Here is a 57,671-nt window from a genome sequence, read left to right on the forward strand (position 1 = left end):
GCTGGTCATTCCGCTGTTTTCTATCAATGCGTCTATGTCCGGGACCATTGCCATGAAGGGATTCAGCGCCGGTGTCGTTGGCGGGTTCGGTACAATGGGCGGTGCAGTTGTCGGCGGACTGCTTATCGGTATCATTGAAAACCTGTATGTATTGATCGGACCGTCCACATACAAGGACGTGGTATCGTTTGTTATATTAATTTGTTTTCTGATCATCAATCCGGGTGGAATTGCCGGTCTTGTCAGTAAAAAGAAAAAGCGGAATGTCATAGCGATTGTCAAAGATTACTGTCTGGGAAAGGAGAAAAATAATGAGAAAAACAAGTAAGAAAAGTATGTTACTGTATATTTTATTAATTGTTGCTTTATTATTTATCCCGGTAGTAATCAAGAATCGTTATATGATTACGCTGGTTGACGAAATCCTTGTTTTTATCATTGCAATTCTGGGTCTGAATTATATTACGGGTCTCACCGGCGAAAGCAATATGGGAATGGCAGGAATATTTTCTCTGGGTGCCTATACTTCTGCGATCCTTACGCTGAGAACCGGGGTTTCACCGTTTGTGGGCATTCTTGCAGCTATACCAATGGGAATTTTTATCGGAAATCTTCTCGGACGTCCGAGTCTTCGCGTGAAAGGTATTTATCTGGCATTGTCAACAATGATGTTTGGGGAAATTGTGCGGCTGCTTGCAAACAATATGGTCGGGCTGACAAATGGCTCTACCGGGCTGCGGAATATTCCACATTTTTCAGTTTTCGGATATACGCTTACAAATGAGGGACAAGTTTTTTATCTGTATTTTGCAATATGTTTATTTGCCATATTTCTGTCAAACATTATATTCAGCGGCAGATGGGGAAGAGCATTTAAAGCAATACGGGATAATGAAGATGGCGTGCCTTCCTGCGGAATTGATATTGCAAAGACTAAAATAACTGCATTTACGCTATGCGCTGTATTTGGCTCGGTGGCAGGAGCGATGTTTGCACATCTGATGGGATACATCAGCCCGGATATGTTTGACTTTGATTTCATGGTTAAATTTTTTATGATGCTGATGCTTGGCGGAATTGGAACAGTTTCAGGCTCGGTTTTTGGAGCGGTGATCGTTGTGATCGTTCCGGAAGCGCTGCGCTTTCTGGGCGATTATTACTGGCTTGTTTTTAGTACCGGTATGCTTCTTTTTATTATTTTCGTACCGAATGGAATTGTCTCCCTTAAAGACAGGGTCATTGGGAAAATAGTAAAAAGGAATAATTCTTGTGGAGGACAATGACATGGGTGTGATTTTGCAGACAGAACATCTGGAAAAAAGATTCGGCGGTCTTGTTGCGGTTAATAATCTTGATCTGATCGTAAAAGATAATTGTATTAATGCATTGATCGGACCAAATGGATCGGGAAAGACGACGACCTTGAATCTTATAAGCGGGGCATTACAGCCAACCTCCGGAAGAATTGTTTTGAAGGGTCAGGATATTACTCCCTTAAAGGAATTTCAGGTGGCACGTACCGGAATACGCAGAACCTTTCAGAATCTGAAGTTGTTTTGGAGATCTACTGTACTGGAAAACGTAATGATGGGCGGTGAAGGAGACGACCAGGGAATTATGCGGTATCTGGCGAATCCATTTGCAGCAAGACGAGAAGAGGCTCTTCTGGCTGAAAAGGCTTATAGCAAGCTGGAGTATATCGGATTAGCTCATCTTGCAGATAAATCGGTAAGAGATCTGCCGTATGGACAGCAGAAGTTGATAGAGATAGCCAGAGCTTTAATGGGTGAGCCGAAATTGCTTTTGCTGGATGAACCGGCTACCGGATTAAACCCGAACGAGCGTCAGGAACTGGTTAAGCTGCTTTTGAAAATACAGAGTGACGGCGTCATAATATTGATTATCGAACATAACATGGATGTTATTATGCATACATGCGACTGGATTACTGTAATTAATTTTGGATCCAAAATAGCGGAAGGCTCACCGGACGAAATTCAAAATAATCCTCACGTAATAGAGGCGTATCTTGGTGCAAACTATAAAAAGATAAATCTGGAGGATAAGTAATGCTTAGCGTAAATAAGATAAATACATTTTATGGACCGATTCAGGCTTTATACGATGTTTACATTGAAATTGGAGAAGAGGAAATAGTATCCATTATTGGAGCAAACGGAGCCGGGAAATCCTCTCTTATGAAATCTATCATAGGTTTATGCCATCCGCAGAGCGGAGAAGTGATTTTTAACGGAGTACACCTGGAGAAGCTGCCTTCCCATAAAATTGTGCATGAAGGAGTGGTATATGTACCGGAAGGCAGAAAAATTCTTGCTAAAATGACTGTGCAGGATAATCTCGAAATGGGAGCTTATTCCAGAAAAATAAGCCGGAAGCAATTGCTGGATGATATGGAAGAGGTTTTTGATATCTTTCCGAGATTAAGGGAAAGAAGAAAGCAGCCGGGCGGAACATTGTCTGGCGGAGAGCAGCAGATGCTTGCGATAGGACGGGGACTGATGGCAGATCCGAAGCTTCTGATGCTGGATGAACCTTCTATGGGGCTGGCACCGATTATTGTAGATGAGATGTTTGCTATTATTAAGAAGATAAGTGATGAAAAGCATCTGCCGATATTATTAGTAGAACAAAATGCATTTGTAGCACTGGAAATCTCCAGAAAATGTTATGTTCTGGAAAACGGTCATATTGTTTTAAGTGGAACCAGTAAAGAGTTACAGGCCAGTGATGAGATAAAAAAGAGCTATCTGGGAGGATGATGATTTATGAAATGTATTCACCGGCTCCTGAAAGGCCGTGAACAGGAATTAATTCAGCAGAAAATACAACGTGCAATGGCAAAAGAAGGTGCTGACTATTTGCTTCTCGTACGCTGTGATAATATATTTTATGCCACGGGATTTCGCAGTAATTTTGCATACCAGTATGGTAATATGGTCGGGGATACGATTGCGGTTGTGCCGCGGCAGGGCAGGATTACTCTGATTGTCAATAATCTGGAAGAGGATAATGCACAGACAACGACAGAAGGAATTGCGGTAAAGGCATATTTGTCCGGCGCGTTCATTGATGATGGCAGTGTACTGTCCAGAAGCGATAAAACAACTGACATATATGCCGCGCTGAAGCTGGCAATGGGCATGATTTTCCGTTCGGAGAAGCATCCTGTCATAGCAACGGAAATGATGTTTCTTTCGCATGGATTATGGACAGAGCTGCAGCAGTATGATGCAGAGCTGATAAATGCGGAAAGCATTATAATGAGTGCCAGAAGAATAAAAACCTCATGGGAAATAGAAACACTGGCATCTGCGGTACGTCTGACCGAAAAGGCATGGAATCTGGTTGCGGCGGATTTAAAAGAGGGAATGAATGCCATTGAAATTAACCGCCGTTTTAAAAAGTATACCTGGGAAAATGATCCGGACTGCGCAGTTTCAGATGATCAGTTTATTCCGGCTGTCGGAAAATTTATAGGACTTGGAACGATACCGAGAGATTATAAATTACAAAATGGCGATGTAATTAAGTTTGACGCCGGCTTCCGGTATTGCGGTTACACCTCTGACATAGCAAGGACTCTGGGAATAGGAAGAGTGTCTGATAAAGCAGAAAGAATTTACGACATATTGTACCGGGCTAATCGGACAGGCGCTTCCATGCTAAAGCCGGGTGTGAAATTCTCGGAGGTTTATCAGGCGGTGAGAAACCAGGTGGAACAGTCGGAGCTTATTCCTTACTATCCGCGCGGAAATGTAGGACATGCGATAGGTGTTTCCACGCAGATATGTGAAACACCCATGTTTACGAAGAACAATGACGAGATACTGGAGCCTGGCATGGTGCTGACGCTGGAAACACCTTATTCGGGGTGGAAAGACGCTCCGGTAAACGCAGGATATAATATAGAAGACTGCTATGTTATTACGGAGACTGGCTGTATTCAGTTTACAACGGCGCCGTCAACGATATATTGGGGAAAATAGGTTTACAAGCACAAGTAATAATAATGATAAGCAAATCATACAGGAGAAGATCATGAAATATACGGTGGAAGATATTAAAAGTATTCTTTACAGCGGGGTAATCTGCGATGTTTTAGATCATATGGGATACCGCAATCAGGCGATTTCTGGGGATATTATGCCTTTAACGGATGATTCGGTTATATTTGGGCCGGCATTTACCAGTATTGGCACACAGGTGTATTCGATGCCGGAGGAACCGCTGACGGCACAGTGTAAAGTGGTAGATCAGTTGGGGGAAGACGAGATATATGTACTGGTAAACAGGGGAGAATATACGTGCGCTGTATTTGGGGAGTTGTTTGCAAATGGTGTTCTTGGAAGAAAAGGAGCGGGCGTGCTGCTTGATGGTTTTGCCAGAGATATAAAACAGCTAAAGAAAATGAATTTTCCGTTATTTTACAAGGGAAGGGATCCAAGAACCTCAAAAGGCAGATGTGAGATTAATGAGTGTCAGATACCGGTATTGTTTGACGGGGTAAGCATAAATCCCGGCGATTATATTTTTGGTGACATTGACGGTGTAGTAATTATCCCCAAAGATATTGTGGAAGAGGTTTTAGAACAGGCGCTGGCAACGGTAAAAAAAGAGGATGAAGTGCGCGCCGGTCTGCAGGCAGGGGAAAGTCTGGCACAGGTATATGCTGCTGTTGGCGCAATATAGGAGTTATTTTGGAGGGAACTCATGCAGATTATTCTGGATTGTGGAACGACCAATACAAAAATTTATTTTATTGAGGACAAAAAAAGCATAGCCGAACGATATCTTCACATGGGCATTAAGGACGTCGCCAGGTCAAATGATAAAACAAAGCTTAAAATGGACATATGGGGAAGCATCCGGCAGATCTTATCGGAAATTGACCGCACGGAAGATAATATAGAGCGGATTATTGCGTACGGGATGCTTACATCAGAAATGGGTTTTGAGGAGCTGCCGCATGCTCCTGTTCCGGCAGACTGCAGGGAGCTTGCGCGGAATGCATTGACGGTGTACGATGATCTGGCTGGCACGAAAATACCGGTTACCTATATCCGGGGACTGAAAAACGATATTTCTGTTTTTGATAACGCAAAAGACCGGCTTTTTTATTTTGATTTTATGCGCGGAGAGGAGACACAGGCAATTGGTGTTTTAAATCAAAATTATTTTGAACCGCCCTTTAATATCATCATTTTAAGTTCGCATTCGAAACTGATTAAAATCAATGAGCGGGCACAGATAGCTGCAAGCTATACGACGATGAGCGGGCAATATTATCAGATGATAAAAGAAAATTCTTCTATTGGGAAATCATTAATTGCCGATGAAAAACCGATGCAGCATACGGAGGATGATCTGATTTGCCTCGCGGAAGCTTCCTGGACGGCAGGCGGCTATACAAGAAGTACGATGCTTGTGCGCTTCATGGACGTGCTGGGCGGATATTCCGCAAGGGACAGAGATATTTTTATCCAGGCACTGCTGATCTGGGAGGACATGAATATGATAGACCTGTCACGCCGGGTGAATCCTGCAGAAAGCGATAAGTTCGTTATTATTGGACAGCAGGAGCGTGTGCGGTTATTCGAAAAAATTCTAAAGAAGCATGTAAAAGAAGAAATTGAAACAGTGCTGGTTACGGAACAGGAGGATATAAAGAATATCAATATCTCAGGAGCCCTTTCCATTTATGAGGAGACAGAAAGACTTCGATGAATTGCAAGAAAAAATTTATTTTGTACATAAAAATTGCCGGGCAGTGAATTTCTGATGCCAGGCAATTTTTATGTTGTTATTCGTGGTCCGCGCTTCCAGCGTAGAGGGAAAGCGTGACAGAATTCAGAGAAAGCTGTAGAGACAGTATCCGGCGTAGATCAGCAGCAGCGCCAGCCCCTGCAGACGGTAGCCGCGCTTCTTGATAAAGAACGGCACGGTAAGTACCAGCATGACTGCCATGGATACGGGCACGTCGATGAAGGTTGTCTGACGCTCAACCGGGAAGCTGGAGATCGCAGACGGAATACCGATCACGAGCAGCAGGTTTAAAAGGTTTGCGCCGAGCACATTTCCAAGCCCCAGGCTGGCATAGCCCTTGAGCAGGGAGGTGATGGTGGTGACAAGCTCCGGCAGCGAGGTGCCGAGTGCGATGAAGGTGACGGCGATCACACGCTCCGGTACGCCAAGCCCTTCTGCAATGATGGTGCCGTTGTCGACCAGCAGTCTTGCGCCGATAAACAGTGCAAGGGCGAAAAAGACCAGCATGAGCAGAGCGGTCGGAAGAGAGGTTTCTTCCGTCTCCGGCTCCTGCGCTTCGGCGGAACCGGCTCCGGCAAGCTTTATGTAGCCGAGGGTGTAGATGACGAAGCCGGCCAGCAGAACAAGCCCGGTCAGACGGGAGATCGTGCCGGTGAAATACTGAACGGCAAATAAAAATATGCTGAACAGGAAAAACAGCCCGACGTTCCAGTTGAAGGATTTTTTGTCCACGCCCTTCGACGGACGGCAGAGCTGGCTGATGCCCGCGATCAGCGCGGTGTTGCAGATGATGGAGCCATAGGCGTTTCCGGCGCAGATTGCGGCGGAGCCGTTAAATGCGGCGGTGGTGGACACGAGTACCTCCGGCAGTGTGGTGCCGATGCTGACAATGGTAGCTCCGACCATAATCTCGGACATGCCGAGCTTTTTTGCAACAATGACGGCATTATCCACAAATTTGTCACCGCCGATGCAGATAATGACAAGTCCAAGAATAAACAGTATAACGGGAATAAGCATAGTGGATTCCTCTTTTCTTTTTTTGATAAAATTGCCTGCGGCTCTGAAATGGACAGACCGCAGGAATATCTTGTTCATTATAATAAGAAACGTATATTTTTGCAAGGGCTTCCGGAGAAAAATGTTTGTAAAGGTTTGTAAAAAATAGACAAAAACAAAAGGTAAATTTCTACTGGTATACTAGTAGACAGTTGTGGACAGACAGGGAAGAGATATGTTACACTTATATTATCCAAAAGCAGTAAATATAAATGGAGAAGGAGAACAATGCTATGAAAATGACATTTCGCTGGTACGGTGAGGGACGTGACAACATCACGCTGAAACAGATCAGACAGATTCCGGGTATGTCCGGTCTCATGGGAGTTCTGGATGAGAAGGCTGCCGGAGAGGTCTGGGAAGAGGACGAGATCAAGGCTTATATCGATCATGTACACGAAGCAGGTCTTGAGTGTGAGGTTATCGAGAGCGTAAACGTACACGAAGATATCAAGATGGGACTTCCGACAAGAGACAAGTATATTGAAAACTACTGCACGACCATTCGCAATCTTGCAAAATACGGCGTAAAGGTAATCGTTTATAATTTCATGCCGGTATTCGACTGGCTGCGCACAGACCTTGCGCGTGAGATTCCGGAGGATGGTTCCAACAGCCTTTACTTCGATGAAAAAGAGCTTGGTGATATGACACCGGTTGACATCGTTCGCAAGACGATCGAGGACTGCAACGGATTCTCGCTTCCGGGCTGGGAGCCGGAGCGTCTGGCAGAGCTGGAAACTACGCTGAAGCGTTACGAGTCCATCACGCCGGATGATTTGAGAGCAAATTACAAGTATTTCCTGGACGGCATTATTCCGACCTGCGAGGAGTGCGGCGTAGTAATGGCATGTCATCCGGACGATCCGGGCTGGCCGATCTTCGGACTTCCGAGAATCGCTCACAGCCAGGAGGACTACGACAAGATCGTTGCCCTGCATGATTCACCGTGCAACACGCTCTGCCTGTGCACCGGTTCTCTGGGTTCCAACCCGGACAACGACATTCCGGCGATCATCCGTCACTTCGGCGAGATGAACCGCATCGGCTGTCTGCACGTGCGCAACGTAAAATACCTTGGCTACCACAAATTCCGCGAGGCTGCACATCTGTCCAGCGACGGCGATCTTGACCTTTACGAGATCATGAAGGCGGTATACGACACCTGCCCGGATACCTACATCCGTCCGGACCACGGCAGAATGATCTGGGATGAGGTTGGACGTCCGGGATATGGTCTGTATGACCGTGCGCTCGGTGCAACCTACATCAACGGTCTGTGGGAAGCGATCTGCAAGGAAAACAAGAACAAATAAATGCGTTTGCTGGAACGATATCCAAGGGAGAACGGAAGGGAATACGCGCTTCGCGTGATCAAAAATAATATCATCCGGCTGGAGCTTGCGCCGGGAAGCCGCGTCAGCGAGAAAAATCTTGCCGATGAGATGGGGCTTTCCCGGACGCCGGTGCGGGAGGCGCTGATCGAGCTTGCCAGGGGAGGAATTGTGGAAATCTATCCGCAGAGAGGCAGTATGGTGGCGCTGATCGACTACTCGCTGGTGGAGGAAGCGCGTTTCATGCGAAGCGTCATGGAAAACGCTGTGGTGCGTCTTGTCTGTGAGATGGCGAAGCCGGAGGATATCTTAAAGCTTGGAGAAAATCTGAAATTGCAGGAGTTTTATCTGGACAGCACGGACGCCGGGCGTCTGATGGAGTTGGATGACGACTTTCATAAGCTCCTGTTTGATATCGCGCAGAAAAGCCAGAGCTATCTGCTGATGCAGAACCTGACGCTGCATTTCGACCGCGTGCGCAACATGGCTCTCTCGGCGGTGAAGGAGCTGAAGATCGTGCAGGATCACCAGGCCATCGTGGAGGCGATCCGGCAGCATGACGCTGAAAGAGCCGGCGAGCTGATGGAAATTCATCTGTCGCGGTATAAGATTGACGAGGAAGCGATCCGCCGGAAATACGATGCAAAGTATTTTAAATGAGATATGTTAAGTGGGACTGCTTCGGCAGTTCCATTTATTATAGTTATGAAAAAGGAGAAAGAAAAATGATCGTACATAATGAAGAAGTACAGGCAGTGAATTGTGAGCCGGGAGTCACCAGAAAGATTCTGAGCTACTCCGAAGAGCTGATGATGACAGAGGTCTCTTTTGAAAAGGGAGCGCGCGGAAATGAGCATAAACACCCGCACCGACAGATCACTTATGTTGCAAAGGGCGAATTTGAATTCAACATGGACGGGGAAGTTCATGTAGTCAGACAGGGCGACAGTATTCTGATCCCCGGCGATATGCTGCACGGGGTTCACGCACTGGAGGAAGGAATTCTGGTGGACATTTTCACACCGATGCGGAAGGATTTCCTGTAGAAAAGGATGATTATTCACGGGAACAGAAAGGATAGGGGACGGATTTGGAGCGCGAAGGTCTATTCAAAATCGGAGATGTGGCGCGAATGTTTCATTTAAGCGTCGGGACGCTGCGCCATTATGAAAAAATCGGTATGCTGACACCGGAGTACGTGGATCAGGAGACAGGCTACCGATACTACAGTACACGTCAGTTTGAGTGCCTCAATACGATCCGTTACCTGCGCGTCCTAGATATGCCGTTGGAGCAGATCGCCGACTTTCTTGGAAACCGCGATGTGGAGCGCATCCAGGAGCTGCTTCAGCAGCAAAAAGAGACGGTGATCCAGAAGCAGCGCAAGCTGCAGATTATCGAGCGGAAGATTGATAATCGCCTGCAGCAGCTTGCGGATGCGCTTTCCTCGGAGTTGGATGTCATTCGTATGACAGAGATTCCGCCGCGGCGCATCGCATGGATACGCAATCAGCTTTCCCCAAAGACCTATCTCGATCTGGAGACTTCGATCCGCGAGCTGGAGCAGGATCAGAAGGATGCGGTGGTTTTTCTGGGGAAAGTTGGCGTAGGCATCGGCAGAGAGCGGCTTTTGGAGAAAGCATATGAACGCTATGATATGGTCTTTTTGCTGCTGGATGCGGAGGATGTCTACAGCGGTGCGACGGAGGAGCTGCCTGCGGAAAAATGTGTGACGGTGCGTTTTTGCGGGAGCCACAAAGACGCTCCCGCATATTATCAAAAGCTTGACGAGTACATGGAAGAAAACGGGCTGTGCGTTGACGGCTTTTCCAAGGAGATCACAATGATCGACGATGGATTTACCGGCGACGCAGATAAGTTTGTGACAGAAATACAGATTCCGGTGCGGCCGGGGGAATCGAAGAGGTGACAGGCGCATGAAATCCCTGCGCTTAATGATTTTGTGCGATATCCCTCAGAAATTCTTTGATAAAGGGCAGTGCCGCGCCCATGGAAACGGCGTCGCTGCGGCATTCTCCGAGAATGATGTAGGAGGTATCGTCGGAGAAGGTGGAGCGCTCCGCCACATACTGTTTTACAGCGAGGATATCCTCCTCTGTGAAGAAGGACGCAATATTTCCGCCAAGGATGACTGTATTTTCCATTACCATATGAAGATTATTGATCAGCATGGACAGATAGCGCAGGTATTTGTTCCATTTTTCAAGACAATCGGGATCACCCTGTTTTTTTCGGGCAAAAAATTCGTCCGGTTCCAGGGAAGAGCCCATGAGGAAGCTGCCGGAGCAATAGCATTCGGCGCAGCCATGCTTTCCGCAGTAGCATTCGGCGCCGTCCGGGACCAGCGTCATGTGCTCAAAGGTGCCGGATTTTCCGGTAAGACCGTTCTGGAATTCACCGCCGATGATGACGGAGCCGCCGAGATGCTGACCGAGCGACAGATAGATGGCATCGCTGATCTGGGGATTTTCCCACAGCTCGCTGACAGAGGCGCATTCGGCATCGTGGATAAATCTGCAGGGGATGGAAAAACAGTCGGCAAACGGCCGGATGGACAATCCGGTGCAGTGCAGGATCTCCCCGTATGTCATGTGGGTGCCGTCCGGGGAAGTAAGTCCCTGCATGCCGAGACCGATTCCCAGAAGCTGCTTTTCTGTGTACTGATACTTCTGAAGAAATTCTTTTACAGTTCTTTGTAATTTCTCAAAATAATCCGGATCCGGCCGGAAAGTGATCTGATATTTTTCTTTTGCTTCTTTTTTTCCATATAGATTTAAAGCGGTAATGTAAACATTCCGGGCAAGAATCTCGATTCCTACTGCGATTTTGGCGGTGGGGATGATCTGGTAGGCGGCTGCGCGCCGACCGACCGCTGAGGTGAGCTGCCCGGATTTTTTGATCAGATTATGCTCAGTCAATGTAGAAAGATGCTGTGAAACCGTGGGCAGGCTGATGGAAAGCGCGCTGGCGATCGCCTGCTTTGGACATCCCGGATTGTGGTATATATAGTGATAGACGTCTGACAGGTTTTTTTTCTTAATATCTGTAAGAGAAAATGCATCCATAGTAAACTTCCTCACTTCCGATATTATAAAGCTATTTGATAAAACTATTATATAATTTCTCTTTCGGTATTTCAATCCCCCAAAAAAGATTGTCTTTGTTTAATTTCGACAAAAAAGGAGTCTCATATTTGTGAATCATGCAATATTGACCAATTTTGTAAAATGAGTTAATATAATTATACAATAAATAAAGTCATTTTACAAAATAAAAATATAAAATGACTATCCAAAAAAAGAAAAGGAGAGAAAAACATGGGCATTATTGAGAAAATGAGATTGGACGGAAAAAAAGGCTTTGTTACCGGAGCGGCAAGAGGAATCGGTAAATGTACGGCAACCGCCTTCGCTGAAGCGGGCGCGGATGTGGCGATCGTAGACCTTGACATCGAAGAGGCAAAGAAAACCGCCGCAGAAATCGCAGAAAAAACAGGCAGAAAGGTAATCGCCATCAAAACCGACTGCACAGACAAAGACCGGGTAGACGCGATGGTTGCACAGGTCGTGCAGGAGCTCGGCGGACTTGATTTCTGCCACAACAACGCAGGCATCTGCATCAACGCCCCGGCGGAAGAAATGACCTGGGAGCAGTGGAGCAAAGTCATCAACATCAATCTGAACGGCATCTTCCTCACGGATATTGCAGCCGGAAAATACATGCTGGCAAACGGCGGCGGCTCCATCATCAACACCGCTTCCATGTCCGCACATATTGTAAATGTTCCGCAGCCGCAGTGCGCTTACAACGCTTCCAAGGCCGGCGTGATCCAGCTTACAAAATCACTGGCGATCGAGTGGGCAAAACGCGGCGTGCGTGTAAACAGCATCAGCCCGGGATACATCGGAACGGAACTGACACTGAACTCCCCGACACTGATCCCGCTCATTGAGCAGTGGAATGCAATGGCACCGCTGGGAAGAATGGGAAAACCGGAGGAACTGGAGTCTATCTGCGTATACCTTGCCGGAGATACAAGCACGTTTACAACAGGATCTGATTTCATCATTGACGGAGCGTTCACCTGCTTCTAAAGTAAATGGCAAGGGAGATAAGGCAGGAAAATATGGATAAGAAAGAACTGATCATAAACGGAAAGACGGCGCTTGGGATTGAGCTGGGATCTACCAGGATCAAAGGTGTATTGACAGATCTTCGGGGAAATGTACTTGCGGTCGGCATCCATGACTGGGAAAACTCCTTTATTGACAATATCTGGACATATAGTCTGGAGGATATCCACGCTGGGATCCGGCACTGCTACAGCTCTTTGAGAGAAGAGACAGAGCAGAAATACGGTGTCACGCTGCACACGATCGGAGCGATCGGCATCAGCGCGATGATGCATGGATATATGGCACTGGATAAGGCGGGCAATCAGCTCGCCCCATTCCAGACCTGGAGAAATACCAACACACAGAAAGCGGCGGATGAGCTGACAGACCTCTTTCAGTTTAATATTCCGCTCCGCTGGTCGGTGGCACATTTATACCAGCGGATCCTGGACGGGGAAGAACACACGAAAAATCTCGACTATGTTTCCACTCTGAGCGGATATATCCACTGGAAGCTCACCGGGCAGCGGGTTCTTGGAATCGGTGACGCGGCAGGAATGTTCCCGATTGATTCGGAGACACATGATTATAATGAAGTCATGGTGAAGAAATTTGATGAGCTGATAGAGCCGTACCACTATTCCTGGAAGCTCAGAGATATTTTCCCGGCAGTGCTTATAGCGGGAGAAAATGCCGGAAGCCTGACAGAGGAGGGCGCTGCATTTCTGGATGAAAGCGGCAATCTCAGAGCGGGAATCCCGTTGTGCCCGCCGGAGGGAGACGCCGGAACCGGAATGACAGCAACAAATTCGGTAGCCCCGGCGACCGGCAATATATCTGCCGGCACCAGCACGTTTGCTATGATCGTGCTGGAAAAACAGCTCAGCAAAGTTTACCGTGAGATCGATATGGTGACAACGCCGACGGGATTTCCATGTGCGATGTCACATGCCAATAATGGAACCTCAGATCTGAATGCATGGGTAGGAATTTTCGGAGAATTTTGCAAATTAATGGGTATCCAGGCGGACGCAGGCACATTATTTGAGAAGCTTTATACGCATTCATTAAAAGGAGATGCAGATTGTGGAGGACTTCTCGCATACGGATATTATTCGGGAGAAAATATCACGATGATCAACGAAGGACGGCTGGCGTTCCTGCGCACTGCCGAGAGCAGATTTAATCTTGCGAACTTTATGAAGTCGCATCTTTATACGTCCCTGGGTGCGGTGAAAATGGGAATGGATATCCTTATGGAAGAGGAAAATGTGAAGATCGACCGGATCACAGGACACGGAGGATTTTTCAAGACGAAGGGCGTCGGACAAAGATACCTTGCGGCTGCGGTTAATACACCGGTGACGGTCATGGATACGGCCAGCGAAGGCGGCGCATGGGGAATTGCCCTTCTTGCGGCATATCTGATCGACAAAGAGCCGCAGGAAAAGCTGGAGGATTATCTGGAGAACAAAATTTTCAAGGGACTGTCCGGAGAAACGGTATGTCCGGATGAGGCAGAAGTCGAAGGATTTAAGGTATTTATGGATCGATATAAAAGAGGATTGGATATTGAAAAGTGTGCAATAGAAGTGATGAACTGGTAAGGAGACGATATGAAAAAGTGGGGAAAACGAATAGGGTATGGTATTGGGGATCTTGGGTGTAATCTTGTTTTTAGTACAATGGCATCCTATCTCATGGTATTCTATACAGACGTATTTGGAATTACGGCGGCAGCGGCCGGTACAATGATGCTGGTAACAAAATTTATTGATGCTCTGACAGATACCGGAATGGGTCTGATCGTTGATCGCACGCATACAAAATGGGGACAGGGCAGACCGTATTTCCTTATAGGAGCGGTGCCGTTTGCGGTATTTACGTTCCTGACATTCTACATTCCGGATTTTGGAAGCGGCGGGAAGCTGGTGTGGGCTTATGTGACGTACTGTCTGCTCTGCACGGCATACACAGTGGTAAATATTCCGCTGAACACGATTGTACCGAGACTTACTTCCGATATTCATGAAAGGGATATTCTGGTATCCACGCGAATGGTTTGCGCGATGGCGGGGACTGCAATCGTAATGTCGATCACGGCGCCGCTGGTAGAGTTTTTTGGAAAGGGCAACGAGGCGCGGGGCTATCTCGTAACCATGACCATTTATGGGATCGTGGCAATGCTGATCTTCTTTGTGACCTTTGCGAGCACCAAGGAGGTCGTTCCGACAACGGTTAATCAGAAGCATTCTATTCTGAGCGACTTTAAGGGACTTACAGGGCAGGCATGGATATTGTTTCTGCTGAACCTGTTTTACTTTTCACTTTATGTAGTCAGAAGCACCACCGTTATTTACTATTTCAAGTATAATCTGGGAAGAACGGACTGGCTGTCATTGGTTGGCATCCTTGGTATTCTGTCTGGACTTCCGATGCTGCTGTTGCTTCCGTCGCTGGAAAAGAAGTTCAGCAAAAGAAGCCTGATGTTTTTCAGCGTGGCGCTGTATATTGTGGGAGATCTGCTGATCTTTATCGGAAGGAATTCTGCGGCATGTCTGCTCATAGGTCTGGTGATTACCGGGCTGGGAATTTACGGTATATTTGGAATCACGTTTGCTATGCAGCCGGATGTTATTGATTATTCCGAATATAAAAAGAACGCCAGTGTGTCCGGGCTGATTGCCGCGATCCAGGGATTCTTTGTAAAAGGAGGAATGGGTCTGACAAGCTTTATTATCGGAGCTTTTCTGAAGAACGGCGGCTACGTGGCTAATGCGGTCCAGACGGAAAAAGCGCTTTCCTACATAGAAATATGCTTTATCTGGATTCCTGTTGTTTTGTGCCTGCTGATCGCAGTGCTCACCTATTTCTATAAACTGGATGGAATTCGCGGTGAGATGACAGTTGAGCTGGAAAAACGCCGGGCAGGCATGACGGCAGATAGAAACTGATCTTTATAAACGCGGAATTATAAAATCCCCTGTGCAAAAACATCTGCACAGGGGATTTTGGCTGTCACGCATCTGAAGGAAGCTGCCGGTGGCAGGTCCTGCAGGTTACAGATCAAATCCAAAATATCTCACAGCATTGTTGTAGCTGATGCCCTTGATGATCTTTTCCAGTGCTTTTTCGTCATCCGGGTATTCGCCGTTTTCTACCCAGCCGCCGATGAGCTCGCAGAGGATGCGACGGAAGTATTCATGGCGCGGATAGGACAGGAAGCTTCTGGAGTCGGTCAGCATTCCTACGAAGTTGCTGAGAATGCCGAGGTTTGCCAGAGAGGTCATCTGCTCGATCATGCCGGTCTTATTGTCGTTGAACCACCATGCGCTGCCCTGCTGGATCTTGCCGATCGCCGCGGAATCCTGGAAGCAGCCGATGATGGTGCCGATCGCCGCGTTGTCCACCGGATTCAGAGAGTACAGGATCGTTTTCGGAAGCTCATCGGTAGATACAAGCGCATTTAAGAAATCAGCGAGCTGGTCTGCCGGTGTGTAGTTGCTGATGCAGTCGAAGCCGGTATCCGGACCGAGCTTTTTGAACATCAGACCGTTGTTGTCGCGTTTGCAGCCGTAATGGAGCTGCATTACCCAGTTCAGACGATGATATTCCTTGCCGACAAAGATCATGAAGGCTGTCTTATACTTTGCCGTTTCACAAGCGGAAAGCTCGCCGCCTGCCAGACGTTTTGCGAAGATTTCTTCGATTTCTTCATCGGATGCCGGAGCATACATTACATAATCAAGACCGTGGTCGGAAACGCTGCAGCCTCTCTCATTGAAGTATTCCATGCGGTTTACGATCGCTTTTTTGAGATCAGCGAAGCTCTTAATGGAAACGCCGCTCACTTCGGAGAGCTTTGCAACGTAATCCAGGAAGGTCGGCTTTTCGATATTGGCAGCCTTGTCCGGGCGCCATGCCGGCAGTACCTGCACGTCGAAGGTCTCATCTGCCTTGATCTTTTCGTGCCATTCCAGAGAATCTACCGGATCGTCGGTGGTGCATACGAGTGTGACGCCGGAGCGTTTGATCAGCTCGCGTGCGCTCATATCCGGCTGTGCCAGCTTTTCATTGCAGAGGTTCCATACTTCTTCCGCGGTGTCTGCGCAGAGATGTCCGGTGTAGCCGAAATATCTCTGCAGCTCCAGATGGGACCAGTGATACAGCGGATTGCCGATCAGCTTTTCCAGCGTCTCCGCCCATTTCTGAAATTTCTCGCGCGCCGGAGCGTCGCCGGTGATGTAATATTCCTCTACGCCGTTGGAGCGCATCTGACGCCACTTATAATGGTCGCCGCCAAGCCACACCTCAGTGATGTTTTCGAAATGCTTGTCCTCCGCGATCTCCTGCGGATTGAGGTGGCAGTGGTAGTCGAGGATCGGCATAACCTCAGCGTAGTTGTGATACAGTTTCTTTGCGGTTTCTGTGGAAAGCAGAAAATCCTTGTCCATAAATGGTTTCATTGTAAAACCCTCCTTGAGAATATTTATATGCGTTCGGCGAAAAAGCGTGGTAAGCTTCCGCCTGCGCGAAGAACCCGGTGGGTTCTTGTTAACTGATTTCAAAGAAATCTGTTGTTCCCCGCTGCAGGATATTGGCGGAGAGCATGGTCTTGCCGGGCGCGGGCTTGCCGTCCAGCACGCTCATCAGCGCGGCGACTGCGTTGTTGCAGCAGAATTCAAGCTGATTATCTATCGAAGTAAGCTCCGGTTCGCAGCAGATGCCGAGCTGAGAATTGTTGTAGCCGATAATAGCAAACTGCGACGGAATGTCAAAATTCATAGCCTTGGCGTATTTCAGCGCGCCGATTGCCAGTTCATCATCCCCGGCGATGACCGTGTCGAACGTGAGCCCCTCGGAAGCAAGGGAGAGAAGCTTTTCCTTTGTCTCCGGGATGCTGCCGTTAAAAAGAACGATGCGCTTTGGATCGAGCGTCAGCTCTGCGGCGGCGAACGCCTCCTTAAAGCCCTTCAGCTTGCGCCTGCCGCTGTAGGAATCCGCACGGTAAAGGAATAGAAGGTCCCTTCTGCCGTGCTCCAGGCAGACGGACGCGGCCTGCTGGACGATTTCCTGATCGTCGCAGAGCGAGCAGTATACGTTCGGCGCTCTCAGATAGCCGTTTAAAATAATGACAGGCACTTCTTCGGCGGCGTCGATGATATAGCGGTTGCGCTCCGGCACAGCTTCGATAAAACTGGAGCCGACTAAAATGACGGCGTCTACTTTCTTAGCGAGCAATCGCTTTAAATATTCTGTGCGGGTGTCATAGTCGGCGCCGGTACAGCTTAAAATGGCGTCGTAATGGTTAGAGCGCAGCGCGCGTTCCAGATAATATACGGCGCGTGAGAAAAACTGGTCCGAGGAATCCGCGCACAGAAGTCCGATGGTTTTCATGGTATTTAAGCCGAGTCCGCGCGCAAAGGCATTTGGCGTATAATCATTTTCTGCCATGATAGCCAGGATTTTTTGTCTCGTTTTTTCGCTGACGCGGGCATTTCCGTTCATGACACGCGATACGGTGGCGATGGAAACGCCGGCTTTCTTTGAGATATCGTAAATGTTCATAAGCGACCTCCGGCTTCAAAATGCACTCCGGTGATTTGTGCAGCATACCTGAAAAGAAAATGTAAGCGCTTACACAACAATTGCAATTCCTGATTAGTCTATATTATACAATAGAAAAAATAAAATAGCAATGCGTTTCTGCAGATTTTAGAAAATTCCTTTTAAAACGGAAATAATGCTTGACGTTTACACTCTGCGGAATTATAATAATTGTAAGCGCTTACATAAGCGAAAAATTAAGGCAGATGTCAATGGATTTCATCCAGAAATCGAAAGGAGAAAGGTATGCAGTTAAACGAACAGGGCTTAGCAAACAGACAGGAATGGCTGAGTAAGGGGTACAGCCTTCCGGAGTTCGACCGCGAGGCAGTCAAGGCAAAAACAAAAGAGGCACCGCGCTGGATCCATTTTGGCGCAGGCAACATTTTCCGTGCGTTCCAGGCAAATGTGCTTCAGGGACTTTTAAACAAAGGGATCTGGGACAGCGGTCTGGTAGTTGCAGAGGGGTTTGATTATGAGATCGTGGAGAAAATGAACATTCCGCATGACGGCTATACCGTACTGGTTACGCTGAAGGTAGACGGTACCGTGGAAAAGACCGTAGTAGGCAGCGTTGTGGAATCTCTTACGGTAAATCCGCAGAATACGGCGGATTTTGACAGACTGAAAGAAATCTTCCGTGCAGATTCTCTGCAGATGGTCAGCTTCACCATCACAGAGAAGGGCTACAGCCTGGTGAACGGAGCAGGCGAGTTGCTTCCGGCAGTGAAGGCAGACATGGAAAAAGGACCGAAGCAGGCGGACAGCTATATCGGAAAAGTGGCTGCGCTTCTCTATGAGAGATATCTTGACGGACAGAAGCCGATCGCTATGGTAAGCATGGACAACTGCTCCCACAATGGAGACAAGCTGTACGCGGCGATCGACAAGCTGGCAAGAGTATGGGCGGAGAACGGCGTTGCAGAGGCAGGCTTTGTAGATTATGTAAACGACAAATCCAAGGTAAGCTTCCCGTGGACCATGATCGATAAGATCACACCGCGCCCGAATGCAAAGGTAGAAGAGATCCTGAGAGCGGACGGACTGGAAGAGCTTGAGCCGGTCATCACCTCCAAGAATACCTATATCGCACCGTTTGTAAACGCAGAAGAGTGCCAGTACCTTGTAATTGAAGATTCTTTCCCGAACGGCAGACCGAACCTGGAAGAGGGCGGCATCATCTTCACCGAGAGAGAAACCGTGGATAAAGTAGAGAAGATGAAAGTCTGCACCTGCTTAAACCCGCTGCATACCTCACTGGCTGTTTACGGTTGTCTGCTTGGCTATGAGCTGATTTCAGAGGAAATGAAGAATCCGGTTCTTAAGAAAATGGTTGAGACCATCGGTTACAAGGAAGGTCTTCCGGTAGTTGTAAATCCGGGCATTCTTGATCCGGAAAAATTCATTGGCGAGGTTATTAACACCAGACTGCCGAATCCGTTTATGCCGGATACGCCGCAGCGTATCGCGACTGATACCTCACAGAAGCTGGCGATCCGCTTTGGTGAGACCATCAAGGCATACGCAGCTTCCGACAAGCTTGACGTGGCGGATCTGAAGCTGATCCCGCTCGTGCTTGCAGGATGGGTTCGCTATCTGATGGCAATCGACGATAAAGGAAATGCGTTCACACTCAGCCCGGATCCGCTTCTGGCTACCGTTTGCCCGCATGTAGAGGGCATTAAGCTTGGCGAGACAGAGGGCGTGGAAGAAAAGATCCGTCCGATCCTGGAGAACCAGGCAATCTTCGGCGTAGATCTGTATGCACTTGGCATCGCTCCGTTGGTAGTTTCTTACTTCAAGGAACTGATCGCAGGACCGGGAGCTGTAGCTGCAACACTGGAGAAATACGTAAACGCATAGCATGATGCCAGGGCGCTGGATGCGCCGCAATCTGCAGGCATCATATCCGGGGGCTTTTGCCCCTGCATTATATGATAAAAAATAGAAACGGCAATGCCATATCAGGGAGGAAAAAATGAATTTAAATTTAAGACCGGCAAATGAGTGCAAATTTGATGCAGTATCTCTGGGCGAGGTTATGCTTCGTCTTGACCCCGGTGAGGGAAGAATCCGCACCGCACGTTCGTTCCGTGCATGGGAAGGCGGCGGAGAATATAATGTAGTACGTGGTCTGCGCAGATGCTTCGGCATGAAAACGGCTGTTATCACGGCGTTTGCAGACAACGAGGTTGGTAAGCTGATGGAGGATTTCATCCTGCAGGGCGGCGTTGACACTTCTCTTATCAAATGGATGAAGACCGACGGTATCGGCAGAATCTGCAGAAATGGTCTGAACTTCACAGAGAGAGGCTTTGGTATCCGCGGCGCGGTTGGATGCTCTGACCGTGCAAACACAGCGATTTCCAAAGCCACACCGGAGGATTTCGACTTTGACTATATCTTCGGCGAGCTGGGCGTGCGCTGGCTGCACACCGGCGGTATCTACGCGGCACTTTCCGAGCAGTCCTGCGAGACTGTTCTGGCAGCGATCAAGACAGCGAAGAAATACGGTACCGTAATCTCTTATGATCTGAACTATCGTCCGTCCATGTGGAGCGCGATCGGCGGACAGGCAAAGGCGCAGGAAGTAAATAAAGAAATCGCGAAATACGTGGACGTTATGATCGGAAATGAGGAAGACTTTACCGCTTGCCTTGGCTTTGAGATCGAGGGCAACGACGAGAATCTGAAGGAGCTGAATCTGGACGGCTACAAGAAGATGATCAACGAGGCTGCAAAGACCTACCCGAACTTCAAGGCGGTTGCTACCACGCTTCGTGAGGTTAAGACGGCTACTGTAAACGACTGGAGCGCGATCTGCTGGGCAGACGGCGAGATCTACAAGGCAAAGGACTACAAGGGACTGGAGATCATGGACCGTGTAGGCGGCGGCGATTCCTTCGCATCCGGTCTTGTATATGGCCTGATGACTACCGGCGATGCAGAGCTGGCAGTAAACTACGGCGCAGCGCACGGTGCACTGGCGATGACCACACCGGGCGACACCACGATGGCAAGCAAGAAGGAAGTAGAAGCGATCATGGGCGGCGCAGGCGCACGTGTACAGAGATAAAAATCTTATTTCCCCGCGGCATTGGTCAAATGCCCGTGCCCGAAAGGACTAGCCCTTGCAGGGTGTCGCAAGCACGGCGCCTGGCTCATTGCCCGCGGGTATAAAAACGGCGCATGCTTTTGTATGCACAAACGCCACCAGACTGTTTCTGACAATCTGGCGGCGTTTTTTAATTGCCATGCATACGACAAAAACGTCCGGTGGGCGTTTTTTTAATAAGAAAAATACAGCATCTGACCAGCGGTCCCTTTTGGAAAAGAAATGTTCCTCTCTGGCGGAGAAGCTTATTTTAACAGGATGGCAGCAGATTCTCTGGAGATCAGCTTTCCCTGAAGCTGTTCCGTTCTTCCGCTGCTGTTATGTTCGATCATGTCGATCAGCATTTTCGCAGCCGTGATTCCCTGCAGGCTGATGGGGTTTTTAAAGGTGGATAGTTTTGGATTAAAATAGGAGGCAATGCTGATATCATCAAATCCAATAACGCTTATATCCTCAGGCACATGATATCCCATATCGATCAGGGCTTTCATGCAGCCGATGGCGCTGAGGTCATTTCCTCCGATAAAAGCATCCGGCATTTCGCATTCGCGGTTTCTGACAAAAACACTGACTGCGTTATATGTCAGCAGCTCATCAAAGTACCCTTTCAGAATGTATTTCTCGTTCAGCGGAAGATGGCATTCCTTCATGGCATCCATATAACCGCGTTTTCGTTCCTGGCTGTCGTAGACATCCCTGGCGCCCTCGATAAAACCGATTTTTTTATGTCCCAGATTGATGAGGTGTTTTGTCGTGGTATAACCGGCATGGTAAGAGTCAAAAACCACGCTCCCAATGCAGTCGCTTTTATAAGCGCGATCCAGAAATACGGTTTTGATATGGTGCTTTTCCAGAAGCTCCAGCTCCGGAGCCTGTATCCGCTCTCCCTGAAAGACAAAAATGCCGTCGAAACGTTTTCCTAAAATCTGACTTTTGATGACGGAGCTGTTTCTGGTGGTCAGAATGTTGAGCGTGTAGCCCAGATCGGTGCACTGGCCGCTCATGGCTTCGAGCAGGACTGTAAAATAATCGCCGCCAATACTGGAGGTGAGAAAACCAAGCATATAGCTTTTTCCGGATTTCAGATAGCGTCCGCTTAAATTGGGAACGTAATTCAGCCGTTCTGCGGCCTCCAGAACCCGTGCCTTTGTCTCTTCACTTACCAGATCGGAATTATTAAGTGCGTTGGATACCGTGGAAATTGCTACACCGGCTTCTTTTGCCACGTCTTTGATCGTTACCTTTACCATAATCGTTTTATTACTCCATGAAAATTTTATACTGTCTTGTAAACGTTTTTTCGCCTATCTACATCATACAATAAGGGAATAGAAAAATCCAGTACTTTTGTAAAAAATGTACGATGTTACGATATGCAGATGGAAGGAGCGGCGGAGGCTTGGATAATTGTTTTCAATGGTCAATTTTGTGAAAACCTAACAATTTAATGACGAAAAAAAGATGGAAAATGAGGTTTTTTAAGCGATATGCACAAAGCAAAAAAGAAAAATTGGGATGAAATAAATAGGTTTTTATAAAAATATACAGCAAAAAATAAAAATTATATAAATAATTGTAAAAAAGTTCTTTATAAAAACGTTTTTATGTGGTAGTATTGAAATATCATATAAAAACGTTTCGATACCGGTGCGGAGCGCGGAGTGTGAACAAATTTTAAATGATGCGGTGTAGTAACTGCTGCAGGAAAGGTAAAAAATGAGGGAAAAAGGATCAAAAGTTCAAAAGCAACCTTTGGGTATCCGCATTAAACAGTGGTGTATTGATTTTAAGCATCAGATGCCGCTTCAGATGATGGTACTGCCGGGGATCATTTTTATGATCGTATTCAACTACATACCGATCTACGGGCTGAAAATCGCGTTCCAGAATTATACGGTAGTGGACACGCTGGACAGCGCGCGGTGGGTTGGCCTGGAAAATTTCAGAATCATCCTGACGGATAAATATTTCTGGGATTCCGTTGTGAATACGCTGGGTATCAGTCTTCTGAAGCTGTTAATCGGATTTGTGACACCTATTATTCTGGCTATTATGATTTATGAATTGAAGGACGGCCCCTTCAAGAGAATCGTGCAGACGATTTCTTATATGCCGCATTTCCTTTCATGGATTGTGCTTGGCGGTATGTTGATCACCTGGCTGTCTACCACCGGTATGTTTAACCAGATTCTGATGGGGCTGGGAATTATATCGGAAGGAAAGAACATCCTGCTGGATGCGGATAAGTATTGGTGGATCGCAGTGCTGTCGGATGTGTGGAAGAGTACAGGATGGGGGACGATCCTTTATCTGGCCTCTATGGCAGGCATTGATACTACCTACTATGAGGCGGCCCGTATCGACGGAGCCAGCAGATTAAGACAGATCTGGAGCATTACTATTCCTCTGATGAAGACGATCATCAGCCTGAATTTTATTCTGACTGTCAGTGGTCTTTTAAACTCCAACCTGGATCAGACGTTGGTATTGATGAATACGCAGAACCAGGCAAGAGCAGAGGTTATCAACTCCTATGTATACCGTATGGGTCTTTCACAGGGTGATTTCTCCTATGCAACGGCTGCCGGTCTTGGTGTTTCTATCGTTTCGGTTATTCTTCTGGTGATCGCCAACAAGCTGACCAGCAAGTTGAATGATCAGTCAGTACTGTAGGGGGATCATTATGGTGAAAAAGAAAATTTTTAGCGGAGATAAGGTTTTTGACGTAATTAATGTGATATTGCTGGTGTTGGTTACCGCGATCGTCGTTCTGCCGCTGTGGAACGTTGTGGTAAACTCTTTCAGCAGTTCTGCGGCAGTAGCCAGCGGAAAGAGCGTGTTCTGGCCCCAGGAATTTTCTGTAGATAACTACCGCGCCGTATTTCAGGATGCAAGCATCTGGAGCGCTTTCGTGATTTCTGTACTGAAAACCGTGATCGGCGTTGTCTGCCATGTGCTTTTCTGCGCAATGGTAGCCTATGGGATGAGTAAACCGGATCTGAGGGGAAGAAAATTGTATACGGTGATGGGCGTTATCACCATGTTTTTCTCAGGCGGTATGATCCCTACCTATTTATTGATTAAGTCGCTGGGACTGCTGGATAATTTCCTGGTATATATTCTGCCGGCGCTGTTCAGTTACTATGATATGGTTATTCTGATGAACTTCTTCCGTCAGGTTCCGGCCTCTCTGGAAGAGTCAGCAAAGATTGACGGAGCGGGAACATGGAGGATCTTCCTGACGATCATCCTTCCGCTGTCCAAGCCCTCGCTGGCAACCATCGCTCTGTTCCACGGCGTATCCCAGTGGAATGACTTCATGACTGCGAAGCTGTATGTCACAAATCAGGCACTGTATCCGCTGCAGATGAAACTGTATGAGATCATCGTTCAGCAGCAGCTCTCTACCATGAGAAATCCCACCGGCGTGGTGGTCGACTCTACGGCCAGAGGCGTGCAGCTTGCCACCATCGTGGTTACCACTGTACCGATTTTGATTATCTATCCTCTGCTTCAGAAGCATTTTGTATCTGGCATGATGCTGGGTGCAGTAAAAGAATAAACAAGCAATTTTTATGAAAGGAAGGAAAATAAATATGAGAAAAAACAAAAAATATGCAGCAATGCTGGCGGGAACGCTGGCGGCAGCAGCCGTTCTGACCGGATGCGGCGGTGGCGGGTCGCCAAGCCAGAAGTCTGGTGAAATTCCGGAGCTGACAGAGGATCGTTATACTCTGGATGAAAACACGCCGGCATGGCAGCTCGACAAGAAGGAGAATACCGAGCTGACCTGGTATGTGAATGCAGACTGGTGGAACACCGACTGGGGCAATGACGTAGTTACCAGGAAGATCAAAGAGGATCTGAAACTGGATGTAAAATTTATTACAGGTGATGACACCAAGCTGAACACCTTCTTTGCGGGCGGCGAAATGCCGGATATTATCACGATTCTGGATGCAAGCTCCTCTGCGGCAAATTCCGCGGCGAAATGGGCGCTTCCGCTGAATGAGCTGGCCGAGAAATATGATCCGTATTTCTTCGAGGTAGCGGCGCCGGATACACTGAACTGGTTCAGGCTGGATGACGGAAATACCTATGGATATCCGGATTATTCCAATGGTCAGGCTGATTACGACAGCGGCGCACTGAAGGCTTCCACAGCATTTGCTATCCGTAAGGATGTCTATGAAGAGCTGGGTGAGCCGGAGATGGGAACACCGGAACAGTTTCTGGATGTACTGGGACAGATTAAGGAAAAATATCCGGATCTGATACCGTTTGGTTCCAACTCCATGACAGACAGCGCCGGTTCGCTGGAAGCGGATCTTCAGAACTTCCTTGGCGTACCTGTTGAAAATGAGGATGGAACCTGGTATGATAGGGACATGGATGAGGATTATCTGACATGGATCAATGTTCTGAGCCAGGCTTACCGTAAGGGGTATATCAGCGACGATAATTTCTCTGATGACGGAACTTCCCATGAGGATAAGATCAAAGCCGGCAAATATGCCTGCGTGTTCATCGGCGGCACACCGCAGCGTTCCGGTCCGCTTCAGGTTTGGAGAAGCGGACATCCGGATGCCGAGTACATTGCGATTGACGGACCTCAGAGCACATTGGGACGCAAACCGACACTGAACCAGGCAGGACTGTCCGGCTGGATGATCAACTACATTACTAAGGATTGTAAGGATCCCATCAAGGCAATCGAACTCTTTACTTACCTGATCTCTCCGGAGGGCGGTATCCTTTGCAAATACGGTGTTGAGGGAGAAACCTATGAAATTAACAGCGAGGGTCTCTATGAGCTGCTTCCGGAAGTAAAGGAGATGCAGTTGAATGACAACGATGCCTTCAAGAAGACCTACCGTCTGTCTGAGTTCATCGTATTCGGTCATGACCGTTATGATTATCTGTCGGCCGATAAGCCGGAGGCTACCCTGCAGATGCAGGAATGGGGCGAAGGAAAACTGAAATCCCAGTTTGTTATTGAGAATATTAAACCGGATCAGGGTACTGCGGAAGCCAGAAGCCTGAGCGCTATTACGACTAACTGGTATACTACTCTGACCAGCCTGATTCGCTCCAAGGATGATACAGAGTTTAACCAGATTCTGGAAGATCACAAGAAATTCCGGGAGGACAATAACTTTGATGCCATTGTGAAGATTTACAATGAAAAGATGGCAAAGAACAGAGAAAAACTTGAAGGTAAGTAAAACATGTATATGGATGTTTACACAACAAGTTCATCGAAACGCTTTGAGAAAACCGTCATGGAATTTGTGGATCGTCCCAGAGCGGAGATGAATCTGATCAAAATCTATCCCGATGAAGTATATCAGGAGATCCTGGGATTTGGCGGCGCGCTCACAGAATCCTCCGCATACGTGTGGAGCAGAATGGGGGCGGAGAATAAAGAAAAACTGCTGGGGCTGTATTTTGGCCCCGGCAGCAACGACTATAATCTTTGCCGGATCCATATCCAGAGCTGCGATTTTTCTTTGGGAAACCGCAGCTATGTGGAAGATGGGGATGGGGAACTGACCACGTTTTCCATAGAGGGAGACCGGACGTATATCCTTCCTTTCATAAAGGCGGCGCAGGAGAAAAACGAAGAGATTTCATTTCTGGCATCTCCCTGGAGTCCTCCGGGCTTTATGAAGACCAATGGTGAGATGAATCACGGCGGAAAGCTGAAGGAAGAATATTATGATTCCTGGGCCAGGCTGATCGTGAAGTTTGTACAGGCGTATGAAAAGGAAGGCATTGTCGTTTCGCGTCTGACGCTGCAGAATGAGCCTGTGGCTGTTCAGCGCTGGGAATCCTGTATTTTCTCCGGCGAGGAGGAGCGGGAGTTTGCCTGCGGATATCTGAGAAAGCGATTGGATGAAGCCGGTTATCAGCAGGTAAAGCTGAACATCTGGGATCAAAACAAGGATCTGATCATTGAGCGGACGAAGGAGACCTTTTCCACAGAAGAAGCATATCAGGCTATTCAGGGCATTGCATTCCATTGGTATTCCGGGGATCACTTTGAAGCGCTGCGGGCTGTCCGTGACAGATATCCCGATAAGGAGATTATTTTTACGGAAGGCTGCGTGGAGTACAATGGATTTTCCAAAAGAACGGAGCATGATTTTGCGGAATCCTATGCGCACGGGTTGATCGGTGACCTGAATGCGGGGATGAATGGATTTATTGACTGGAATGTATATCTGGATCAGCAGGGCGGACCGAACCATGTGAAGAATTTCTGCGATGCGCCTGTTATGTGCGATTTGGAAAATGATACGGTGGAAGTGAAGATGTCCTATTATTATATAGGTCATTTCAGCAGATTTATCCGACGTGGTGCAAGGCGGCTGCTTACAACCAGATATACCAATAATCTGGAGTGCTGCGCCTTCCGCAACCCGGACGGGGAAATGGTACTGATCGTGATGAACGCCACAGATCAGGAACAGAAATTTGAACTTATGGTAGAGGGAAAGACCTGCCGGATGCAATTAGAGGCACATTCTATTATAACAGTCTGTTGGAAATAAAAAGATGGGGCTGTTGCAAAATATGTTTAAACGGTATTTTGCAATAGCTCCTTTTTGACGGAGGAGAGAGATGATGGACAATATAAATAAGACAGCGGTTCCCAAGAAGGGTCTCGCAGCTTTTGCCAGAAAAGCAGCGGCGGAGGGAATCGTTCTTCTGAAAAATGATGATCATATGCTGCCGTTTTCCGGAGAAGACCGGGTCGCAGTGTTTGGAAGAATGCAGATTGCTTCCTACCGCAGCGGCACGGGATCGGGCGGAGCGGTAAATGTGGCGTATGCGGTCAGCATTCTGGATGGACTGCGGGCGCAGAAGGTTTTTGCGATTGATGAAAAACTGGCGGGGGTCTATGAGGACTGGATAGCGGAGCACCCCTTTGATGACGGCGGCGGAGGCTGGGCGGCGGAACCCTGGCATCAGGAAGAAATGGAGCTGAGCCGTCAGGTGCTGGAAGCTGCCGCTGCCGCGAATAATAAGGCGGTCATTGTGATCGGACGCACCGCCGGGGAGGATAAGGACAACAGTGATGTGGAGGGCAGCTATCGTCTCACGAAAAAGGAAATGGGAATGCTGCGGGATGTCTGCGCGCATTTTGATCAGGTAGCGGTGCTGCTGAATGTCTCCAATATTATAGATATGAAATGGATGGAAGAATCCGGCATAGCTTCTTCTGTGAAGACGGTGATGTATATCTGGCAGGGAGGCATGGAGGGTGGAAATGCTGTGGCGGATGTGCTGAGCGGCGCGGTCACTCCTTCCGGGAAGCTGACAGACACGATTGCCAGAGATCTGGCAGATTACCCTTCTACAAAGAACTACGGGGGCGATACCCGCAATATTTATGAGGAAGATATTTACGTGGGGTACCGTTACTTTGAAACATTTGCCCCGGAACGGGTGATGTTTCCTTTTGGCTACGGACTATCCTACACAGATTTTGTTCTGGAGCCGGGAAACGGTATTTGTGATGAAAAAGGAAAAAAACTGGAACTGGAAGTGACAGTAAAAAATACAGGAGACCGGAGGGGCAAGGAGACTGTGCAGGTTTATGTGCAGGCGCCGCAGGGAAGGCTTGGAAAGCCGGTCAGAGTGCTGGCGTGTTTTGCTAAGACCGGGACACTGGAACCGGGCGGACAGGAAACGGTGCGTCTGTCTGTGCCGTTCGTGAATTTCGCGTCCTATGATGATGGCGGTGTAACGGGAAACAGGAGCTGCTGGGTGCTGGAAGGCGGGGAATATCATGTTTATGCAGGCAATAGCTGCAGAACGGACCAGCAGGTGTTTTTTGACGGCGCGCCATGCTTCCTGTTAAAGGAGACGCTGATACTGGAACAGTTAGAGGAAGCGTTGGCGCCGGTGCAGCCTTTTCAGAGAATTGTTCCGGGTGCGGAGGGCAAAAACGGCAGTTTTGCAATGGCCTTTGAGGATGTGCCGCTGGCACAGGCGGATCTGAAAAAAAGGATTCTGGAACGTCTTCCGAAGGAGATCCCCTTCACGGGTGACCGTGGTATTACTTTGCAGCAGGTCAGTGAGGGAATCGCTTCTCTGGATGAATTTATCGGCCAGATGAGTCCGGAGGATCTGGCAGTGATGGTGCGTGCAGAGGGCATGAGCAGTCCTATGGTAACGCCCGGAACAGCATCTGCATTTGGCGGCGTAGGGGACAGACTGCAGGAGTGGGGCATCCCCGTTGCGTGTGCGGCAGACGGACCTTCCGGCATTCGCATGGAAGGAGGCAGAAAAGCTACCCAGCTTCCCATCGGAACGCTTCTGGCGGCTACCTGGAATGTCCCGCTGATGGAGGAGCTGTATGCTCTGGAAGGACAGGAAATGGTGCTTAACCAGATCGATACATTACTGGGACCGGGTATAAATATTCGGAGAAATCCTCTCAACGGCAGAAATTTTGAATATTTTTCAGAAGACCCTCTGATGACGGGAGCTATGGCAGCCGCCGTCGTAAGGGGTATCGCGAAGAGCGGCGTTCATGCCACAGTAAAGCACTTTGCCTGCAACAGCCAGGAAAAAGACCGTTCTATGGTGGATGCAGTGGTATCGGAGCGCGCGCTGCGGGAGATTTATTTGAAAGGATTTGAAATTGCGGTGAAGGAAGGAGAGGCACAGTCCATCATGACCTCCTATAATCCTGTCAACGGTCACTGGAGCGCGTCTAATTATGATCTGCTGACAACGATTGCCCGCAGGGAATGGGGATATAATGGCATCTTTATGACCGACTGGTGGGCAAAGATGAATCATGTTATAACGGGAGGAACGGCTACGATCCAGCAGACCGGAAGTATGGTACGGGCCGGGAATGATCTGTATATGGTGGTGCGCAACAGCGGAGCTGAGAGCAACGTTCATGAAGACGATACGCTGGAGAAACTGCAGGGCGGAGAACTGACGATGGGAGAGCTGCAGCAGTGCGGAAAGAATATCTGCCGTTTCCTGATGAAAACGCCAGCCTTCCGGGAGGGAAGAACGGCAGGATATATAGAACGCACCATAATTCCGCGGGAGGAAGCTGATTCAGAAGAAATTCTGGAAGATGGGATCCGCATTCCGGCAGGCGGCTGCTTCCGGGTACGGGAGGGCGGAAGTTTTCGGGTGACGATGGGCTGCGTGTGTCCGGGAAATGAACAGATGCAGACCACGTGCAGGATCCTTCTGAATGGACAGGAGGTCAGCATCGTGCAGATCAACGGAACACACGGAAAGCTCTGCGTTTTGAAGCTTGTGAAAGTGAAGCTGGAGCCGGGCTGCTACCGGGCAGGCATAGAAATCCTGAAACCTGGCATTCAGATGGAATGGCTGGAATTAATCAGAAAATAGCAGAATGATTGTGGGTCAAAGTGCTCCGGAAGCTGACCGGAGATGAAAATTTTGCGGTAGGAGGATATGTGCCATGGAACAGGAAAAGAGCGGAAATTATCAGGAGGATCTTCATCTGGAAAATTATACGGCAAAGTATGAAGAAAAAAAGGCCGGCTGGGAAACCATGCTCTATGAGGGCGGAAGGAAAAAGGAATCGCTGAACGGATACTGGCATTATGGCGTGGATCAATACGATACCTGTCTGCGTGCCAACTGGTATAAGGAGCAGTATTATGATGAGGAAGGAAGAACGCTGCCCGTGGATTTTTCCTTTGATGAGTGGCCGGTGATGAAGCTGCCCTGCTGCTGGAATATGCAGCAGGAAGCGTATAAGCTTTATGAAGGCAGCTTCGTGTTTACCAGAAGATTCCGCTATGAGAAGCAGGGGGTGGAGCGGGTGTTTCTGAAAATCGGCGCGGCCAACTACGTATGCCGGGTGTTTCTGAACAAACAGTATGTGGGAATGCACCGGGGCGGATCTACTCCCTTTTATCTGGAGATCACGGATTTTTTACAGACGGAGAACAGGATCCTGCTGACCTGTGACAATACGAGAAAGAGCACGCAGGTGCCTATGGAAAATACGGATTGGTTTAATTATGGCGGTGTTTATCGTGATATTGAGCTGATCCGGGTGCCGGAAATATTTATCCGGGATCTGCGGATCAATCTGGAACCGGACAATACCGATTATAATGTGATTGAAGCAGAGCTAAAGCTTTCAGACATGACGAGCGGAACGGCAGAGCTGGAAATTCCGGGGCTTGGCATCCGGCAGGAAATCCCGGTTAAGGATGGCAGGGGGCAGTGCAGGATCGAGGCGAAGCCAACACTGTGGACACCGGAAAATCCGGTCCTGTATGATATCCGGGTCAGCTTTGGAGCGGATCTGGTCAGTGACCGCATGGGTTTCCGTACCATAAAGGCGGAAGGAAATACGATTTATCTGAATGGAGAGCCTGTTTTCCTGCGGGGCATCAGCTGTCATGAGGAGAGTGTGGAAAACGGAAAAGCATTGACTGACAAGGAGCGGCTGGAGAATCTGAAGCTTGCGAAGGAGCTGGGCTGCAACTATATGCGTCTGGCCCATTATCCTCACAATGAGCAAACCGCACGTCTGGCGGATGAGCTGGGCATTCTTCTGTGGGAGGAGATTCCGGTGTACTGGGCTATCGCATTCCACAATAAGGAAACGCTGGCTGACGCAAAAAATCAGCTTCTGGAGCTGATGCGCCGTGATTACAATCGCGCCAGCGTAATCATCTGGTCTGTGGGAAATGAGAATGCGGATACGGATGCGCGTCTGGCGTTTATGGGAGAGCTGGCAAATACGGCTCGTGATTATGACCATACCAGAATGGTGTCCGCCGCCTGCCTGGTGGACGGGGAGAAAAACCAGATCTGTGACCGCCTGTGCGATTACCTGGACGTTATCGGCATCAACGAATATTGCGGCTGGTATACCCCGGATTTTGAAAAGCTTCCCGAAATGCTAAAGAACAGTCATCCCGCCAAACCGGTGGTCATTACGGAGTTTGGCGCGGATGCCAGACCGGGACAACGGGGAACCATTGCGGACAAGTTCTCAGAGGATTGTCAGGCATATGTGTATGAAAGACAGGTGGAGACGCTGGAAAAGAGCGATTATATTAAGGGCATGACCCCCTGGATCCTTTACGATTTCCGCTGCCCCAGACGGCTTTCCGCCATTCAGGATTACTACAATCTGAAGGGGTTGTGCTCCGCCGATAAAAGTTATAAAAAGCCGGCATTCTTTGTATTGCAGGAGTTTTACAGGAGAATGGCTCAAAAATAATCCGTTTTTCAAAAGAGACTGTGATTTTGCATGGAAAAGTGGTATAATGCAGAAAAATATAACTTACATGAGACCGGCACAGCCGGTTGAAAGGAGATGTGACAGTCTGATTTGCAGAACGGAATACAGGAGAAGCACAAGGATGTGCACGAAAGACCGCTCGGAAGCGGAATGGGGGAGAAGATTACGGAAGGCGTTATCTGGAAGCAGCTTCTGATCTTTTTCTTCCCGATTTTGATCGGCACTTTTTTTCAGCAATTATATAACACGGTGGATGCCGTTGTGGTGGGCAGGTTTGCGGGAAAAGAAGCACTGTCCAGCGTGGGCGGTTCCTCCAGCCAGATCATCAATCTGGTGGTCGGGTTTTTTACCGGACTGACTTCCGGGGCATCGGTTATTATTTCGCAGTATTTTGGAGCGAAGAAGCGGGAGGAGCTGCAGAAGGCGCTGCATACCGCTTATGCGTTTTCCATTTTGTTCGGCATACTGATCGGACTGGCTGGCGTGGTGCTGACGCCGATGCTGCTTGCGCAGATGAACACGCCGGAGGAGCTGATGCACGATTCTGTGATGTATGTGCGGATTTATTTTGCCGGGCTGGCGTTTGTGCTGGTTTACAATATGGGTTCCGCAATTTTGCGTGCGATCGGCGATTCCAGGAGGCCGCTGTATTATCTGATCATCTGCTGCATTATCAATATCGTGCTCGACCTTGCGCTGGTGCTTGGACTGCGCCTTGGCGTGCTCGGCGTGGCGGCTGCAACCCTGTTTTCGCAGGCGGTCAGCGCTATGCTGGTTACGCGCGCACTGATGTACCATACAGAGGAGATGGAACTGCGGCTGGGCGAGATCCGGATACAGAGGGATATGCTGGGCAAGATGCTGCGCATCGGACTTCCCACCGGTATTCAGTCGAGCATGTACAGTATTTCGAATGTGCTGCTGCAGGCATCCCTGAATAATCTTGGCGTAGATACAATGGCGGCATGGGCTGCTTTTGGAAAAATCGACAGCATTGTATGGATGATCAATGGAGCATTCGGTATTTCGGTGACGACCTTTGTCGGACAAAATTTCGGCGCCGGAAAGTGGGATCGTGTGCGCAAGGGAACGCGGGACTGCCTGCTGATGACAGTGGGAACTGAGATGGCGCTCAGCGCGCTGATCGTATTTGTCGGGCAGTACCTGTTCGGCGTTTTTACATCGGATGCCGGTGTTGTGCAGATCGGAATGCGTATGGTACGGATCATTTCGCCTACCTACTGGCTGTTCGCGTTTATCGAGATTTATTCCGGCTCTTTGCGCGCACAGGGCAGCGTGCTGGTGACGACCATTATGACGCTGGTTGGCGTTTGCCTTCTGCGTGTGATCTGGGTGATGTTTATTGTGCCAAACGGAAAACTGGAGCAGCTTATTGCCTGCTACCCGATCACCTGGGTAGTGACTGCAGCGGCGATGATCATTTATTATTTCTATAAGCAGAAACGAATCGTACGGTCATTTACATAAAAAGTCTTGTAAAAAATGTCCTGTGTGCGTACAACGTTTATATAATTGTGATTATAATAATCGTGATTATATAAATAAAAAGCCGGAGGGCATTTTTATGTACATTGGAAGAAAAGGAAAGGCGGCAGTATGGTTTCTTTTGAGGAATTTCAGGATATGATAGAGGAAATTGTTCAGACCTTTCCGGAGGAGTTCTTCCGGGAGCTGAACGGCGGAGTTTTTGCGCGCAAACATCCGAAATACCACCCGGAAGGCGTTGGCCATGAGCTTTTTATCATGGGCGAATACTGCAGGCAGCACCATCTTGGGCGCTTTATTGTGATTTATTATGGTTCTTTTGCGCAGGTGTACGGGCATTTGCCGAAGGAGGATCTGGCGAAACGGCTGCGCAAAGTGCTGCTGCATGAATTCCGGCATCATCTGGAATCGCTCGCCGGGGAGCGTGATCTGGAGATCGAGGATGCGATAGAGATCGCGGAATACCGGGAGCGGCGGGGAATATAAAGATCAGGCAGATGATTTTAGAAATAGCGGGGAGACATGGAAATGAGTGGAAACCTAAAATATCAGAAACAACTGACGTTTTCTGAGATCACGGTGCAGATTACAGAGCTGGGAGAAGATTATCACATCATGCTCCGGGGCGGAGATAAGCCGCATATTGGCTGCACGGTGCTGGCCGTTCCGCGGCCGTCGCTGACCGGGGACGGAAGTATTTCTGTCACATCCTCGGTGCTGAATGTGACCGGGCACAAGGATGAGCAGCTCTGCCGTTATCTGGCGGAGGAAATTGCCAGAAAAAAACGGGCAGTCGTGGTCTGCACGGGCGGATTTCACTATGATAACATATCTTCTGCGCAGATACAGGAAGTACTTGCGGCAGTCAGAGAAATCTGCGAAAATATCATATGATTTTTAGTTTAATGAAATGGGGGTCAATGAGTATGACCAGTATAAAGGATGTTGCTCAGCGGGCAGGTGTGGGCGTGGCAACCGTGTCGAGAGTCTTGAATGAGACCGGATATGTATCGGCGGAAACGCGAAAGAAAGTACAGGATGCGATGGAAGAGCTGAATTATATTCCGAACGAATTGGCGAGGAACCTTCTTCACAAAAAAAGCGGAATTGTGGCGATTATTATACCTAAGATCTCTCATCCGTTTTTTGCAGAATTTGTATTGTATGCAGAGGAAGAATTGCTGAAAAATGGTTACAAGACAATGATATGCAGTACCTACAGCGAACAGAATTATGAGAAGGAATATTTAAATATGCTCAATCGGCACATTGTAGACGGCATTATCGCGGGCGGGCATACGCTGGCGCTGGAGGATTATGCGAGTGTCAGCAGACCTGTCGTGGCCCTGGATCGTTTTCTCGGGGAACATATTCCGACGGTTGCATCCGATCACAGGATCGGCGGCCGTCTGGCAGCGGAGAAAATGATAGAGTGCGGCTGCAAATGTGTGGTTCAGGTACAGGGAGCGCTGGTGGTTGATTCACCGTCTCATGAGCGGCATTATGAGTTTGAGCGCGTTATGAAAAAGCATGGGGTCAAGGTATATTCTTATGAGATGGAATGGAACGATTTTGATTACGGCCGTTATGAGGAGACCGCGCGGGATATTATAAAAAAGTATCCGGATATTGATGGGATATTTGCAGTGGATGTCATTGCCATGGCATTTTTAAAGCAGCTTAGCCGGATGAAGAAAAATGTTCCGGAGGATGTTCAGGTGGTAGGCTACGACGGCACATATATTTCCAAGGTGTCGGTCCCGGAGCTGACGGTTGTCGAACAGCCGATTCCGGAGCTGTCCAGACGCGCCGTAAAAATGGTGATCGGTATGATTGAAGGCAAACGGTATAAAAATAAGCTGGTACTTCTGGAGCCGCAGATGAGAATAGGCGAGAGCACCAAGAATGGGCAGAAATAAAAATTGAAGGAAACCGTGATAAATAACGTTGGTAAAAATATACAAAAATTAGAAAAGTGAAACGGATTCCATATAGATAAAAAGTCAAATAGTGCTTGACAGGGAAAAGGAATAATGGTATATTAGTAATAACTTAGAAATAGGCGCATATTTCAATGAGTAATCAGAGTTTTGTAACAGTTATTTAATAAAGAATTTCCTGCGGGAAATTCTTTAAAAAAACCAAATGTGGAAAGGTTTCCACAAGAAAGAATGGAGGGTTAGTAAATGAAAAAACAGATCAAAAAAATTGCCGCATTGGGTATCACGGCTGCTATGGCACTTTCCGCATCTATGCTCGCAAGTGCAGAAGGAGAAACACTGCGTGTATTAAACTGGGGCAATACGGAAGAAGAGCAGATTGCGAACGATGCAATTGCGCGCTTTAATGAAGCTTATCCGGATGTGACGGTGGAGCAGACCTGTGTGCCGGTAGAATCCTGGTCTGATTTTGTTCAGAAATGGATCACGATGTGTACCTCCGGCGAGACCCCGGATGTAATCAGTATCGGTCTGGAAGCTGCACAGATGGCGGTGAGCAACGATCTGCTCCTTCCGCTGAATGATATCATTGATGCGGATGAAGACCTGACCGCAAAGAAGAGTGAGTATGCGGAAGTGCTTCTTGACGGTTTCAGCGTGGATGGAAATATTTACGGTCTGCCGAATGGCACACAGACAATGGTGGTCTATTATAACAAAGAGATGTTTGACGCAGCAGGTATTGCTTATCCGCAGGATGGCTGGACATGGGATGAATTTATGGAGACGGCAAGAGCGCTGACCACAGATGAGGTATATGGTTTTGGGCTGTCCAGTTCCTACTTCCAGCTGACACCGTGGTGGGCGACAAATGATGCTTCTCTGGTGGCTGATGATGGTGTTACTCCGACGATCAACAGTGAGGGTATCGTAGAAGCAGTAACTTTCTTAAATGATATGGTGAAAGAAGGGGTTACACCGGATCCGATCAGCTCTGATGTATATACGATGTTCTCCGCGAAAAAGCTCGCTATGGTTGGTGCGGGACGCTGGGTACTGAATACATGGATAGATGCAGGACTGACGAATGATACGTTTGATTGCGTACAGTGGCCGGTGAACAAGAAAGAAGGATCTGTATATGGAGGGTCTGCGTGGTGCATCAGCTCTGCGACGGAGCACCAGGATCTTGCAGTTGCACTTCTGAAAGAAATGGTTTCTGATGAAACACTGACTGCAGTGGCAGCGGGAGGCCAGCAGGTACCGCCGACAGAGGGACTGGCTACGGATACGGCGATTATGGGGACAACTCCGGATAACATTCTGGGCATCTGGAAGGCGGTTACCATTGCCTCTCCCATCTCCGCGCCGACTTATTTTGGTGATCTGGAGCAGACGACACTTCGCGCTCTCGAAGAAGTATTCTCAGGTGCAAAAGAGCCGCAGGCAGCGTTGGATGACGCACAGGCTGAAATTGAAAGTGCAATTCAGTAATACATGGAGGGCGCTCTCGGGGCGCCCTTTGATTTTTCCTGGAAATAAGGGGGAATATAGTATTGAACAAAAAGAGGTATAAAAGAAAATGGAATAAAAAAGAACTCAGAGCGGCATATTTGTTCACATTGCCGTCGTTTATAGGGTTCCTGTGTTTTGTGCTGATCCCCATTATTTGGGTCATCATTATTTCTTTTCAGAAGTATAACGTGTTTACTACCGCGAGTACCTGGGTGGGACTTAAAAACTACCAGAAAATCTTTTCAGATACCCGTTCGCTTACGGCACTGAAGAATACGCTTTGGTATACAGTCTGCTGTGCGGTTGGCAATACAGCAGCCGGTCTGATCCTGGCTGTCCTGGTGGATGATATCTTACCGAAAAAGCTCAGCGTATTTTTCCGGTCCGTCTATTTCTTTCCATCGCTGGTCGGACTGACTTTTGTGGCAATTATCTGGCAGGCATTTTTTCAGACGGATGCCGGCGTGATCAATTATTATCTGGGAAAGATCGGGATTTCAAAAATTGGTTGGCTGAGCAATCAGAGCTTTTCCAAGATATCCGTATTGATCCTGGACTGCTGGAAAAATGCCGGAATGTCGATGCTGCTGATTTTGGCGGGACTGCAGAACGTGGATCGCGGATTACTGGAGGCTGCAAGTATTGACGGAGCAAATGCCTTCCAGAGATTTTTTCGGGTAATTATTCCGGTGGCATCTCCGCAGATTTTCTTTGTGCTGATCATGAATGTGACAGGAGCCCTGAGAATCTATGAATCGGTTTATGTACTGACCGGCGGCGGACCGGGAGATTCCTCGCGAAGCCTGGTCATGCTGATTGCGGAGAAAGGCTTTACATCCTTTGATTATGGAACGGCATCGGCGCTGTCGGTCATGCTGCTGGCATTAATTGCTGTTGTAACCGTCATTCAGTTTGCAGGAAGTAAATGGTGGGTGCATTATGAATAGGAAAATTACAGTATTCGGTAAAAAAATAAAGGTGAGCCATATCCTGCTTACGATTATTATGCTGATGATCGCATTTATCATGATCGCACCATTTTTGTGGGTGTTTTCCGCATCTTTGCGGCCTTATAGTGAGGCGACTGCGCTGCCGCCAAAGTGGCTGCCGCCGTCCTTTTCAGAGATGAGGCTGAAGTATTATGCAAAGCTGTTTTCCGGCACCATTCCGTTTTTTACATTTATGGGAAACAGCCTGAAGATGAGTACTGTAATTACACTTGGCATGGTATTTCACGGAGCGATTGCGGGATATGCATATGCGAAATTTAATTTTCCGGGAAAAAACCTGATGTTTGGCATGATGATGGTAGCGATGATGGTTCCGGTACAGGTGACGATTGTTGCGCTATATAAAATCATGAATCTTCTGGGAGTTATTAACACGTCGCTTGCCGTTACACTGCCTTCTATCCTGGGGGCAAGCTGCCCGGGACTTGCCGGTGCCTTTGGTGTATTTATGATGAGGCAGTTTTTTCTGTCGGTTCCAAGAGAACTGAATGAGGCAGCTGCTATTGACGGAGCAGGACCCATCCGCACGTTTGTGGAAATTATGGTACCGATGGCAAAGTCCACGCTGGCATCGCTGGCGATCATTGTATTTACGTTTTCCTGGAATGATTATTTTACAACGTTTATCATGATTAACGATACAGAAAAATTGTCATTGCCGGTAGGAATTCTGTCCATTCGTCAGCCGTATGCAACGGGAGATAATGTAGAGTTTGCAGCAGTCGTACTGTCGATACTGCCGGTGCTGATCGTATTTATTATCGGGCAGAAGTGGATTGTGAAGAGTATGACCCATGTAGGTGTCAAAGGATAATGATATCAGTAGGAGGATTATGAAATGAATAAAGAAGCATTGCATTCGAAGGTGGAATTGTTTGAGACAGGAGGCGAGATCTCTTATCAGGGAGATGCGTCAGTGGCAAAATTTCTTCTGGGCGGTCTGGGAACCGGAAATATTGCGGTGGGTCCGAGAGGTGAGCTGAGAGACTGGGAAATTTTTAACTGGCCGGGCAAGGGACAGTTTGTGCCGTTTTCTTTCTTTGCAATCTGGGCGAAGGAAGAGGGAAAAGAACCGGTTGCCAGAATTCTGGAATCGAAAATTAAACCGCCATATTACAAATCACACGGTTTTTTAAACGGTGAGCTGGCGGGAATCCCGAGATTTGAAAAATCGAAAATGGTAGGAAAACAGCCCTTTGTATATGTAGATCTGGAGGACAGCAAGGTGCCGCTGAAGGTGCGCATGGAAGCGTATACGCCTTTTATTCCGCTTGATGCGGACAATTCCGGTATACCGACGGCTATTATCAAATATAAAATCAGTAATCCGACAAACCGGCCGATCGATGTTTCTGTAGTGGGAACGCTGGCAAATGTGGTTGGATTTGACGGATATGATGTATTTAACAATGTCAAGCTGGTTGACCAGGTGGAAAATGAGTACCGGGAAGAAGGAGAGCTGAAGGGCTGGTATTATACTGCAAAAAATCTGAAAGAAACGGATATGAAGTTTGGGTCCATGTCGATCGCGACTACCAATAAGAATGGGATCACGCATAAAAAATGGCTGCATGGACAGTGGACGGACAATGCGCAGGACTTCTGGGATGACTTTACGGAGGACGGAAAACTTACGGAAGAGGAAGAAATTGAGGCAAAGGGCTGTGATCTTTTGTCACATTACGATTTCAGCTTCCTCAATCTGAAAGAGAGAATCAGTTCTGTCAGCAGTTATGAGACGATCGGGCCAAATGAGGAGAAGGAGTTTGAGTTTTTGATTTCCTGGTATTTTCCGAACCGTCCAAAGGGCTGGATCGAGTACGACGCCGATCTGGAGCGGTATGCAAAGGGCGGATATGACAGCATCCGCAACTATTACGCAACCCTGTTTAAGGATGCGTGGGATGTCAGCCGCTATGTGGTGGAAAAGAAAGACTATCTGGAGGGCATGTCGAAGGCATTTGAGAATGCGCTGTTTGATACGACGCTCCCGATGTATGTGATCGATGCTGTGGCTTCCAATATCATGTCTATGAAGAGTCACTGCTGCTTCCGCATTGAAAACGGCAATTTCCTTGGCTGGGAGGGTATCCGTGATTATGTTGGATGCGGACAGGGAAATGTAAACCATGTGTGGAATTATGCGACTGCGGTAGCAAATCTGTTTCCGGAGCTGGAGATTACCATGCGCAATGTGGAATTCAATGTGGAGCTGGATGAAGACGGCTGCATGCCGTTCCGCGCAAGAAAGTGCCTGGGCGAGAGCAGATGGGATATGATTCCGGCGTGCGACGGGGAATTTGGTTCCATTCTGAGAGTTTACCGCGAGTGGAAGTATACCGGCGATGACGAATTCCTCAGAGGGATCTGGGATAATATGATGAAGGCGCTTGAATATTCCATTAAGGAATGGGATACGGACGGAGACGGCGTGCTGGACGGGAAGATGCATGTAACATATGATATTGAGTTTTATGGTCCGAATACCATGACCAATACCATTTACCTGGGGGCGATCAAGGGCGTGGCAGAAATGGCAGAATATCTGGGGAAAACAGAGACGGCTGAAAAATACCGCGCACTGTATGAGAAAGCGGCCCCGCTGGTGGATGAAAAGCTTTTCAATGGAGAGTATTACATTCAGGAACTGGAGGATGTGGATGCGTATCGCTATCAGTACGGACAAGGCTGCCTGACCGATCAGCTTCTGGGACAGTTTATGGCACAGACGGCAGGTCTTGGCTATGTGCTTCCGAAGGAGCATGTGAAGAAGGCGCTGGAATCTATATATAAATATAATTTCAAGGAGTGCATGGAGGATGTCCCGAATGTGCAGCGGACGTATGCGCTGAACGATGAGGCGGGACTGGTTCTCTGCTCCTGGCCAAAGGGCGGCAGACCGCGCTTCCCATTTGCATATTGTGATGAGGTGTGGACAGGCGTAGAGTATCAGGTTGCGGTTACTATGGTGAAAGAGGGTATGATTGAAGAAGCCTTTACGATCATTAAGGCAATTCGCGACCGCTATGACGGATACAAGAGATGCCCATGGAGCGAGACAGAAGCAGGCCATCACTATATCCGCCCAATGTCAAGCTTTTCTCTGATTCCGGAGCTGGCAGGGTATCAGTGTGATATGGTCCATAAGACAATGTCCTTTGCACCGGTGATCAATCAGAAGGATTACAGAACTTTCTGGATTAACGGAAAGGGCTGGGGCACTTATCATCAGACAGTGGGCAATGACGGCCAGGTGAAAAAGGAACTGAAGGTACTCTATGGAAATATTGATGGCATAAAGGTAGAATAGTATGGGGAAAGACAGATTAACTGGTATACAACCACGCACGGAAGAGGAAAAGATATGGCGCCCCCTGTATCACTTTACACCGCCGACTGCATGGATGAATGATCCAAACGGCCTCATTTATTATAAGGGATGGTATCACTTATTCTATCAGTATAATCCCAACAACTGTGACTGGGCGTCTATGCATTGGGGTCATGCGGTAAGTGAGGATATGGTTCACTGGAAGGATATGCCGATCGCACTGACCCCTGACAAAGACTATGACTGTCACCCGGAGGGAGGATGCTTTTCCGGAAGTGCGGTGGAGAAAGATGGGATCTTATATCTGTTTTACACGGCAACAACGATCATTGATGGGGAAGTGAGACAAAGCCAGTGCCTGGTAACCTCCTGTGACGGCAGTCATTTTGAGAAATTTGAGGGCAATCCGGTAATCGGCGGACCGCCCGAGGGAGCTTCGGCAGATTTCAGAGATCCGAAAGTTTTCTGCTGGAACGGAAAATGGTATATGGTCGTAGGCGGAACGGTAAATGGTACTGCGAAGGATGGCGACGGAAGAGTCTTTCTGTATGAATCGGAGGATCTGTATCACTGGAAATACCGCGGCGCAGTGCTGAAATCCAACGGAAAGCTGGGGACTATGTTTGAATGCCCGGATCTGTTTTTTCTGGATGGCAAATGGGTTTTGACCTGCTCGCCTATGAATCATCCTGAGTATAACAAGGCGCTTTACTGTGTGGGCGAAATGGATTTTGACAACTGCCGTTATACGATAGAAAAAATCGGAAATATGGATGTGGGATTTGACTATTATGCTCCGCAGTCCTTTCTTGACGCAAAAGGAAACCGTATTTTGATGGCATGGCAGAATGGCTGGCTCTGGATGCCGTGGTGCAGGGACTGGGGTCCCACCAGCAGCGAAAACTGGAGAGGGACCCTGAGTATTCCGAGAAAGGTTTCTCTGGACAAAGACTGGAATCTCTGTATGTATCCGGTGGAGGAAATTGATGAACTTGTATGCCGGAAAATAGCTTATCAGATGCTGGAGGTAGGCACAAACAGAAAATACCTTCCGGTGGCAGAAAACCGCAGCTACCGGCTGCGCCTGATGCTGGATGTGGAGAAAGTGGAATCCAGAGATCTGGAAATCTGTGTGTTGGGGAAGGGTCATCAATATACTATGATTTCGGTGGATATGATCGGACAGATCGTGTCGGTAGATAAGAGCGCGGGAGACTGTTACGAGAAGGGGAGAATGAATTGTCCAATCCGGATGGAGGGCACAAAGCTTGATATCTGTATTCTGGTGGACCGGAGCTGCGTGGAGGTGTACATCGATCACGGCAGGCACTGTATCACCACGAATGTATATCCGGGCAAAGAGCAGACAGAGTGCTGGCTGCAGACACCCTATAAGACAGCCGTGATCGATTATGTGCAGATTGATTTTATGAAGCCGTTCTGGGACACGGAGGAATAAGCCGATTTACAAAGTTCTATATCTAAATATCAGCCGGATAGGTGCTGCAGAATTCTGCGAAAAAGAGTTTTGCGGCACCGTTTTTTATGCTTTCGTTGTAGTAGAGGTATTCGTTGAAACGGCAGGCGGCGTTTGCGATACCGATGGTGAAAATATTATCTGAGGCAAATTTTTTTGCATAGCGTGGAATAATCGCGATGCCTCTGCCGATCGCCACCTGAAAAAGGGCGGAGGAGAGGTTAGGCGCCGGGATGCAGGTCACCCTGTCATGGGTGTATTTTTTTGCGAGAAGCCAGTTTTTTGCATAGGGACCAAAATACTCGTGGGAAAACGGAACGATGATATTTTCCCCCTCCAGCTCGCGAAGCTGGATCAGAGATTTTGAGATCAGCGGGTGCCCCGGATAGAGGGCGGCATAGGTGCCGTGGCTTGCGACCAGATGTGCCTGAATATCTGGCGGGATATTCTGGTATTCACACGGAGAAAAGACAAAGTCGTAGACCTGTGTCTGCAGAAGCCTTTCCGGCATCCCGCCGGATTTTACATCAAAATCAATAAAGATATCCGGATAGCGCTCCAGAAAACGTTTGACGAAGATCTGCATATGGGCGGACTGGGCAAGCTCCAGTGCGCAGGCAATGCGGATATTGCCCTGGATCGGGAGGTTCGAGATCTGTAACAGGCTGACGGCCCGGTTGCACTGGTCGATCAGACTTTCCGCTCTCTGAGCGAGCAGCTTGCCGGAATTTGTCAGAGAGACACCGTGCGTGGTGCGGAAAAACAGTTTTACGCCTAATTCCTGCTCCATATCCTGAATATGTTTGGAGAGCACGGACTGGGAGATATAGAGGTTGGCGGCGGCGCGGCTGTAGTTCAGCGCTTTGGAGAGAACCAGGAATTCATAAAGCTTTTCGGTACTGAGGCGGGCAGTTTTGCCCGGAACAAGGAGATGGGGTGCAGTCTGCTGCAGCTCCTGCTTTAAGGCATTGAAGCGGCGGATAATTTCTCTGGCATCTTCATAAAAACGGCTGCCGTCGCTGGTAAGCGCAAGCGGGGAAACGCTGCGGTTAAAAAGTGTGATTCCCAGGGAACGCTCAAAGGCGCAAAGCCGTGCACTTAATGCGGCAGGAGAAAGCAGCAATTCTCCGGCTGCTTTCTTTATACTTTTCTTTTCGGCAATTACGATAAATTCATTCAGTCTTTCTAAATCCATATATTCTCCCGTTGGTTTTCCAAACAAAAAAATAGAATAATAAAATTATAAAAATAAGCAGAAAAAATGTCAATAAAATATATGATATAAAGAAACAGAATAACAAAGAAAGGAGAATTGCTTTAAAATAAAATACAAAGGTAAAAATACAGAGAGGGGAAGCAAATTATGGACGGGAAAAAGACAGCGGGCAGGATACCATCGATGGGGAAAAAGCCGGGTGGACCGCCTGCGGGATGGCAGCCGTCGATGGCGGATATCAGTTGGGTAAAGAGAAAGTATCTGGATGTTCCGTATGCAGCAAAGAGCAGGGCACAGTGCCTGGATATTTATTTGCCGGAGGAGGGCGACGGACCCTTCCCGGTGCTGGTATATATCCATGGAGGCGGATTTGCGATGGGAGATAAGCGCGACCATCACATGGATGCTTATCTGGAAGGCATTAAGAGAGGTATGGCGGTAGCTTCGATAGAATATCGCCTGAGCAAAGAGTCAATTTTTCCGGCGGCGGTACTGGATTGCCGGGAAGCGGTTCGTTTTTTGAAGGTGCATGCGAAGGAACATCAGATTGATGTTGAAAAAATTGTGGCAATCGGCGGTTCCGCGGGCGGAAACCTGGCGGCGATGCTTGGCATGAACATTCCAAACGGAAAATTTCCGGGAGAGAAAGAGGAGCTTCTATGGGAGGAGACGCCGTTTGTGAAGGTGGCGATCGATCAGTTCGGACCGATGAATTTTAGAACGATGGATGAGCAGGCGCGCGCAAACGGCGTCAGCTGCGCAGATCACGACGAGCCGTTCTCACCAGAATCGCAGTATCTTGGCTGTGCGCTGCCGGATGCCCCCGATGCGCTGTGCGCACAGGCAAATCCGGCGACCTATATCAGCGATGCAATGGCACCGATGCTTGTGCAGCACGGTACGGCGGACCGGCTGGTTCCCTGTGAGCAGTCGGTGGAATTTGTCAAAGCGATACGTGCAAAGCTGGATCATGACCGGGTTTCTTTCGTGCCGCTGGAAGGGGCGGATCATGAGGATAAGATGTTTTTTGCAAAGGAAAATATGGATTTGGTATTTACGTTTATTTTTAATCATCTGCAGTAACTACGGAAGTAGTCTGTTTATCATTTATCAGCGAAAAAGGAGAGACGATCATGGAACAGGTGAATATTACGAATAAAACGATGGAGCTTGCAGAGTGCGCTTCCGAATGGTCCTTTGATGAAAAATACCGGTGCTGGTGTCTGGAGGATGTGCTTTATACAGAGAAGGCAACAACACCGAAATTCCAGCGCCTCAGCATTTTTGTGCCGGAGCCGTACATGAGTGAGGGCGGAAAAATCAATCTGCAGGGCAGAATGAATGGCTATTCGGCAAAGACCGTGCCGGTGATTTTTGAAAATAATTCAGCAGGCTACATGCAGATGCCGCACGTGTGGCTGGAGGGTCCGCGGTGCTATGCGCATCAGTATCTGGAGAGAGGCTTTGTATACGTATCCTGCGGAAACCGCGGCAGAGAGACAAGAGATGAAAACGGGAAGCTCTGCGGAAAATCACCGGTTAATCTGGTGGATTTAAAGACAGCAGTCCGCTTCCTCCGTCATAACCGTGCGGCGCTGCCAGGCAATTTTGACCATATTGTATCGGTGGGGTGGAGCGCGGGCGGCGCGATGTCCACTCTTCTGTCGGTGACAGGCAACAGTGAGGACTATCTGCCGTTTCTTGCGGAAAACGGTGCGTTTCTGGATGAACGCGACGATGTTTTTGCGGCGCAGATCTACTGTCCGATTATTGATCTGGAGCATGCGGATCTTGCTTATGAGTGGATGTTTGCCGCGGACCATGAGAATGAGGATTCACCGGCGGGACCTGCCGGCGTGATGACACCGTTTCAGGAGGCGCTTTCGAAAGAGCTTCAGAAGCAGTATATTTCCTATTTTAACGGTCTGAAACTGGAAGATCCGCAGACGGGGGAGACGCTTTTTATCGGAGAGGACGGCAGAAGCGGGAGCGGCTACGACTATCTGATGCAGCGCCTGCAGGATGCAGCGACGGATTATCTGACAAGATTGCAGAAGGGCGAGCTAAAGGAAACATATTCTCCGGCGGATTATCTTGCCGGAAATTATGAATATGAGAAGGAAGCGCCGATGGGCGTATCATTTCGTGACGGGAAACCGGCGGTGATCACCGCAAAAGGCGCGGACAAATCGGACTGGCTTGCGTGGGACGGGGAGCGCGCGTATATTCACGATCTGGATACCTACGTACTGAAATATCGCAGAAGGATGAAGCCGTGCACATCGTTCGATACGCTTGGCATGGACAGCGGCGAAAACGAGGTGTTCGGAACGAATGAGCATCCGTTTATGCATTTCAATAAAGAAATATCTGATGCGATCCTGGCGCTTCGGGAGCAATTCCCGGAGGAATTTGAAAAGTACTATGCAGCCTTTGCACAGGCGAAGGGCGACGATAAGCTTGATGAGCGAGTTGCGCTGATAAATCCGCTGAATTATATTGGAACGGGAAAGAAGGCGGACGCCGCGGAGCATTATCGCATCCGTGTGGGAGCCTGCGACGCCGACACATCGCTGACGGTCAGCATGACGCTTGCATTAAAGCTCTTGCAGGCAGGAAAGGATACGGATTACGCGCTGGTGTGGGATAAGCCGCACTGTGAGGCAGACTATCCGGGCGAGGTGTGCGACTGGATCGACCGTATCTGCAGACCGCAGGAGTAAGGCGTCAGACGGCGCAGTAAAAGGGAGCGCAGGCAATCCCGGAATTATGAGATGATAGGAGAAAGACAGTATGCTGGATTTGGCAAAGAGACCGTTTTATTTAAATGCAGAGCAGATTCACTGGGTGAAGGATACGCTGGCACATTTGACGACAGAGCAGAAAGCAGGACAGCTTTTTTGTGTGATGGGCGGGGATTATGAAAAGGATGAGCTGAAGGAGCTGGTGAAAAAAAGCAGAGTAGGGGGAATTTTATTCCGCCCGGCTCCGGCAGAGGAAATCTGCGAAAATTACCGCCTGCTGGATGAGGTCGCTCCGGTTCCGCTCCTGAAAGCGGCGAATCTGGAGGAAGGCGGCGCGGGAGCAACGACGGACGGGACGCTGTTTGGCTGGCCGATGATGGTGGGTGCGGCGAACGATGATGGTATGGTGGAGAAATTTGGAAAGGTCTGCGCGGCAGAAGGGCAGAGCGTTGGTGTCAACTGGACCTTTTCTCCGGTCTGCGATATCGACATGAACTACAGAAATCCGATCACCAATGTCCGCACTTATGGGAGCGATAAGGAAAAAGTAAAAAAGAATACGCAGATATATGTGGAGGCGGTGCAGAAATGCGGCGTTGCGGCGTGTGCAAAGCATTTTCCGGGCGACGGCGTGGATTACCGCGATCACCATCTGCATCCCACCTATAACAGCCTGTCGGCAGAAGAGTGGTATGGCTCCTATGGAGCAGTTTATCAGAATCTGATTGAGCATGACCTGCTGAGTATTATGGTGGGACATATTGTACAGCCGGCGGTGCAGATGGAGATCAATCCAAAGCTTTCCTTTGCAGACTGCCTCCCGGCATCGCAGAGCCGCGAGCTGCTCACCGGCGTGCTGCGCGAAAAATTCGGATTTAACGGTGTTATTACAACAGACGCGACTATCATGGGCGGCTACTGCATGGCGATGGAGCGCAGAAAGGCGATTCCGGCTTCCGTTATGGCCGGCTGCGATATGATCGTGTTCAACACAAATCTTTATGAGGATTATTCCTACATTCTGGAAGGACTGAAAACCGGACTGCTCACGGAGGAACGTCTGGACGATGCGGTAACAAGGATTCTGGCGTTAAAAGCGAAGGTATGCGGTGCGGGAAAAGACAGGACATACACCGGACTGAGCATAGATGGAAACGGAGCGTGCATCGGAAACGCACAGGAGCACAGTGCGGGCGCGCAGGACATGAGCCTGGCGCAGGCTGCCGGCTGGCATCGGGAATGCGCCGATAAATCGGTCACGCTTGTGAAAAGTCTTGCGCCGCGGGTGCTGCCAGTCACAAAAGAAAAATATCCGCAGATACGTCTGATCACGCTCGGCAAAGACGAGATTCCGGGCGGAAGCATGGCGGAGACGGCGATAGAGCTTCTGCGGCAGCGGGGCTTCGCGGTGGAACATTATCAGCCGTTTGCGGATGATCTGCATGGCTGCGCTGACCTGCCGAAGAACCGTCTGACGCTCTATCTGGCAAACTACGAGCAGGCGAGCAACCAGACGACGGTGCGCATCAACTGGTGCCCGAAGCATGCGCTGGATTCTCCACGTTTTCTGAACGAGGAGGACTGCATTTTTGTGTCGCTGGCAAATCCGTATTTACTGCAGGACGTACCGCGTGTAAAAACATATATTAATGCCTATACGGCGACGAAAACGACTATTGAGACGGTGATAGAGAAGCTGACGGGTGAGAGCGAATTTAAGGGCATCAGCCCGGCAGACGCATTTTGCGGCCTTCCGGATACGAGGATCTGACCGCAAACGCGAAAAAGATGATGCAGACAGGGGAATCTGATCGTGGCTGCAAAGAAAGATGATATTGTGATATTGGAGGAAAGAAGGGAGAGAGCCGCAGTGGCAAAAATAAATGATTTGCGCTCTGCACTGGAGCTGCTTGAGAAGATGCCGGGACAGCTTGTGCAGACGGATACAGAGGTAGACCCGATGGGAGAATTATCCGGCGTGTACCGACACGTCGGGGCGGGCGGTACGGTGCAGCGTCCGACAAAGGAAGGACCGGCAATGATTTTTAACAATATAAAAGGGCATCCGGGGGCGCGCGTGGCGATCGGGCTGCTGGCAAGCCGGGAGCGCGTGGGCTATCTGCTGGATTGTGATCCGAAAAAGCTGGGCTTTCTTTTAAAGGATAGCGTGGCGAATCCGGTGAAGCCGGTGGTGATCCCAAATGAGCAGGCGAAGTGCCAGGAGGTTGTACATTACGCGACGGAGGACGGCTTCGATATCCGAAAGCTGATACCGGCGCCGACGAACACGCCGGAGGATGCAGGTCCCTACATCACACTTGGTATGTGCTATGCTTCCAATCCGCAGACGGGAGAATCCGATGTGACGATTCATCGGATGTGCCTGCAGTCGAAGGATGAGATCTCTATTTTTCTGCAGCCGGGTGCGCGGCATATCGGCTATTTTCGCGAGCTGGCGGAGGCAGCGGGACAGCCGCTGCCGATCTCTGTGAGCATTGGCGTCGATCCGGCAATTGAGATCGCTTCCTGCTTTGAACCGCCCACAACGCCGCTCGGTTATGACGAGCTGCAGGCGGCGGGTGCGATCCGTAAAGCGCCGGTAGAGATGGTGCAGTGTCTGACCGTTCCGGAAAAGGCAATTGCGAATGCGGAGTATGTTATTGAGGGAGAGATTCTCCCATATGTGCGCGTGCGGGAGGACCAGAATTCCAATACCGGCAAGGCGATGCCGGAGTTTCCGGGGTACTGCGGCCCGGCAAATCCGGAACTGCCGGTCATTAAGGTAAAAGCTGTGACGACACGCAGAAATCCGATCATGCAGACCTGCATCGGACCAAGTGAGGAACACGTTTCCATGGCGGGAATCCCGACAGAGGCGAGTATTCTGCAGATGATTGAGAAGGCAATGCCGGGAAAGGTGCAGAATGTTTATTGCGCATCGAGCGGCGGCGGAAAATATATTGCGGTTCTGCAGTTTAAGAAGTCTATTCCCTCGGATGAGGGACGGCAGCGGCAGGCAGCGCTGCTTGCATTCTCTGCTTTTGCGGAGCTGAAGCATGTATTTCTCGTGGATGAAGATGTGGATTGCTTTGATATGAACGATGTTTTGTGGGCGATGACGACGCGCTTTCAGGCGGATACCGATCTGATTACCATACCGGGCGTGCAGTGTCACCCGCTCGATCCGTCCAACAATCCGGCGTACTCCGGACATATCCGGGGCGTCGGCGTGGCGTGTAAGGCAATCTTTGACTGTACGGTGCCGTTCGACCAGAAGGAGCGTTTCGAGCGGGCGAAGTTTATGGAGGTTGATCCAAAGCGGTGGCTGCCGGATTTTGTGTGAGGCAGTGAACCGTCTATACTGCGGTGACGGAAAAAGGAGTAACAATATGAAACGTTTAATTATAGGAATCAGTGGGGCGACGGGCATTCCGATCGCGATTGAGTTGCTGCAGCAGCTTCGTAAAATACCGGACATTGAGACACATCTTATTTACACGCGCGGTGCAAAGCTGACTTTGCAGACAGAGAGCGCTCTGGCAGAGGAGGAGCTTTGTGCGCTGGCAGATGAGGTTTATGATAATGAGAATATCGGCGCTGCACCAGCAAGCGGAAGCTGGGAGAGTGCAGGCATGGTTGTGGTACCCTGCAGCATGAAAACGGTAGCCGGTATTCACAGCGGCTACAGCGACAATCTGCTTCTGCGTGCGGCGGACGTCACTTTAAAGGAGCGGCGGAAGCTGGTTCTGGTGGCGCGTGAGTGTCCTCTCAGCACGATCCATCTGCGCAATATGTATGAATTAAGCCAGATGGGGGCGATGATCCTGCCGCCAATGATGGCGTACTATAATCAGCCGCAGAGCGTGGAAGACTGTACGGGTCATATTGTGGGGAAGATTTTGCAGCAGTTTGATATAGCAGCGGAAGGCTTCCGGCGCTGGGAAGGAATGTAACGATGAAGTGACGAAAGAACCGAAATGGTTATGAAAGGAAGAATTATGAAAGCATTTATATTTGACCTGGACGGTGTACTTGTGTTTACGGACAAATTTCACTATGCTGCATGGAAGGAGCTTGCGGACGGACTGCGCGTTTATTTTGATAAGGAAATTAACAACCGCTTGCGTGGGGTGAGCCGGGCGGATAGCTTGGAAATTATTCTGGAGCGCTACACGGGACCAGCGCTCTCAAAACAGAAAAAAACCGAACTGATGGAGCAGAAAAATAACAGCTACCGAAAGCTGCTCGCACAGATGACTCCGGAGGATGTTTCGTCAGAGGTGCGGGAGACGCTGGCAAAGCTTCACGAAAAAGGATATAAGCTGGCGCTCGGATCCTCCAGCAAAAATGCGCGCTTTATTTTGGAGAGGGTAAATCTGATGGAAGCATTTGATGCAATTTCTGATGGAAATAACATCACGCATTCCAAGCCCGACCCGGAGGTATTTGTGAAAGCAGCAGAATTTCTCGGCATAAGTCCGCTGGAATGTTATGTAGTGGAGGATGCGCATGCCGGAATAGACGCGGCAAAAGCAGCAGGTATGACGGCTGTGGGAATCGGGGAAGCAGCCGGGTATGAGAGGGCGGATGTAAAAATCGGGTGCTTCAGTGAGCTGATGGAGCTGGTATAAGCGGGCAGCAGCCTGTGCGAACAATTTGCAGGAGGGTAGAAAGGGCAGAGAGCGTTACTGTTCACGCCAGCCTCAAACACTTGCTGTTTGAGACGTGAGAACGTGATTCAAGTGAGAGCAAATCCTATTCGCGAAGCGAATTTTAAATGGATTTGCGAAGGTTACTGCGAACGGAGTGAACAGTAACCAGAGAGCGCGGAGCTTTCGGCCCTTTTTTTTGACCGGGTATTGAATTGCTCTGGAATGTGAAATATAATGAAATCATACCTTTTCGGAAGGAGATGTAAAATGGAGCATTATATTACAGAAATTAAGATTGAGAAATTAAGGCATTTATCAGATATAACGATACCCCTGGATCCAGAGAAGCGGCAGCATTTAATGATAACCGGTAAAAACGGTTCCGGGAAAACATCGCTGCTTCTGGCGCTGCAAAAATATCTAAATGCAATTAATAAGGGGGAATTGACGAAGCTGGAAAGTGAGTATGTAAAATGGCTTCGGGACTCGGAGAAAAAGCTGAGGCAGGCTAAGACAGAAGCAGAGCGGTTTGAGGCTGAAAAAGAGTATCAGCGTTGGTTTGAATGGGTTAAAAAATTTAAGGATGGAATAGAGGTTACATTTAATAACGCAGAGGCACTGGATGCGTTATATGCGCAGGGACGATTTATAACTGCTTTCTTTCCGGCGAACAGAAAAACACAGATTATCCGTGCGCGCGGCGTGGAGGATATCAGACTGAGTGATGCTTATGATATCTATTCGCAGCCAGGACAGTTTCTGCATAAATATATGGTTCACCTGAAGACGCAGCAGGCGTACGCGAGAAACGAAGGAGATATGACAAATGCGGACAGGATTCAGAAATGGTTTGACCGGTTTGTAAAAGCATTGCGTGTTTTGCTTGATGATGATACGCTTACTCTGGAATATGATTATAAGGAATATGATTTCAAGATTCATGAAGACGGCAGAAATCCGTTTGGCTTTGACGAGCTTTCGGATGGGTATTCTTCAGTGATTCATATTGTTTCAGATCTGATTCTGAGGATGGACAGAAACTGGCTGCTTGGAGACGGATTGAGCGAATATGATGCGGAAGGAATTGTGTTGATTGATGAGCTTGAAACGCATCTGCATATTGAACTGCAGAAGAAAATCCTGCCGTTTCTGACGGAGTTTTTCCCGAGAATCCAGTTTATTGTTACAACACATTCACCGTATATCCTTAATTCGGTTTCTAATGCGAAGGCTTATGATCTGGAGCGCTGTGTGGAATTGGAAGATTTATTTATGTATTCTTCAGAAGGACTTGCAGATGGATATTTTGAAGCTGACGAGTACGGAGAGGAATTGAAGAGCAAGATTGACCGTTATGGATATCTGGCAAAAAAGGTAGATTTAACGGAAGAGGAGCGGGCAGAGCGGGCAAAACTCCGCATAGAACTTAAAAATATTCCCAGAGGATTATCGCAGGAAGCGTGGGAGAAATTTGAGGAGATAGAAGGCGGGCGCTTATGATAAGAGTAGAACGGAAAGTAACAGAGAAAGCGCAGAAGGCGATGGAATCCCTGCAAAGAGCGAAAGAGAAAAATGATACGTATAATACACCGGAGGTGAACCGGGCGTTGCGGGAAATGTTTCATGGAAAATGTTATATCTGTGAAAATAAGCAGGTTACTTCTTACCAGATAGAACATCTGCATGCACATCGGGGAGACCGGGATTTGAAATACGATTGGAATAATCTTTTTTTAGCGTGTGCGCATTGCAACAATACGAAACTTGGAAAGTATGAGCCGATTGTAGACTGTACAAAAGAAAATGTAGAGGAAATGATAGCATTTCGGAAAAAGGGTTATTTTGGAACAGAAGAGCAACTGCTTTTTGAACCGCTGATTTTTAATGAAGAAATTATGAATACAATTAAGCTGCTGCAGGAAGTATATTATGGTTCTACGCCGCAGAAAAGAATGGAAGCGAAAATTCTCAGAAGGATTTTGAGAAAAGAGCTTTCAGAATTTAAGGAATATGTTCGGGAATACCGGGAAGCGGAAGATGACGAAAAAGAGGATTTGAAATACCTGATAAAGCAGCAATTAGAAAATAGCTCACCGTTTGCGGCTTTTAAACGATGGCTGATCAGGGATAATAAGGACATGTATCCGGAACTGATGACATACATAGCGTCCTGAACAGAGCCAGATGTAATTATCGGAGGACTGGTTCAGGAGGGACGAGTTGTCCGTCAGAGTGACACTGTCCGGGAAGCGGGGCGTAACAGGCGAAAAAGCCTGGTTACGCCCCGCTTGTCATGTGGAGCTATCGGGAAATCTGTTGTTAGTTCAATTTTTGAGAAGTAAATTCATATTGTTTTGTGCGATATATGTTTCCAGAGTACTACGGTCTGTTAGTGCAGACACGACCCCCTGGCGTGATACACAAAATCCGGCAGCGCAGGTTGCGATCTGGATTGCTTTTTCTATGTCGTAGCCTTCCGCAAGATAAGAAACAAGTGCGCTGATGAAGGCATCAGCTCCACCAGTCGTGTCGACTGGATAAAATTCTGCTGCCGGGAATTTGCGTTCAATGTCGGATGTTTTGAGATAGCATCCCTTGTCTCCCAGAGTAATGATAACTGTAGACACACCTTTTTGAATAAAATAAGCAGCCTGCTCGCTGACAGAAGATTTTTGCGGGCAGAGACTGAAAGCCTCCTTTTGATTTGGGATAAAAATATCTGTTAGCAAAAACAATTCGTCTGGGACAGTTTTTAAAACAGACGGCTTTAAAACAACCTTTGCCCCGGCAGCCCGGGCAGCTTTTGCAGCTTCTATAATGGTGTCAGTTGGAATCTCTGTAGAAAGCAGGCAAAAAACAGCACTTTTGAAGAGATGCCGTTGTTTGCGTATATCTTCCGGACGGAGAAGACGATTTGCACCAGAAAGTATAGTAATAGTGCTTTCACCGTCGTTTCCGGTATAGATATATGCTTTCCCGGTAGGGGCATCCTGCTCACGTGATATGCCATGCGCATCTACATGCTCTTTTTCCAGGGCATTTAAAATGGCAGCAGAGTCGAGATCGTTGCCGAGCTTTCCGATTAATGATACTTCACAACCAAGTTTGGCCGCGCCCACAGATTGATTTGCGCCCTTTCCGCCCACTGATGTAATGGCAGTATAGATTTCCGTAGTTTTTCCGGCCTGCGGAAGCCGATCGACAAGAAATGTCATATCCATGTGAATACTTCCGACAACTACCAGTTTTTTTTCACGAAGTGAGGATGGGACGCTGATACTTTTTGTATCTGTAAAAGTGTACTCCGGAGAATAAACAAAAGTCACATCATCTGCGGCCGTTTTTTCACATACCCGGATTAACGACTGGCATACATAGTAACCGAAATCATGGTATGGAATACGGATACAGGAAATATGCGGATAGGCGTAATCTTCTTCAGAATCATCCCGCAGACTGACAATAGAGAGCGCGGCGGGAACATGATACAGCATATCCTCCATGTGCTTATAAACCATCAGAGCATCTGTATAATATGCACTTACAATGCCGGTAATGTTGTGAGCTGTGATAAATGCATATGGGTTTTCTGAAAGATCGTATAAAATCTGCTGTGGCTGAAAAGATATTTCGTGGTCGTACAGACATTTCTGAAAACCTTTCTGAAAGCTCTCGGAACGTGAATCATTCTTTCGAAGAACGCAGGCAATATTTGAATGCCTGTTCTGGATCAGCTTTTGTGTGAGTTCATATCCGGCTTTCCCGAAATCGATAGAAAATGAGGAAAATCCATCCGCCGCATTTATATAGTGGATGGGAATATTCTGTCGGGAAAACAAATGAGAATATTCTGCACTCTGGCTGCAGACGGGTTCCCATATTACTCCGTCTACTCTGGCACTGCACAGAGCGGTAATATTCTTTAGCTCCTGTTCCATGGAAGTATTACTGTGAAAAAGCAATACCTGATAGCCGTGCTCCTGGGCAGCTTTTATGATGCCGGTCATGAGCGAACTGACATTTGAAAAAGAGCTTAACAGCAGTCCGATTAAAAACTTTTTGGGCATGACATTATTTTTTACAGTACTGTATGGTTCGTAATGATGTTCTTTGACTACTTTTAAAACTCTGCTGCGGGTATCCGGGTGAATATTCTGATCCTTGCCATTCATAATTTTTGATACTGTTGAAGTCGAAACTCCGGCAAGAGCTGCAATTTCTTTGATCGTCATAAACAGACTCCTATGTTTTTTCTTTATTATGAATCAAAAGAACAGACTTGTCAATAACAAAGGAAAATACGAGGTGTACAAAATGCATAAAAAAACTGTTTCCGAAATAAATTTATCAAACATAATACAAAAACATATTGACAAAACAATGAAGATGGTATATTATAAAGCAACAGGAAACCGTTTTAGGAAAATAATTTCCCAATACAAAAAGAAAAGGAGAATGAACTATGACAAGAGGAAAGAAAAGAAGAATGGCAATGGTATTTGGCGTATCGATGGCAGCGATGGCAGGTATGTGTACAGTGGGTGTATCTGCGGAAGAAGAAAAACTGGTAATCGGCATGGCGATGAATGAAGAAATCGATTTTGTGAATGAATTGCAGAATGCGCTGAAAGAGCAGGCAGAGGAAGCCGGAGATGTGGAAATCATTTTTACGAATGCAAATGGAGATGCAGAAAAACAGTTATCTGATATCGATTCTTTGATTGCCCAGAATCCGGATGTAATCGTGATGAGGATCGTGGATTCTGATGCAGGTGTTTCTTGCGTAGAGGCTGTGAAGGATGCGGGAATTGCCTGCGTAATTCAGGATACGACAGTAAATACTGATATATATGACTGCAGAATTGCAGGAGATCAGTCTTTAGTAGGACAATTAATAGGAGGCTATATGCAGGAATGGCTGGATGAAGATGAAGACCGTATGATTAATATGGGTTATATAAACGGAGCAGCAAGTGATACCATTAAAAAGAGAGAGACCGGCATTTATGATGTGGTAGATCCGCAGCGTATTAACACTTTTTCCACGCAGATCGCAACGGGATTTTCGGCAGAGGACGCAATGGCTTTTGCAGAGGACTGGCTGCAGTCACAGCCTGATATGAACTGCATTGCCTGCGCAAATGATGAAATGGCGGCAGCCTGCATACAGGCGTTGTCGGCAGCGGGTGTTGACTTTGATAATTTTCTTGTATTCGGATGTGACGGCGGTACGATCGGACAGCAATATCTGGAAAGCGGCGAATTAGATGCGACTGTTCGGCAGAGTGTTGCAAAGGTGGCAGATGCAATTATTTCGGTCTCCAGAGATGTGGCAAACGGCAAAGAGTATGAAAATAAGATCTATGATCCGCAGTGCTATCAGCTTATGACAAAGGATAATATGGAAGAAGTACTTGCTGGTAAATAGAAGGCAGAAAGCATGTATATAACTGTCTGGTTATAAAATGGAGATAGGATATGGAAAAAAAGAAACCGGTTTTATGTGTGAAAAATGTGACGAAAAGCTTTCCGGGTGTGCAGGCGTTAAAGGGCGTGAATCTGACAATATATCCCGGAGAAGTACATGCGCTGCTTGGAGAAAATGGGGCTGGTAAATCTACACTTATGAAAATCATTCTTGGCATATATCAGCCATCTTCCGGTGAAATGGAATATAAAGGGAGAAAGTATGCGCCAAAATCACCTGCGGAAGCGCTTGCAAACGGTATTTCAATGATTCATCAGGAAATCAGTCTGGTTCCTACAACAACAGTTTCGGAAAATATCTGGATCGGGCGGGAAGCGAAATTTGGAAACAAAATATTCTATAACAGGAAAAAACAGGAGGAGGCGACCGAAGCAATTTTGACAAGGCTTGGTTTGAATATAAAGCCGTCTTCTGTGGTTTCAAGTCTTAGCATTGCAGAGATGCAGCTGGTAGAGATTGCAAGAGCAGTATCGTATGATTCTGATATT

The 57,671-nt window shown here is 48.2% G+C and carries 48 protein-coding genes (2 of these 48 cut by a window edge); 41 read left to right on the top strand and 7 right to left on the bottom strand.

Annotated features, from left to right (window positions below):
• The 7 genes in view from ACLU9Q_RS04530 to ACLU9Q_RS04560 are tightly spaced (at most 52 nt apart) and all read left to right on the top strand, a layout consistent with a single transcriptional unit that may run on beyond the window.
• A protein-coding gene (locus tag ACLU9Q_RS04530) for a branched-chain amino acid ABC transporter permease (protein ID WP_296830900.1) crosses the window boundary here: on the top strand, positions 1-328 show its 3' portion. It extends 620 nt beyond the left edge of the window; 328 of the gene's 948 nt are visible here — the last part of the coding sequence; its start codon lies off the left edge, out of view; it ends in the stop codon at positions 326-328.
• The gene (locus ACLU9Q_RS04535) at positions 312-1,283 is read left to right on the top strand and encodes a branched-chain amino acid ABC transporter permease (protein WP_296830903.1); all 972 of its coding nucleotides are present in this window, start codon (positions 312-314) and stop codon (positions 1,281-1,283) included. The genes ACLU9Q_RS04530 and ACLU9Q_RS04535 overlap by 17 nt, the downstream gene beginning before the upstream one ends.
• A gap of 1 nt (position 1,284) precedes the next feature.
• Positions 1,285-2,070 carry an ABC transporter ATP-binding protein gene (locus ACLU9Q_RS04540; protein ID WP_296830906.1) on the top strand — a complete coding sequence of 262 codons (786 nt, stop codon included), beginning with the start codon at positions 1,285-1,287 and terminating at the stop codon, positions 2,068-2,070.
• Positions 2,070-2,780 carry an ABC transporter ATP-binding protein gene (locus ACLU9Q_RS04545; protein WP_296830909.1) on the top strand — a complete coding sequence of 237 codons (711 nt, stop codon included), beginning with the start codon at positions 2,070-2,072 and terminating at the stop codon, positions 2,778-2,780. The genes ACLU9Q_RS04540 and ACLU9Q_RS04545 overlap by 1 nt, the downstream gene beginning before the upstream one ends.
• Before the next feature lie 6 nt (positions 2,781-2,786).
• Complete coding sequence (locus ACLU9Q_RS04550; RefSeq protein WP_296830912.1) at positions 2,787-4,007, top strand: M24 family metallopeptidase; 1,221 nt, start codon at positions 2,787-2,789, stop codon at positions 4,005-4,007.
• Between the two features lie 52 nt (positions 4,008-4,059).
• Positions 4,060-4,710 (top strand): RraA family protein, encoded by a 651-nt coding sequence (locus tag ACLU9Q_RS04555; protein ID WP_296830915.1) that lies wholly within the window; start codon positions 4,060-4,062, stop codon positions 4,708-4,710.
• 21 nt (positions 4,711-4,731) lie between these two features.
• A complete protein-coding gene (locus ACLU9Q_RS04560) occupies positions 4,732-5,745 on the top strand; it encodes a 2-dehydro-3-deoxygalactonokinase (protein ID WP_296830917.1) in 1,014 nt (337 codons plus the stop codon).
• Between the two features lie 123 nt (positions 5,746-5,868).
• Here the strand turns inward: ACLU9Q_RS04560 and ACLU9Q_RS04565 are convergent, their stop codons facing one another.
• Entirely contained in the window at positions 5,869-6,804 is a 936-nt protein-coding gene (locus ACLU9Q_RS04565) for a calcium/sodium antiporter (RefSeq protein ID WP_296830920.1), read from the bottom strand.
• A 272-nt stretch (positions 6,805-7,076) separates the two neighbouring features.
• Here ACLU9Q_RS04565 and uxuA point away from each other — a divergent pair, with 272 nt between their 5' ends.
• The 4 genes from uxuA to ACLU9Q_RS04585 all read left to right on the top strand — a co-directional run bounded on the left by uxuA (position 7,077) and on the right by ACLU9Q_RS04585 (position 10,107).
• Entirely contained in the window at positions 7,077-8,159 is a 1,083-nt protein-coding gene (gene uxuA / locus ACLU9Q_RS04570; RefSeq protein WP_296830923.1) for a mannonate dehydratase, read from the top strand.
• Positions 8,160-8,837, top strand: coding sequence for a GntR family transcriptional regulator (locus tag ACLU9Q_RS04575; RefSeq protein ID WP_296906556.1), 678 nt, complete (start codon positions 8,160-8,162; stop codon positions 8,835-8,837). It begins immediately after the preceding gene.
• Positions 8,838-8,902: 65 nt separating this feature from the next.
• Positions 8,903-9,223: a cupin domain-containing protein gene (locus tag ACLU9Q_RS04580; protein ID WP_296830929.1), complete on the top strand. Its 321-nt coding sequence runs from the start codon at positions 8,903-8,905 to the stop codon at positions 9,221-9,223.
• 44 nt (positions 9,224-9,267) lie between these two features.
• A complete protein-coding gene (locus ACLU9Q_RS04585; protein WP_296830931.1) occupies positions 9,268-10,107 on the top strand; it encodes a MerR family transcriptional regulator in 840 nt (279 codons plus the stop codon).
• Between the two features lie 22 nt (positions 10,108-10,129).
• Here the strand turns inward: ACLU9Q_RS04585 and ACLU9Q_RS04590 are convergent, their stop codons facing one another.
• Entirely contained in the window at positions 10,130-11,263 is a 1,134-nt protein-coding gene (locus tag ACLU9Q_RS04590) for an ROK family protein (RefSeq protein WP_412624687.1), read from the bottom strand.
• Positions 11,264-11,515: 252 nt separating this feature from the next.
• Between ACLU9Q_RS04590 and ACLU9Q_RS04595 the strand changes: the two genes are divergently transcribed.
• From ACLU9Q_RS04595 to ACLU9Q_RS04605, 3 genes are read left to right on the top strand one after another with little or no spacing between them, the layout of a single operon-like run.
• Entirely contained in the window at positions 11,516-12,292 is a 777-nt protein-coding gene (locus ACLU9Q_RS04595; protein WP_412624688.1) for an SDR family oxidoreductase, read from the top strand.
• A gap of 32 nt (positions 12,293-12,324) precedes the next feature.
• A complete protein-coding gene (locus ACLU9Q_RS04600; RefSeq protein WP_296830941.1) occupies positions 12,325-13,920 on the top strand; it encodes an FGGY-family carbohydrate kinase in 1,596 nt (531 codons plus the stop codon).
• Positions 13,921-13,929: 9 nt separating this feature from the next.
• The gene (locus tag ACLU9Q_RS04605) at positions 13,930-15,267 is read left to right on the top strand and encodes an MFS transporter (RefSeq protein ID WP_296830943.1); all 1,338 of its coding nucleotides are present in this window, start codon (positions 13,930-13,932) and stop codon (positions 15,265-15,267) included.
• A 105-nt stretch (positions 15,268-15,372) separates the two neighbouring features.
• Here ACLU9Q_RS04605 and uxaC read toward each other — a convergent pair whose 3' ends face one another.
• Both uxaC and ACLU9Q_RS04615 read right to left on the bottom strand, forming a co-directional pair.
• Entirely contained in the window at positions 15,373-16,779 is a 1,407-nt protein-coding gene (gene uxaC, locus ACLU9Q_RS04610) for a glucuronate isomerase (protein WP_296830947.1), read from the bottom strand.
• Between the two features lie 88 nt (positions 16,780-16,867).
• A complete protein-coding gene (locus ACLU9Q_RS04615; protein WP_296830950.1) occupies positions 16,868-17,881 on the bottom strand; it encodes a LacI family DNA-binding transcriptional regulator in 1,014 nt (337 codons plus the stop codon).
• A 285-nt stretch (positions 17,882-18,166) separates the two neighbouring features.
• Here ACLU9Q_RS04615 and ACLU9Q_RS04620 point away from each other — a divergent pair, with 285 nt between their 5' ends.
• Both ACLU9Q_RS04620 and ACLU9Q_RS04625 read left to right on the top strand, forming a co-directional pair.
• Positions 18,167-19,783, top strand: coding sequence for a mannitol dehydrogenase family protein (locus tag ACLU9Q_RS04620; protein WP_296830953.1), 1,617 nt, complete (start codon positions 18,167-18,169; stop codon positions 19,781-19,783).
• Between the two features lie 115 nt (positions 19,784-19,898).
• The gene (locus ACLU9Q_RS04625) at positions 19,899-20,996 is read left to right on the top strand and encodes a sugar kinase (RefSeq protein WP_006859973.1); all 1,098 of its coding nucleotides are present in this window, start codon (positions 19,899-19,901) and stop codon (positions 20,994-20,996) included.
• Positions 20,997-21,280: 284 nt separating this feature from the next.
• Here the strand turns inward: ACLU9Q_RS04625 and ACLU9Q_RS04630 are convergent, their stop codons facing one another.
• Positions 21,281-22,285, bottom strand: a complete 1,005-nt coding sequence (locus ACLU9Q_RS04630; protein ID WP_296830961.1) for a LacI family DNA-binding transcriptional regulator — start codon at positions 22,283-22,285, stop codon at positions 21,281-21,283.
• Positions 22,286-22,751: 466 nt separating this feature from the next.
• Between ACLU9Q_RS04630 and ACLU9Q_RS04635 the strand changes: the two genes are divergently transcribed.
• From ACLU9Q_RS04635 to ACLU9Q_RS04705, 15 genes are all read left to right on the top strand, one after another.
• Complete coding sequence (locus ACLU9Q_RS04635) at positions 22,752-23,708, top strand: ABC transporter permease (protein ID WP_296830964.1); 957 nt, start codon at positions 22,752-22,754, stop codon at positions 23,706-23,708.
• A 10-nt stretch (positions 23,709-23,718) separates the two neighbouring features.
• A complete protein-coding gene (locus ACLU9Q_RS04640) occupies positions 23,719-24,597 on the top strand; it encodes a carbohydrate ABC transporter permease (protein ID WP_296830967.1) in 879 nt (292 codons plus the stop codon).
• Between the two features lie 34 nt (positions 24,598-24,631).
• Entirely contained in the window at positions 24,632-26,260 is a 1,629-nt protein-coding gene (locus ACLU9Q_RS04645; RefSeq protein ID WP_296830970.1) for a sugar ABC transporter substrate-binding protein, read from the top strand.
• A 3-nt stretch (positions 26,261-26,263) separates the two neighbouring features.
• Complete coding sequence (locus ACLU9Q_RS04650) at positions 26,264-27,589, top strand: glycoside hydrolase family 30 protein (RefSeq protein WP_296830972.1); 1,326 nt, start codon at positions 26,264-26,266, stop codon at positions 27,587-27,589.
• Between the two features lie 70 nt (positions 27,590-27,659).
• Positions 27,660-30,425, top strand: coding sequence for a glycoside hydrolase family 3 protein (locus ACLU9Q_RS04655; RefSeq protein ID WP_296830975.1), 2,766 nt, complete (start codon positions 27,660-27,662; stop codon positions 30,423-30,425).
• Positions 30,426-30,498: 73 nt separating this feature from the next.
• The gene (locus ACLU9Q_RS04660; RefSeq protein WP_296830978.1) at positions 30,499-32,283 is read left to right on the top strand and encodes a glycoside hydrolase family 2 protein; all 1,785 of its coding nucleotides are present in this window, start codon (positions 30,499-30,501) and stop codon (positions 32,281-32,283) included.
• A 171-nt stretch (positions 32,284-32,454) separates the two neighbouring features.
• Positions 32,455-33,792 carry an MATE family efflux transporter gene (locus ACLU9Q_RS04665; protein ID WP_296831071.1) on the top strand — a complete coding sequence of 446 codons (1,338 nt, stop codon included), beginning with the start codon at positions 32,455-32,457 and terminating at the stop codon, positions 33,790-33,792.
• A 129-nt stretch (positions 33,793-33,921) separates the two neighbouring features.
• Entirely contained in the window at positions 33,922-34,296 is a 375-nt protein-coding gene (locus ACLU9Q_RS04670) for a metallopeptidase family protein (protein ID WP_296830982.1), read from the top strand.
• A 42-nt stretch (positions 34,297-34,338) separates the two neighbouring features.
• A complete protein-coding gene (locus ACLU9Q_RS04675; RefSeq protein WP_296830985.1) occupies positions 34,339-34,704 on the top strand; it encodes a hypothetical protein in 366 nt (121 codons plus the stop codon).
• 32 nt (positions 34,705-34,736) lie between these two features.
• A complete protein-coding gene (locus ACLU9Q_RS04680) occupies positions 34,737-35,729 on the top strand; it encodes a LacI family DNA-binding transcriptional regulator (protein WP_296830988.1) in 993 nt (330 codons plus the stop codon).
• Between the two features lie 267 nt (positions 35,730-35,996).
• A complete protein-coding gene (locus ACLU9Q_RS04685; protein WP_296830991.1) occupies positions 35,997-37,244 on the top strand; it encodes an ABC transporter substrate-binding protein in 1,248 nt (415 codons plus the stop codon).
• A 62-nt stretch (positions 37,245-37,306) separates the two neighbouring features.
• Positions 37,307-38,212 (top strand): carbohydrate ABC transporter permease, encoded by a 906-nt coding sequence (locus ACLU9Q_RS04690; protein ID WP_296830994.1) that lies wholly within the window; start codon positions 37,307-37,309, stop codon positions 38,210-38,212.
• The gene (locus ACLU9Q_RS04695) at positions 38,205-39,089 is read left to right on the top strand and encodes a carbohydrate ABC transporter permease (RefSeq protein ID WP_296830996.1); all 885 of its coding nucleotides are present in this window, start codon (positions 38,205-38,207) and stop codon (positions 39,087-39,089) included. Before ACLU9Q_RS04690 ends, ACLU9Q_RS04695 begins: the two co-directional genes overlap by 8 nt.
• A gap of 24 nt (positions 39,090-39,113) precedes the next feature.
• Positions 39,114-41,585 carry a GH116 family glycosyl-hydrolase gene (locus tag ACLU9Q_RS04700; RefSeq protein WP_296831000.1) on the top strand — a complete coding sequence of 824 codons (2,472 nt, stop codon included), beginning with the start codon at positions 39,114-39,116 and terminating at the stop codon, positions 41,583-41,585.
• A gap of 1 nt (position 41,586) precedes the next feature.
• Complete coding sequence (locus ACLU9Q_RS04705; protein WP_296831003.1) at positions 41,587-43,065, top strand: glycoside hydrolase family 32 protein; 1,479 nt, start codon at positions 41,587-41,589, stop codon at positions 43,063-43,065.
• Between the two features lie 22 nt (positions 43,066-43,087).
• On the opposite strand, the gene ACLU9Q_RS04710 is transcribed toward ACLU9Q_RS04705, so the two are convergent.
• Positions 43,088-44,278 (bottom strand): LysR family transcriptional regulator, encoded by a 1,191-nt coding sequence (locus ACLU9Q_RS04710; RefSeq protein WP_296906550.1) that lies wholly within the window; start codon positions 44,276-44,278, stop codon positions 43,088-43,090.
• 168 nt (positions 44,279-44,446) lie between these two features.
• Here ACLU9Q_RS04710 and ACLU9Q_RS04715 point away from each other — a divergent pair, with 168 nt between their 5' ends.
• The 8 genes from ACLU9Q_RS04715 to ACLU9Q_RS04750 all read left to right on the top strand — a co-directional run bounded on the left by ACLU9Q_RS04715 (position 44,447) and on the right by ACLU9Q_RS04750 (position 53,869).
• Positions 44,447-45,382, top strand: a complete 936-nt coding sequence (locus ACLU9Q_RS04715) for an alpha/beta hydrolase (RefSeq protein WP_296831009.1) — start codon at positions 44,447-44,449, stop codon at positions 45,380-45,382.
• A gap of 50 nt (positions 45,383-45,432) precedes the next feature.
• Positions 45,433-47,022 (top strand): subtype B tannase, encoded by a 1,590-nt coding sequence (locus ACLU9Q_RS04720; RefSeq protein WP_296831011.1) that lies wholly within the window; start codon positions 45,433-45,435, stop codon positions 47,020-47,022.
• A gap of 70 nt (positions 47,023-47,092) precedes the next feature.
• A complete protein-coding gene (locus ACLU9Q_RS04725; RefSeq protein WP_296831013.1) occupies positions 47,093-48,814 on the top strand; it encodes a glycoside hydrolase family 3 protein in 1,722 nt (573 codons plus the stop codon).
• Positions 48,815-48,961: 147 nt separating this feature from the next.
• Complete coding sequence (locus ACLU9Q_RS04730) at positions 48,962-50,386, top strand: UbiD family decarboxylase (RefSeq protein WP_296831073.1); 1,425 nt, start codon at positions 48,962-48,964, stop codon at positions 50,384-50,386.
• Positions 50,387-50,432: 46 nt separating this feature from the next.
• Positions 50,433-50,996 (top strand): UbiX family flavin prenyltransferase, encoded by a 564-nt coding sequence (locus ACLU9Q_RS04735; RefSeq protein ID WP_296831014.1) that lies wholly within the window; start codon positions 50,433-50,435, stop codon positions 50,994-50,996.
• A gap of 45 nt (positions 50,997-51,041) precedes the next feature.
• Positions 51,042-51,674 carry a beta-phosphoglucomutase gene (gene pgmB, locus ACLU9Q_RS04740; RefSeq protein ID WP_296831016.1) on the top strand — a complete coding sequence of 211 codons (633 nt, stop codon included), beginning with the start codon at positions 51,042-51,044 and terminating at the stop codon, positions 51,672-51,674.
• A 288-nt stretch (positions 51,675-51,962) separates the two neighbouring features.
• Positions 51,963-53,195, top strand: a complete 1,233-nt coding sequence (locus ACLU9Q_RS04745) for an AAA family ATPase (RefSeq protein WP_296831018.1) — start codon at positions 51,963-51,965, stop codon at positions 53,193-53,195.
• Positions 53,192-53,869: an HNH endonuclease gene (locus tag ACLU9Q_RS04750; RefSeq protein WP_296831020.1), complete on the top strand. Its 678-nt coding sequence runs from the start codon at positions 53,192-53,194 to the stop codon at positions 53,867-53,869. The genes ACLU9Q_RS04745 and ACLU9Q_RS04750 overlap by 4 nt, the downstream gene beginning before the upstream one ends.
• A 150-nt stretch (positions 53,870-54,019) precedes the next feature.
• On the opposite strand, the gene ACLU9Q_RS04755 is transcribed toward ACLU9Q_RS04750, so the two are convergent.
• Positions 54,020-55,927 carry a PfkB family carbohydrate kinase gene (locus tag ACLU9Q_RS04755; RefSeq protein ID WP_296831022.1) on the bottom strand — a complete coding sequence of 636 codons (1,908 nt, stop codon included), beginning with the start codon at positions 55,925-55,927 and terminating at the stop codon, positions 54,020-54,022.
• A gap of 230 nt (positions 55,928-56,157) precedes the next feature.
• On the opposite strand from ACLU9Q_RS04755, the gene ACLU9Q_RS04760 reads away from it, so the two are divergent.
• The gene (locus ACLU9Q_RS04760) at positions 56,158-57,123 is read left to right on the top strand and encodes a sugar ABC transporter substrate-binding protein (RefSeq protein WP_296831024.1); all 966 of its coding nucleotides are present in this window, start codon (positions 56,158-56,160) and stop codon (positions 57,121-57,123) included.
• A gap of 50 nt (positions 57,124-57,173) precedes the next feature.
• On the top strand, positions 57,174-57,671 hold the start of the coding sequence (locus ACLU9Q_RS04765; RefSeq protein ID WP_296831026.1) for a sugar ABC transporter ATP-binding protein. The gene runs 1,002 nt beyond the window's last position; 498 of the gene's 1,500 nt are visible here — the first part of the coding sequence; its start codon is at positions 57,174-57,176; its stop codon lies beyond the right edge, outside the window.

Source organism: Marvinbryantia sp. (genome assembly GCF_047017445.1).
GTDB lineage: Bacteria > Bacillota > Clostridia > Lachnospirales > Lachnospiraceae > Marvinbryantia.

Bases quoted from the DNA above. Each gene is read 5' to 3' on its own strand.
- ACLU9Q_RS04535 (WP_296830903.1), top strand. From the start codon at position 312: ATGAGAAAAACAAGTAAGAAAAGTATGTTACTGTATATTTTATTAATT.
- ACLU9Q_RS04540 (WP_296830906.1), top strand. From the start codon at position 1,285: ATGGGTGTGATTTTGCAGACAGAACATCTGGAAAAAAGATTCGGCGGT.
- ACLU9Q_RS04545 (WP_296830909.1), top strand. From the start codon at position 2,070: ATGCTTAGCGTAAATAAGATAAATACATTTTATGGACCGATTCAGGCT.
- ACLU9Q_RS04550 (WP_296830912.1), top strand. From the start codon at position 2,787: ATGAAATGTATTCACCGGCTCCTGAAAGGCCGTGAACAGGAATTAATT.
- ACLU9Q_RS04555 (WP_296830915.1), top strand. From the start codon at position 4,060: ATGAAATATACGGTGGAAGATATTAAAAGTATTCTTTACAGCGGGGTA.
- ACLU9Q_RS04560 (WP_296830917.1), top strand. From the start codon at position 4,732: ATGCAGATTATTCTGGATTGTGGAACGACCAATACAAAAATTTATTTT.
- ACLU9Q_RS04565 (WP_296830920.1), bottom strand. From the start codon at position 6,804: ATGCTTATTCCCGTTATACTGTTTATTCTTGGACTTGTCATTATCTGC.
- uxuA (WP_296830923.1), top strand. From the start codon at position 7,077: ATGAAAATGACATTTCGCTGGTACGGTGAGGGACGTGACAACATCACG.
- ACLU9Q_RS04575 (WP_296906556.1), top strand. From the start codon at position 8,160: ATGCGTTTGCTGGAACGATATCCAAGGGAGAACGGAAGGGAATACGCG.
- ACLU9Q_RS04580 (WP_296830929.1), top strand. From the start codon at position 8,903: ATGATCGTACATAATGAAGAAGTACAGGCAGTGAATTGTGAGCCGGGA.
- ACLU9Q_RS04590 (WP_412624687.1), bottom strand. From the start codon at position 11,263: ATGGATGCATTTTCTCTTACAGATATTAAGAAAAAAAACCTGTCAGAC.
- ACLU9Q_RS04595 (WP_412624688.1), top strand. From the start codon at position 11,516: ATGGGCATTATTGAGAAAATGAGATTGGACGGAAAAAAAGGCTTTGTT.
- ACLU9Q_RS04600 (WP_296830941.1), top strand. From the start codon at position 12,325: ATGGATAAGAAAGAACTGATCATAAACGGAAAGACGGCGCTTGGGATT.
- ACLU9Q_RS04605 (WP_296830943.1), top strand. From the start codon at position 13,930: ATGAAAAAGTGGGGAAAACGAATAGGGTATGGTATTGGGGATCTTGGG.
- uxaC (WP_296830947.1), bottom strand. From the start codon at position 16,779: ATGAAACCATTTATGGACAAGGATTTTCTGCTTTCCACAGAAACCGCA.
- ACLU9Q_RS04615 (WP_296830950.1), bottom strand. From the start codon at position 17,881: ATGAACATTTACGATATCTCAAAGAAAGCCGGCGTTTCCATCGCCACC.
- ACLU9Q_RS04620 (WP_296830953.1), top strand. From the start codon at position 18,167: ATGCAGTTAAACGAACAGGGCTTAGCAAACAGACAGGAATGGCTGAGT.
- ACLU9Q_RS04625 (WP_006859973.1), top strand. From the start codon at position 19,899: ATGAATTTAAATTTAAGACCGGCAAATGAGTGCAAATTTGATGCAGTA.
- ACLU9Q_RS04630 (WP_296830961.1), bottom strand. From the start codon at position 22,285: ATGGTAAAGGTAACGATCAAAGACGTGGCAAAAGAAGCCGGTGTAGCA.
- ACLU9Q_RS04635 (WP_296830964.1), top strand. From the start codon at position 22,752: ATGAGGGAAAAAGGATCAAAAGTTCAAAAGCAACCTTTGGGTATCCGC.
- ACLU9Q_RS04640 (WP_296830967.1), top strand. From the start codon at position 23,719: ATGGTGAAAAAGAAAATTTTTAGCGGAGATAAGGTTTTTGACGTAATT.
- ACLU9Q_RS04645 (WP_296830970.1), top strand. From the start codon at position 24,632: ATGAGAAAAAACAAAAAATATGCAGCAATGCTGGCGGGAACGCTGGCG.
- ACLU9Q_RS04650 (WP_296830972.1), top strand. From the start codon at position 26,264: ATGTATATGGATGTTTACACAACAAGTTCATCGAAACGCTTTGAGAAA.
- ACLU9Q_RS04655 (WP_296830975.1), top strand. From the start codon at position 27,660: ATGATGGACAATATAAATAAGACAGCGGTTCCCAAGAAGGGTCTCGCA.
- ACLU9Q_RS04660 (WP_296830978.1), top strand. From the start codon at position 30,499: ATGGAACAGGAAAAGAGCGGAAATTATCAGGAGGATCTTCATCTGGAA.
- ACLU9Q_RS04665 (WP_296831071.1), top strand. From the start codon at position 32,455: ATGGGGGAGAAGATTACGGAAGGCGTTATCTGGAAGCAGCTTCTGATC.
- ACLU9Q_RS04670 (WP_296830982.1), top strand. From the start codon at position 33,922: ATGGTTTCTTTTGAGGAATTTCAGGATATGATAGAGGAAATTGTTCAG.
- ACLU9Q_RS04675 (WP_296830985.1), top strand. From the start codon at position 34,339: ATGAGTGGAAACCTAAAATATCAGAAACAACTGACGTTTTCTGAGATC.
- ACLU9Q_RS04680 (WP_296830988.1), top strand. From the start codon at position 34,737: ATGACCAGTATAAAGGATGTTGCTCAGCGGGCAGGTGTGGGCGTGGCA.
- ACLU9Q_RS04685 (WP_296830991.1), top strand. From the start codon at position 35,997: ATGAAAAAACAGATCAAAAAAATTGCCGCATTGGGTATCACGGCTGCT.
- ACLU9Q_RS04695 (WP_296830996.1), top strand. From the start codon at position 38,205: ATGAATAGGAAAATTACAGTATTCGGTAAAAAAATAAAGGTGAGCCAT.
- ACLU9Q_RS04700 (WP_296831000.1), top strand. From the start codon at position 39,114: ATGAATAAAGAAGCATTGCATTCGAAGGTGGAATTGTTTGAGACAGGA.
- ACLU9Q_RS04705 (WP_296831003.1), top strand. From the start codon at position 41,587: ATGGGGAAAGACAGATTAACTGGTATACAACCACGCACGGAAGAGGAA.
- ACLU9Q_RS04710 (WP_296906550.1), bottom strand. From the start codon at position 44,278: ATGGATTTAGAAAGACTGAATGAATTTATCGTAATTGCCGAAAAGAAA.
- ACLU9Q_RS04715 (WP_296831009.1), top strand. From the start codon at position 44,447: ATGGACGGGAAAAAGACAGCGGGCAGGATACCATCGATGGGGAAAAAG.
- ACLU9Q_RS04720 (WP_296831011.1), top strand. From the start codon at position 45,433: ATGGAACAGGTGAATATTACGAATAAAACGATGGAGCTTGCAGAGTGC.
- ACLU9Q_RS04725 (WP_296831013.1), top strand. From the start codon at position 47,093: ATGCTGGATTTGGCAAAGAGACCGTTTTATTTAAATGCAGAGCAGATT.
- ACLU9Q_RS04730 (WP_296831073.1), top strand. From the start codon at position 48,962: ATGCCGGGACAGCTTGTGCAGACGGATACAGAGGTAGACCCGATGGGA.
- ACLU9Q_RS04735 (WP_296831014.1), top strand. From the start codon at position 50,433: ATGAAACGTTTAATTATAGGAATCAGTGGGGCGACGGGCATTCCGATC.
- pgmB (WP_296831016.1), top strand. From the start codon at position 51,042: ATGAAAGCATTTATATTTGACCTGGACGGTGTACTTGTGTTTACGGAC.
- ACLU9Q_RS04745 (WP_296831018.1), top strand. From the start codon at position 51,963: ATGGAGCATTATATTACAGAAATTAAGATTGAGAAATTAAGGCATTTA.
- ACLU9Q_RS04750 (WP_296831020.1), top strand. From the start codon at position 53,192: ATGATAAGAGTAGAACGGAAAGTAACAGAGAAAGCGCAGAAGGCGATG.
- ACLU9Q_RS04755 (WP_296831022.1), bottom strand. From the start codon at position 55,927: ATGACGATCAAAGAAATTGCAGCTCTTGCCGGAGTTTCGACTTCAACA.
- ACLU9Q_RS04760 (WP_296831024.1), top strand. From the start codon at position 56,158: ATGACAAGAGGAAAGAAAAGAAGAATGGCAATGGTATTTGGCGTATCG.